The 57355-nt window shown below is 64.2% G+C and carries 49 protein-coding genes and 1 tRNA gene (2 of these 50 only partly in view); 15 read left to right on the top strand and 35 right to left on the bottom strand.

Annotation, left to right across the window (positions count from 1 at the left end):
- On the top strand, nt 1-506 hold the end of the coding sequence (locus tag JOD97_RS24225; protein ID WP_209724309.1) for an acyltransferase. Its footprint begins 652 nt before the window's first position; the window shows 506 of its 1158 coding nt (coding positions 653-1158); the start codon falls outside the window, past its left edge; the stop codon is at nt 504-506.
- Between the two features lie 42 nt (nt 507-548).
- Here the strand turns inward: JOD97_RS24225 and JOD97_RS24220 are convergent, their stop codons facing one another.
- Nucleotides 549-2207 carry a DEAD/DEAH box helicase gene (locus JOD97_RS24220; RefSeq protein ID WP_209724307.1) on the bottom strand — a complete coding sequence of 553 codons (1659 nt, stop codon included), beginning with the start codon at nt 2205-2207 and terminating at the stop codon, nt 549-551.
- Between the two features lie 393 nt (nt 2208-2600).
- Between JOD97_RS24220 and JOD97_RS24215 the strand changes: the two genes are divergently transcribed.
- Nucleotides 2601-5714 carry a diguanylate cyclase gene (locus JOD97_RS24215; RefSeq protein WP_229264676.1) on the top strand — a complete coding sequence of 1038 codons (3114 nt, stop codon included), beginning with the start codon at nt 2601-2603 and terminating at the stop codon, nt 5712-5714.
- 110 nt (nt 5715-5824) lie between these two features.
- On the opposite strand, the gene JOD97_RS24210 is transcribed toward JOD97_RS24215, so the two are convergent.
- The 4 genes from JOD97_RS24210 to JOD97_RS24195 all read right to left on the bottom strand — a co-directional run bounded on the left by JOD97_RS24210 (nt 5825) and on the right by JOD97_RS24195 (nt 13109).
- Entirely contained in the window at nt 5825-7411 is a 1587-nt protein-coding gene (locus tag JOD97_RS24210) for a methyl-accepting chemotaxis protein (protein WP_209724306.1), read from the bottom strand.
- A gap of 183 nt (nt 7412-7594) precedes the next feature.
- Nucleotides 7595-9838 (bottom strand): TonB-dependent receptor, encoded by a 2244-nt coding sequence (locus JOD97_RS24205; RefSeq protein WP_209724304.1) that lies wholly within the window; start codon nt 9836-9838, stop codon nt 7595-7597.
- Between the two features lie 104 nt (nt 9839-9942).
- Complete coding sequence (locus JOD97_RS24200; protein WP_373999925.1) at nt 9943-11865, bottom strand: putative bifunctional diguanylate cyclase/phosphodiesterase; 1923 nt, start codon at nt 11863-11865, stop codon at nt 9943-9945.
- 638 nt (nt 11866-12503) lie between these two features.
- Nucleotides 12504-13109: a LysE/ArgO family amino acid transporter gene (locus tag JOD97_RS24195; protein WP_209724302.1), complete on the bottom strand. Its 606-nt coding sequence runs from the start codon at nt 13107-13109 to the stop codon at nt 12504-12506.
- 88 nt (nt 13110-13197) lie between these two features.
- Here JOD97_RS24195 and JOD97_RS24190 point away from each other — a divergent pair, with 88 nt between their 5' ends.
- On the top strand, nt 13198-14094 hold the full coding sequence (locus tag JOD97_RS24190) for a LysR family transcriptional regulator ArgP (protein WP_209724300.1): 897 nt from the start codon (nt 13198-13200) through the stop codon (nt 14092-14094).
- Between the two features lie 17 nt (nt 14095-14111).
- Here the strand turns inward: JOD97_RS24190 and JOD97_RS24185 are convergent, their stop codons facing one another.
- Nucleotides 14112-15194 carry a histone methylation protein DOT1-like protein gene (locus JOD97_RS24185; RefSeq protein ID WP_209724298.1) on the bottom strand — a complete coding sequence of 361 codons (1083 nt, stop codon included), beginning with the start codon at nt 15192-15194 and terminating at the stop codon, nt 14112-14114.
- A 120-nt stretch (nt 15195-15314) separates the two neighbouring features.
- On the bottom strand, nt 15315-15677 hold the full coding sequence (locus JOD97_RS24180; protein WP_209724296.1) for a DUF5710 domain-containing protein: 363 nt from the start codon (nt 15675-15677) through the stop codon (nt 15315-15317).
- A gap of 137 nt (nt 15678-15814) precedes the next feature.
- On the opposite strand from JOD97_RS24180, the gene JOD97_RS24175 reads away from it, so the two are divergent.
- Nucleotides 15815-16702, top strand: coding sequence for a helix-turn-helix domain-containing GNAT family N-acetyltransferase (locus JOD97_RS24175; RefSeq protein WP_209724294.1), 888 nt, complete (start codon nt 15815-15817; stop codon nt 16700-16702).
- Between the two features lie 18 nt (nt 16703-16720).
- Here the strand turns inward: JOD97_RS24175 and JOD97_RS24170 are convergent, their stop codons facing one another.
- On the bottom strand, nt 16721-18208 hold the full coding sequence (locus tag JOD97_RS24170) for a tryptophan halogenase family protein (protein WP_209724292.1): 1488 nt from the start codon (nt 18206-18208) through the stop codon (nt 16721-16723).
- Nucleotides 18209-18403: 195 nt separating this feature from the next.
- On the opposite strand from JOD97_RS24170, the gene JOD97_RS24165 reads away from it, so the two are divergent.
- Complete coding sequence (locus JOD97_RS24165; protein WP_209724290.1) at nt 18404-19066, top strand: hypothetical protein; 663 nt, start codon at nt 18404-18406, stop codon at nt 19064-19066.
- Between the two features lie 30 nt (nt 19067-19096).
- Here the strand turns inward: JOD97_RS24165 and JOD97_RS24160 are convergent, their stop codons facing one another.
- On the bottom strand, nt 19097-20173 hold the full coding sequence (locus JOD97_RS24160; protein ID WP_229264675.1) for a Gfo/Idh/MocA family protein: 1077 nt from the start codon (nt 20171-20173) through the stop codon (nt 19097-19099).
- Between the two features lie 122 nt (nt 20174-20295).
- On the bottom strand, nt 20296-20922 hold the full coding sequence (locus JOD97_RS24155; protein WP_209724286.1) for a LysE family translocator: 627 nt from the start codon (nt 20920-20922) through the stop codon (nt 20296-20298).
- Between the two features lie 151 nt (nt 20923-21073).
- On the opposite strand from JOD97_RS24155, the gene JOD97_RS24150 reads away from it, so the two are divergent.
- Nucleotides 21074-21553, top strand: a complete 480-nt coding sequence (locus JOD97_RS24150; protein WP_209724284.1) for a DUF3016 domain-containing protein — start codon at nt 21074-21076, stop codon at nt 21551-21553.
- Between the two features lie 114 nt (nt 21554-21667).
- On the opposite strand, the gene JOD97_RS24145 is transcribed toward JOD97_RS24150, so the two are convergent.
- Nucleotides 21668-22264, bottom strand: a complete 597-nt coding sequence (locus tag JOD97_RS24145) for a CHAP domain-containing protein (RefSeq protein WP_209724282.1) — start codon at nt 22262-22264, stop codon at nt 21668-21670.
- Between the two features lie 767 nt (nt 22265-23031).
- Here JOD97_RS24145 and JOD97_RS24140 point away from each other — a divergent pair.
- Nucleotides 23032-23550: a DUF2726 domain-containing protein gene (locus tag JOD97_RS24140; RefSeq protein ID WP_209724280.1), complete on the top strand. Its 519-nt coding sequence runs from the start codon at nt 23032-23034 to the stop codon at nt 23548-23550.
- 75 nt (nt 23551-23625) lie between these two features.
- Here the strand turns inward: JOD97_RS24140 and JOD97_RS24135 are convergent.
- From JOD97_RS24135 to ybiB, 7 genes are all read right to left on the bottom strand, one after another.
- Nucleotides 23626-23704 (bottom strand) — tRNA-Ile (locus JOD97_RS24135).
- Between the two features lie 103 nt (nt 23705-23807).
- The gene (gene rpoD / locus JOD97_RS24130; RefSeq protein WP_209724278.1) at nt 23808-26051 is read right to left on the bottom strand and encodes an RNA polymerase sigma factor RpoD; all 2244 of its coding nucleotides are present in this window, start codon (nt 26049-26051) and stop codon (nt 23808-23810) included.
- Nucleotides 26052-26566: 515 nt separating this feature from the next.
- A complete protein-coding gene (gene dnaG / locus JOD97_RS24125) occupies nt 26567-28363 on the bottom strand; it encodes a DNA primase (RefSeq protein WP_209724276.1) in 1797 nt (598 codons plus the stop codon).
- 120 nt (nt 28364-28483) lie between these two features.
- On the bottom strand, nt 28484-28933 hold the full coding sequence (locus JOD97_RS24120; RefSeq protein ID WP_209724274.1) for a GatB/YqeY domain-containing protein: 450 nt from the start codon (nt 28931-28933) through the stop codon (nt 28484-28486).
- A gap of 131 nt (nt 28934-29064) precedes the next feature.
- The gene (rpsU, locus tag JOD97_RS24115; protein WP_008451879.1) at nt 29065-29277 is read right to left on the bottom strand and encodes a 30S ribosomal protein S21; all 213 of its coding nucleotides are present in this window, start codon (nt 29275-29277) and stop codon (nt 29065-29067) included.
- 205 nt (nt 29278-29482) lie between these two features.
- Nucleotides 29483-30691 carry an NAD(P)/FAD-dependent oxidoreductase gene (locus tag JOD97_RS24110; protein ID WP_209724272.1) on the bottom strand — a complete coding sequence of 403 codons (1209 nt, stop codon included), beginning with the start codon at nt 30689-30691 and terminating at the stop codon, nt 29483-29485.
- Nucleotides 30692-30770: 79 nt separating this feature from the next.
- Entirely contained in the window at nt 30771-31760 is a 990-nt protein-coding gene (gene ybiB, locus JOD97_RS24105; RefSeq protein ID WP_209724270.1) for a DNA-binding protein YbiB, read from the bottom strand.
- A 150-nt stretch (nt 31761-31910) separates the two neighbouring features.
- Here ybiB and JOD97_RS24100 point away from each other — a divergent pair, with 150 nt between their 5' ends.
- Nucleotides 31911-32969 carry a 3-deoxy-7-phosphoheptulonate synthase gene (locus tag JOD97_RS24100; RefSeq protein ID WP_209724268.1) on the top strand — a complete coding sequence of 353 codons (1059 nt, stop codon included), beginning with the start codon at nt 31911-31913 and terminating at the stop codon, nt 32967-32969.
- 91 nt (nt 32970-33060) lie between these two features.
- Here JOD97_RS24100 and JOD97_RS24095 read toward each other — a convergent pair whose 3' ends face one another.
- Nucleotides 33061-33372: a hypothetical protein gene (locus JOD97_RS24095; protein ID WP_209724266.1), complete on the bottom strand. Its 312-nt coding sequence runs from the start codon at nt 33370-33372 to the stop codon at nt 33061-33063.
- Between the two features lie 210 nt (nt 33373-33582).
- On the opposite strand from JOD97_RS24095, the gene tsaD reads away from it, so the two are divergent.
- Nucleotides 33583-34623 carry a tRNA (adenosine(37)-N6)-threonylcarbamoyltransferase complex transferase subunit TsaD gene (gene tsaD / locus JOD97_RS24090; protein WP_209724264.1) on the top strand — a complete coding sequence of 347 codons (1041 nt, stop codon included), beginning with the start codon at nt 33583-33585 and terminating at the stop codon, nt 34621-34623.
- On the opposite strand, the gene JOD97_RS24085 is transcribed toward tsaD, so the two are convergent.
- From JOD97_RS24085 to ybaK, 8 genes are all read right to left on the bottom strand, one after another.
- Nucleotides 34620-34802 carry a hypothetical protein gene (locus tag JOD97_RS24085; RefSeq protein ID WP_209724262.1) on the bottom strand — a complete coding sequence of 61 codons (183 nt, stop codon included), beginning with the start codon at nt 34800-34802 and terminating at the stop codon, nt 34620-34622. The two genes, tsaD and JOD97_RS24085, sit on opposite strands and share 4 nt — an antisense overlap.
- A 237-nt stretch (nt 34803-35039) precedes the next feature.
- The gene (locus JOD97_RS24080) at nt 35040-36275 is read right to left on the bottom strand and encodes a metal-dependent hydrolase (protein WP_209724260.1); all 1236 of its coding nucleotides are present in this window, start codon (nt 36273-36275) and stop codon (nt 35040-35042) included.
- Between the two features lie 4 nt (nt 36276-36279).
- Nucleotides 36280-37011 (bottom strand): AAA family ATPase, encoded by a 732-nt coding sequence (locus tag JOD97_RS24075; protein WP_209724258.1) that lies wholly within the window; start codon nt 37009-37011, stop codon nt 36280-36282.
- Between the two features lie 2 nt (nt 37012-37013).
- The gene (locus tag JOD97_RS24070; protein WP_209724256.1) at nt 37014-37304 is read right to left on the bottom strand and encodes a DUF427 domain-containing protein; all 291 of its coding nucleotides are present in this window, start codon (nt 37302-37304) and stop codon (nt 37014-37016) included.
- A 13-nt stretch (nt 37305-37317) separates the two neighbouring features.
- Nucleotides 37318-38379: a sensor domain-containing diguanylate cyclase gene (locus tag JOD97_RS24065; RefSeq protein ID WP_209724254.1), complete on the bottom strand. Its 1062-nt coding sequence runs from the start codon at nt 38377-38379 to the stop codon at nt 37318-37320.
- A gap of 109 nt (nt 38380-38488) precedes the next feature.
- Nucleotides 38489-39136, bottom strand: a complete 648-nt coding sequence (locus JOD97_RS24060; protein ID WP_209724252.1) for a DsbA family oxidoreductase — start codon at nt 39134-39136, stop codon at nt 38489-38491.
- An 80-nt stretch (nt 39137-39216) separates the two neighbouring features.
- The gene (gene plsY, locus JOD97_RS24055; RefSeq protein WP_209724250.1) at nt 39217-39843 is read right to left on the bottom strand and encodes a glycerol-3-phosphate 1-O-acyltransferase PlsY; all 627 of its coding nucleotides are present in this window, start codon (nt 39841-39843) and stop codon (nt 39217-39219) included.
- Between the two features lie 142 nt (nt 39844-39985).
- The gene (ybaK, locus tag JOD97_RS24050; RefSeq protein WP_209724248.1) at nt 39986-40477 is read right to left on the bottom strand and encodes a Cys-tRNA(Pro) deacylase; all 492 of its coding nucleotides are present in this window, start codon (nt 40475-40477) and stop codon (nt 39986-39988) included.
- A 48-nt stretch (nt 40478-40525) separates the two neighbouring features.
- Here ybaK and JOD97_RS24045 point away from each other — a divergent pair, with 48 nt between their 5' ends.
- Nucleotides 40526-41533, top strand: coding sequence for an endonuclease/exonuclease/phosphatase family protein (locus tag JOD97_RS24045; RefSeq protein WP_209724246.1), 1008 nt, complete (start codon nt 40526-40528; stop codon nt 41531-41533).
- A 163-nt stretch (nt 41534-41696) separates the two neighbouring features.
- On the opposite strand, the gene JOD97_RS33150 is transcribed toward JOD97_RS24045, so the two are convergent.
- Complete coding sequence (locus JOD97_RS33150; protein ID WP_373999924.1) at nt 41697-43427, bottom strand: putative bifunctional diguanylate cyclase/phosphodiesterase; 1731 nt, start codon at nt 43425-43427, stop codon at nt 41697-41699.
- A 218-nt stretch (nt 43428-43645) separates the two neighbouring features.
- On the opposite strand from JOD97_RS33150, the gene JOD97_RS24035 reads away from it, so the two are divergent.
- Nucleotides 43646-44875, top strand: a complete 1230-nt coding sequence (locus JOD97_RS24035; RefSeq protein WP_209724244.1) for an efflux RND transporter periplasmic adaptor subunit — start codon at nt 43646-43648, stop codon at nt 44873-44875.
- A 2-nt stretch (nt 44876-44877) separates the two neighbouring features.
- Nucleotides 44878-48003 carry an efflux RND transporter permease subunit gene (locus JOD97_RS24030; protein WP_209724242.1) on the top strand — a complete coding sequence of 1042 codons (3126 nt, stop codon included), beginning with the start codon at nt 44878-44880 and terminating at the stop codon, nt 48001-48003.
- A 129-nt stretch (nt 48004-48132) separates the two neighbouring features.
- On the opposite strand, the gene JOD97_RS24025 is transcribed toward JOD97_RS24030, so the two are convergent.
- The 6 genes from JOD97_RS24025 to JOD97_RS24000 all read right to left on the bottom strand — a co-directional run bounded on the left by JOD97_RS24025 (nt 48133) and on the right by JOD97_RS24000 (nt 53131).
- Entirely contained in the window at nt 48133-48312 is a 180-nt protein-coding gene (locus JOD97_RS24025; protein WP_209724240.1) for a hypothetical protein, read from the bottom strand.
- Nucleotides 48313-48382: 70 nt separating this feature from the next.
- Nucleotides 48383-49288, bottom strand: coding sequence for a site-specific tyrosine recombinase XerD (gene xerD / locus JOD97_RS24020; RefSeq protein ID WP_209724238.1), 906 nt, complete (start codon nt 49286-49288; stop codon nt 48383-48385).
- Nucleotides 49264-49761, bottom strand: coding sequence for a methylated-DNA--[protein]-cysteine S-methyltransferase (locus tag JOD97_RS24015; RefSeq protein ID WP_373999933.1), 498 nt, complete (start codon nt 49759-49761; stop codon nt 49264-49266). Before JOD97_RS24015 ends, xerD begins: the two co-directional genes overlap by 25 nt.
- A gap of 479 nt (nt 49762-50240) precedes the next feature.
- On the bottom strand, nt 50241-51521 hold the full coding sequence (locus tag JOD97_RS24010) for a TRAP transporter large permease (RefSeq protein WP_209724234.1): 1281 nt from the start codon (nt 51519-51521) through the stop codon (nt 50241-50243).
- On the bottom strand, nt 51518-52081 hold the full coding sequence (locus JOD97_RS24005) for a TRAP transporter small permease (RefSeq protein WP_209724232.1): 564 nt from the start codon (nt 52079-52081) through the stop codon (nt 51518-51520). Before JOD97_RS24005 ends, JOD97_RS24010 begins: the two co-directional genes overlap by 4 nt.
- A 63-nt stretch (nt 52082-52144) precedes the next feature.
- Nucleotides 52145-53131 carry a TRAP transporter substrate-binding protein gene (locus tag JOD97_RS24000; RefSeq protein WP_209724230.1) on the bottom strand — a complete coding sequence of 329 codons (987 nt, stop codon included), beginning with the start codon at nt 53129-53131 and terminating at the stop codon, nt 52145-52147.
- A 130-nt stretch (nt 53132-53261) separates the two neighbouring features.
- Here JOD97_RS24000 and JOD97_RS23995 point away from each other — a divergent pair, with 130 nt between their 5' ends.
- The 3 genes from JOD97_RS23995 (at nt 53262) to JOD97_RS23985 (ending at nt 56154) form a co-directional block, all read left to right on the top strand.
- Entirely contained in the window at nt 53262-55289 is a 2028-nt protein-coding gene (locus tag JOD97_RS23995; protein ID WP_209724228.1) for a PAS domain S-box protein, read from the top strand.
- 4 nt (nt 55290-55293) lie between these two features.
- The gene (locus tag JOD97_RS23990) at nt 55294-55881 is read left to right on the top strand and encodes a response regulator transcription factor (protein ID WP_209724226.1); all 588 of its coding nucleotides are present in this window, start codon (nt 55294-55296) and stop codon (nt 55879-55881) included.
- A 66-nt stretch (nt 55882-55947) separates the two neighbouring features.
- Entirely contained in the window at nt 55948-56154 is a 207-nt protein-coding gene (locus tag JOD97_RS23985) for a hypothetical protein (RefSeq protein ID WP_209724224.1), read from the top strand.
- 6 nt (nt 56155-56160) lie between these two features.
- On the opposite strand, the gene JOD97_RS23980 is transcribed toward JOD97_RS23985, so the two are convergent.
- Nucleotides 56161-57355: the 3' portion of a DUF885 family protein gene (locus tag JOD97_RS23980; RefSeq protein WP_209724222.1), read on the bottom strand. The gene runs 563 nt beyond the window's last position; 1195 of the gene's 1758 nt are visible here — the last part of the coding sequence; the start codon falls outside the window, past its right edge — the gene reads right to left on this strand; its stop codon occupies nt 56161-56163.

Raw genomic sequence — 57355 nt, 5'->3', positions numbered from 1 at the left:
TCGGCTGGCTATACCTGCAGGACTGGGCGCGGCTGCGCAACGGCGCGCTGGCCCGCCATGTGCTGGGATTGGGCACGGCGTTCGCGGTCTGGGCCATCTACGGCGGCGTGGTCCTCAAGTCCGGACCGGCCGGCTATGGCTGGCCGCTGGCGTTGATGCTGCTGTGCATGGCGCTGGCCAGCAAGACGGTGCCGATCCGCGTGCCGGCGTTGTGGATGTGGCTGGGATCGATCTCGTACTCGCTGTATCTGACCCATTTACTGTCGCAAAGCCTGTTCGGCGACACGCTGGTGAAACTGGGCATCGCGCAGCTGTCGCAGAGCTGGCCGTCGCTGTTCATGTCGACCGCGCTGGCGCTGTCGGTGGCGGCGCTGTCGCACCGCTACCTGGAACTGGGACTGGCCACGTGGTGCCGCGAGCGGCTGCTCAAGCTGGTGCCGGAGCGCGCTGCGCGCCCGGTGGAGGATAAGGATAAGGTGACGCTGAAGGCGGTCGCCGACCGTTGAATCGGCCGTCCCCCGGGGCGCCGCCGGCGCCCGGGGAACCGCTCACTTCGGCGCGCCGCCCAGCAGGAAGGCCAGCTTCGGCTTCGGCTTGGCGCTGGCGCCGCCCAGGGTGGCGCTTGGCGCCGGCGCGGCCGACTTGGCCGGCTCGTACGGCTTGAGGAACCATGGATCGACCTTGTCGCGGCGCCCGCCCGCGCTGTAAGGCGACGCGCCGGCGCCGCGCGGGGCGCGCTCGCCACGGTCGGACCGCTCGCTGCGCTCCGACCGTTCGGCCGGACGGCCGGCCGGCGCGCGGCCGCCCTCGTCGCGGCGCGGACGGCGCTCGGCGCCGTCGCCATACGCCGGCGCCGGGTTGAAGCCGGTCAGCTCGCCGCGGCGGATGGTTTGCTTGATCAGTTTTTCGATGTCGGCCAGCAGGCGCTCGTCCTTGTCCGAATAGATCGACAGCGCGTCGCCGGAGGCGCCGGCGCGGCCGGTGCGGCCGATGCGGTGCACATAATCCTCGGCGTTGTACGGCAGGTCGTAGTTGATCACGCACGGCAGGTCGGTGATGTCGAGGCCGCGCGCGGCGACGTCGGTGGCGACCAGGATGTCGATCTCGCCCTTCTTGAACGATTCGAGCGCGGCCATGCGTTCCTGCTGCGTCTTGTCGCCGTGGATGGCGACCGCGCTCATGCCCTCCTGCTCCAGCCCCTTGGCCAGGCGCGAGGCGCCGATCTTGGTGTTGGAGAAGATGATCACCTGCTTGAGCGCGCGCTGGCGCAGCAGGTGCGCCGTCAGCGCGTGCTTCTGGTTCTCGGCCACCTTGTAGACCACCTGGGTGACCTTGTCGGCGGTCTGGTTGCTGCGCGCGACCTCGATCGTGACCGGGTCGGTCAGGAAGGTGTTGGCCAGCTTTTTGATCTCCGGCGAGAACGTGGCCGAGAACATCAGGTTCTGGCGCTGCTTGGGCAGCAGGTTGATGATGCGCTGCAGGTCCGGCAGGAAGCCCATGTCGAGCATGCGGTCGGCCTCGTCCATGACGAGCATCTGCACCTGGCCCAGGCTGATGTTTTTCTGTTCGATGTGGTCCAGCAGCCGGCCCGGCGTGGCGATGACGATCTCGACGCCGGCCTTGAGGATGACGGTCTGGCCCTTCATGTCCATGCCGCCGAACACGACGGTCGAGCGCAGCGGCGTGTGCTGGGCGTAGGCCTTGACGTTTTCGGCCACCTGCACCGCCAGTTCGCGGGTCGGCGTCAGGATCAGCGCGCGCACCGGGTGGCGCGCCGGCGAGGTGCTGGTGCTGGCGTGGGCCAGCAGCATCTGGATGATCGGCAGCGCGAAGCCGGCGGTCTTGCCGGTGCCGGTCTGGGCCGCGCCCATGACGTCGCGCCCCTTGAGCAGCACGGGGATCGCCTCGGCCTGGATCGGGGTCGGGTGCACATAGCCCTGGTCGTTGAGCGCGCGCAGGATGTGCGGCGACAGGCCGAAATCGGCGAAACGCACTTGCTGCACTTGCGGCGGCGGCGCGGCCGGCGCTGCCTGCGGCGCGGCCTGCTGCATTTCCTGCGGCGCTGCCTGCTGCGTTTCCTGCGGCGCTGCCTGCTGCGCTGCCTGCTGCGTTTCCTGCGGCGCGACCGCGGCCGGCTGGCCGGCGGGTTCGGACGCGGCGGCGGCCGGTTCGGTGACGGACGGGGTGGTGATCTCGGTTTCGGACATAGTGTGGGCGGCGGTCCTGCGGCGGACAACCAAGCTTTCTTCAATTAACGACAAATTCTGCGCTGCCCGCCCGGATGGCGCGCCGCATGGCGCAAGCGGAGCCGCAAGCGGGACCGGCAGTGCGAAAAGGATGATGCGGTGGCAGCGCCGGGGCGGCAAATACAACGAGCGGGACACAATGGGCGCCGTAAACTATACCCTAATTACGGCAAATACGCTAAAAGGCTCAGCTTTTATAGTGAAACCATTGCATCATTGGCATGTATAATAGGGTTTCTATGCAGAATCCATCTTAATCGAGCCTGACATCGCTCGCTGACGCGCACCCGTTACGCCATCGGATACTCCACCATGTTCGTGCTACCACCGGTTATACGCCGCGGCCATCGCCTATTGCTGTCCCTGTTTCCCGCCGCGCTGCCGGCGATGTTGCCGGCGCTGCTGCTGGCGCTGCTGCTGGCCGGGCTGGCCGCCGCCCACGCCGGCGCGGCGCCGGCGCCGTCGCTGCGCTTCAAGAAGCTCGGCCCGCTGGGCGGCGACGAACCGTCGATGCTGTCGATGATGCAGGACAGGAAGGGCTATATCTGGGTCGGCACCCACACCAACGGCCTGTACCGCTACAACGGCTACCACGCCGTCAAGTACACCAACCTCCCCAACGACCCGACCAGCCTGCCGCACGACCGCGTCTCGGCCATCTACGAGGACAAGCAGGGCCGCATCTTCGCCGGCACCCAGGCCGGGCTGGCGCGCTTCAACCCGGAAAGCAACGATTTCACCGTGGTGGCGCCGCCCAAGGCGCCCAAGAACCACCGCATCGTCAAGAACATCATTTCCGACGGCAAGGACGGCATGTGGATCGGCAGCTGGGGCGGCCTGCAGCACTACAACCCCAACACCGGCAAGTTCACCGTCTACGCGCACGACGACAACGATCCCGACAGCCTGGCCAGCAACGACCTCAACGCGCTGGCGCTGGACGCGGCCGGCGGCGTGTGGATCGGCACCTGGCCCGGCGGCCTGGACTACCTGGCGCCCGGCGCCAAGGTGTTCCGCCACCACCAGGTCGACCCGGCGCCGGTGCCGGACGCGCGCGTCAACATCGTGCGCGCGCTGCAGTTCGACCGCGACGGCGCGCTGTGGATCGGCACCGAGTCGGGCGTGATCCGCTGGGACGGCAAGAGCGACTGGAGCACGCGCCGGGCGATCCCGTCGCCGTACAGCCGCATCACCAATTTCGACGTCGACCACAAGGGCGTGCTGTGGTGCACCACCTTGTCGGCCGGGCTGCTGCGCTGGAACGCCGCCAACGGCGAGTTCGACCAGTTCGTGCACGCCGCCGACGATCCGTACAGCCTGCCGGGCGACAACCTGCGCGCGGTGATGCAGGACCGCGGCGGCATGTTGTGGATCGCCTCGTTCACCGACGGCATCGCCCTGGCCAACCTGTCGAGCGAGGGCTTCACCCGCCACGTGCCGTTCCGCATCGACCGGCGCTCGGCGCCGGCCAGCAACGCGCTGCTGAGCCTGGCGCGGGCGCCGGACGGCCGCCTGTGGATGGGCGGCAACGTCGGCATGAGCCTGTACGATCCGGCCACCAGCACCGTCGTCAAGAGCTACCACGCCGACGACAAGACCCCGGGCCGGCTGTCGCACTCGATCGTCTACAGCATGTTCCAGGACACGCGCGCCGACCAGAACGGCAAGAAGCCGCTGTGGCTGGGCACCTCGAACGGCCTGAACCGGCTCGACACGCCCGACAGCCCGTTCCAGGCCATCCACTTCGGCAACACCGCCAGCGACTACATCAACGCCATCGCGCCGGCCAGCGGCGGCGCGCTGTGGCTGGCCACCGGCAACAGCCTGATCCGCTACGACCCGCGCACCGACGCCCGCGTCTTCTATTACAACGATCCGCAGAACATCAGCAGCCGCAGCGTCAACGGCACCTCGGCGGTGCTGGAGGACCGCAGCGGGCGGGTGTGGGCCGGCTCCGAGTGGAACGGCGGCGGGCTCGACCTGCTGGACCAGGCCAGCGGCAAGTTCACCCACTTCCGCCACGCCAACGGCGACCCGGCCAGCCTGTCCGACGACAACATCGTCAGCCTGCACGAGGACGCCAAGGGCCGGATCTGGGTCGGCACCAGCAAGGGCTTGAACCTGCTGCGCACGGGCGCCGACGGCAAGATCGGCTTCCAGTCGTACGCGGCGGCGATGCGCGCGCACAAGATCCTGGCCATCGAGCACGACCTCGACGGCAAGATCTGGTGCAGCACCATCGGCGGCCTGTACCGCCTCGACCCGGACACCGGCAAGGTCGACCACTTCACCGCGTCGGACGGCCTGACCGAGGGCTTCACGGTCAACTCGTCGGCCACCTCGGCCGACGGCGTGCTGTACTTCGGCGGCGTGCACGGCATGACGGCCGTGGCGCCGGCGGCCGTGCGCACCAGCTCGGTGCCGCCGCAGGTGGCGATCACCGACATCACCGTCTTCAACCACTCGCTGCAGAACGGCAAGCCGCGCGAGAACGTCAAGGCCGAGGGGCCGGTGACGTCGCCCACGGCGCTGACCCTGTCGGCCGGGGCCTCGGTGTTCTCGATCGAGTTCTCGGCGCTGCACTACACCGAGCCGTCCGAGAACCGCTACGCCTACCAGTTGCAAGGCTTCGACCGCGACTGGGTGGAAACGGACGCCTCGCACCGCAGCGCCAGCTACACCAACCTCAACCCGGGCCACTACCTGTTCCGCGTCAAGGCCGCCAACCACCTGGGCGTGTGGAACGAGGAGCCGGCCACGCTGAAGATCACCATCACGCCGCCGTTCTGGCAGCGCTGGTGGTTCCGGCTGGGCATGGCGCTGCTGATCGTCGGCTCGCTGCTGCTGGCGTACAAGGTGCGCATCCACCGGCTGACCCGGCACCAGCTCGAGCTGGAGGCGCTGGTGGCCGCGCGCACGGGCGAGCTGGAGCAATCGAACCGCAAGCTCGCCGCGCTCAGCACCACCGACGGCCTGACCGGCGTGAGCAACCGCCGCGGCTTCGACCTGGCGCTGGAAGCCGAGTGGCGGCGCGCCGCCCGCACCGGCCAGACCTTGGCGCTGTCGATGCTCGACGTCGACTACTTCAAGAAGTACAACGACCACTACGGCCACCAGGCCGGCGACGCCGCGCTGCGCAGCGTGGCCGAGCTGATCACCTCGCACGGACGGCGCACCACCGACATCGTGGCGCGCTACGGCGGCGAGGAGTTCGCGCTGCTGGCGGCGGCCACCGACGCCACCGACGCTTTTGGCGCGGCCGAGGAGATCTGCGCGCAGCTGGTGCGGGCGCGGATGCCGCACGAGCAGTCGCCGTTCGGCATCATGACCATCAGCATCGGCGTGGCCGTGATCGTGCCGACCGAGGACATGTCGCCGGAGGTGCTGGTGGAGATGGCCGACCGGGCGCTGTACCGCGCCAAGGAAAAGGGCCGCAACATGGCGTTGCTGGCGATGCCGCCTGCGTGACCCACGAAAACCACGAAAACACGTAGGGCGGATTAGCGCAGCGTAATCCGCCATGCATGCGTGTCGACGGCTCATGCAATGGCGGATTACGGCGTGCCGCCTAATCCGCCCTACGTGGCAGCGAGCTGTTTCACCGCACGGGCCGGCGCCCCGCTCAGCTTGAAGACGCCGACCACCTCGCTCAGGCGCGCCGCCTGCTCCTGCATGGCCTCGGCCGCGGCGGCGGCCTGCTCCACCAGCGCCGCGTTCTGCTGCGTCACCTGGTCCATCTGCGCGATCGCCGTGTTGACCTGCTCGATGCCTTCGCTCTGCTCGGCGCTGGCCGAGGTGATCTCGCTCATGATGTCGGTCACGCGGGTGATGCTCGAGACGATCTCGTTCATCGTCGCGCCGGCCTCGTTGACCAGGTGCGAACCGGCCTCGACTTTTTCGACCGAATCGTTGATCAGCGACTTGATGTCCTTGGCCGCCGCCGCCGAGCGCTGCGCCAGGTTGCGCACCTCGCTGGCGACCACCGCGAAGCCGCGGCCCTGCTCGCCGGCGCGCGCGGCCTCGACCGCCGCGTTCAAGGCCAGGATATTGGTCTGGAAGGCGATGCCGTCGATCACCGAAATAATGTCGACGATCTTGCGCGACGATTCGTTGATGGACGACATGGTGCCGACCACCTGCCCCACCACGTCGCCGCCCTTGATGGCGATGCCCGAGGCCGACTGCGCCAGCTGGTTGGCCTGGCGCGCGTTGTCGGCGTTCTGCTTGACGGTGCTGGTGAGTTCTTCCATCGACGAGGCGGTCTCCTCCAGGCTCGAGGCCTGCTGCTCGGTGCGCGACGACAGGTCCTGGTTGCCGGCCGCGATCTCGGCCGACGCCGTGGCGATGGTGTCGGTGCCGCCGCGCACCTGGCTGACCAGGTGCTGCAGATGGCCGGTCATGTCGCGCAGCGCGCCCATCAGCTGGCCCGTTTCGCAGGCGCTGTCGACCTCGATCACGCGGGTCAGGTCGCCGCCGGCCACGGCCGTGGCCACCGACACCGCCTGCCGCAGCGGCGCCGAGACCACGCGCGCGACCCACAGCGCCAGCCCGATGCCGAGCACGATGTTCGTGACCAGCAGCAGGATCGATGTCAGGCGCGCGTTTTCATAGGTGGTGGTGGCGGCCGCGCTGGCGGCGTCGCCGCCGTCGATATTCATCTTGACCAGCTTGTTGGCCAGCGCGTTCAGCTGCCCCAGGTTGGTGGCCGACGAGCCCTTCAGCAACTCCCGCGCCTCGGCTTTCTGCCCGGCCGCCGACAGGCGGATGATGTTGGCGTGATCGGCCATGAAGGCCTCCCACGCGCGGTCGAACTCGGCCGCGATGGCCTTTTCCTCGGGACTACTGATCAGCTTGTCATAAGTGGCGCGATGGGCCTTCATCGCCGCCAGCGCGGTCGCCATGCGGGCGTCGTAGGTGGCGTAGCCGGTGGCCTCGTCGCTGAGCACGTGCGACAGCTCCCAGCGCCGCATGTCGCCCAGATCGGCCCGCAGCTCGAGCACCGCGCGCACGCTGGGCATCCAGTTCTGCGCCAGGTCGTCCGAAGCCTCGTTGACGCGCTGCGTCGACCACATCGCGGCCACCCCCAGCAACAGGGTCAGCAGCAGCACGACCGAGAAGGAGGCTATCAGTTTGGTAGCGATTTTCAGATCATAAAACCATTTCACGGCGGACTCCTGAGGGACGAAAGCCGCTCAGTATGCGACGACGCAAGCCGCGTTGCCAGCGCCACACCGTAGCTGTATCCCATAAGCAACAAAGGCGTTCCATCCTCTAAACTTTGCGCGAAACGCAAAATTTATCGAGTGGAACGCCCAGCTCCGCCGCCGGCGGAGGCCTTGCGATCGCGGTTACAGCTTGCCGTTCAGCGTGACGAACACTTGCCGCGGCGCGCCGGTCAGCAGGGTCTGCGCGGTGCCGTTCGGATCGCGGGCCTGGAAGCCGTTGGTGCCGATCGTGCTGATGTATTCCTTGTCGAACAGGTTGGTCACGTTGACCTGCAGCGACAGGTCCTTGAGCAGGCCCAGCGACTTCATCTTGTAGCCGGCCGACAGGTTCGCCAGCCAGAACGACGGCACGCCGTTGTCGTTGGTGTAGGTGTAGTAGCGCTTGCCGGTCAGCTTGCCGCCGACGCGCGCGAACCAGCTGCCGGTCTCGTACGAGGCCTCGGTGCTGAACAGGTTGCGCGGCGCGTTGACCACGGTCTTGCCGTTGACGGGCACCAGCACGTTGTTGTCCAGGTAATCCGACTTGTACTTGGAATCGTTGAAGGTGTACGAGTTGAACCAGCTGATTTCGCGGTTCAGCTTCCACACGGCGATCGCCTCCACGCCCTTGGTGTCGACCTTGCCGACGTTGACGAAGGTCGACGGGCAACCGACGATGCCGGCGCAGGTGGCCACGCTCAGTTGGCGGTCGTCGAAGCGGGCGCTGTAGACGGCCAGCGAACCCTGGATCGCGGCGCGCTTGAAGCGGTAGCCGAGGTCGACGTTGGCGGAGGTTTCCGGCTTCAGGTTGGCGCTGCCGGCGTTGTACGCGGCCTGGGTCTGCGAGAACGGGCCGCTGACGCCCGGTTGGAACGCGCGCATGTTCTTCGATGCCGAGGCGAACACCTCGTCGTCGGCGCTGAGCGCGTAGTTGACGCCGGCCTGCGGCAGGAAATTCTTCTCGGCCGACAGCTTGCCGGCGGCGCGGGTGCCGACGATGTTGCGGGCGGCGATGTCGACGCTCATGCTCTTGAAGCCGGCGTTGATCTTGAGCTTGCCGTCCATCAGGCTCAGGCTGTCCTGCAGGTGGTACTGGGCGGTGGTGGTGATGAAGTTCTGCGCCCAGTCGGTGCGGAACGGATTGCTCAGGTAGACCATCGTGTCGGCCGGGCCGGTGACGGCGTAGTAGTTGCGGCTGCCCGTGTGGTCGGAGCGCTCGCCCCAGGCGCCGGCGGTGATCGTGTGGCTGCCCAGGTCCCAGGTCAGCTCGGCCGTCGCGCCGTGGCGCTTGATCTGGTACTCGGTGGTGCGCAGCGAGATCGGGTTGGCGGCGTCCGTGGCGACGTACGGCGTGTACCAGTGGCCCTGGCCTTCGTTCTCGTGGTTGTAGAGCGTGGTCTTGAGTTCCAGGGTCGGCGAGAAGTTCAGGTCCAGGGTCAGGCCGCCGAGGGTGTCCTTGCGCAGGCCGCCGGCCGAGTAGTAGGCGTCGTCGAGGCTGTTGACGGCGCCGCTGTACTGGCCTTTGGCGGCGTTGACCGCGCGCTGCCAGTCGGGCTGGTAGTTGTCCCACGAGTAGCCGAGACGGTTGATCATTTCCTTCGACATATCCTGGTAGTCGACTTCCTTGCGGTCCGAGTGATTCAGGAAGCCGGTCAGGCTGTTGTCGCCGAAGTTGAACACGAAGCGCGAATTGATCTGGTCCTGGTCCTGGGCGCCCTCGCCCTTGGTCTTGTCGGTGCGCTGGCGGGTGCCGCTGATGAAGGCCTTGACGGCGCCGTTGATCAGGCCGGTGTCGACGCGGACGAAGGTGCGCGAGGTCGAATCGCTGCCCAGGGTTTGCGAGGCGGTCACGCCGAACTCGTCGGTCGGCGCCAGCGTGAAGAACTGCACGGTGCCGCCGAGGTTGCTGGTGGAGGCGGTGCCCAGCGCGCCGGCGCCCTGCGACACCTGGACGCTGCCGATGTTTTCCGACGAGACCGCGCGGCTGATGTGCAGGCCGTTGTTGTTACCGTAGCTCATGTCGCCCAGCGGCACGCCGTCCAGGGTGAAGCCCAGCTGGTTCTGGTTGAAGCCGCGGATGCTGAACGAGGTCGACCATTCATAGGCGCCGAACGGATCGGCCGACTGGAAATTCACGCCCGGCAGTTTGTCCAACACCTTCAGCGGGCTGGTCCCCGGCAACGCCTCGGCCAGATCGGCCTTGTTGATGTTCTGCACCTGGCGCGACTGGCCGCGGCCGGTGATTTCCACCGACTGCATCGGACCGGCCAGCGCGCCGGCCGTGGCGGCGCTATCGGCGGCGTCGGCGGCGTCGGCCGCGTACGCATGGAAGGCCAGTGCTTGCAGCACCACCAGGCACAAAGGTTTCAGAGGGAAGCGCGGTTGCATGAGTTTTTTTCTTTCTTGCGGTTAGTGGGATGATCAACTCGCAAGATTGTAGGAACTGCATATGACATCGCGATGACGACGTTATGACATCTGGGTGACATGTATCACGACGCCGACAGTTGCCCTTCGCCGGCGAAACGTGACAGCGCGTCCGCCGCGATCGGCCGCGAGAAGTAATAGCCCTGCAGATAATGGCAGCCCATCTTTTCCAGGATCGCCGCCTGGCCCGCCGTCTCGACGCCCTCGGCCACCAGTTGCAGCCCCAGGCTGTGTCCCATGGCGATGATGGCGTTCACCAGACTGTTGCTGCGCTCGCTGTGCTCGATGTCCATGACGAAGGCGCGGTCGATCTTGAGCGTGTTCAACTGGAACCGGGTCAGGTAGCTGAGCGAGGAGTAACCGGTGCCGAAGTCGTCGAGCGACAGGCCCACGCCCAAGGCGCGCAGGCGCTGCAGCACCGCGTGCACGTGGCCGCCGTCGTCGATCAGCACCCGCTCGGTCAATTCCAGCTCCAGCCGATGGCCGCCCAGGCCGTTGTCGGCGAGCGCCCGCTCGACCAGCGCCACAAAGGCCGGGTCCGCCAACTGCCAGGCCGAGACGTTGATGCTGACCGTCAGGCCGTCGAGCGGCCCGTGGCGCCACGACGCCATCTGGCGGCAGGCCTCGTTCAGCACCCAGGTGCCGATGGGAACGATCATGCCGCTGTCCTCGGCGACCGGGATGAAGCGGTCCGGACGCATCGGCCCCAGCCCGGGGCTGTCCCAGCGCAGCAACGCCTCCACCTTGGCCAGCTTGCCGCCGCGGGCGTCGACGATGGCCTGGTACAGCAGGCTGAACTCGCCGGCCTCGATGGCGCCGCGCAGGGCGGTGTCGATCACCAGCGCGTCCTTGGCGGCGGCGTTCATGGCGTCATTGAAAAAGCGCAGTTCGCCCCGTCCGGCCTTCTTGGCCTCGTACATGGCGATGTCGGCGTTGCGTATCAGCATATCGCTATCGCTGCCGTGCAGCGGATAGCACGCCATGCCGACGCTGGCGGACACGCCGATCGCGTGGTGCGACAGGTCGAAGCGGCCGGCCATCGCGCCGATGACGCGCTCGGCGCAAAGGCGCGCCATGCGCTCGGCCGTGCCCGGCTCGAGGTCGGCAACGACGATGATGAACTCGTCGCCGCCGAAACGGGCCAGCGCGTCGTTCGGGCGCAGCACGGCGTGCAGGCGGCGCGCGGTCTGGCGCAGCAACTCGTCGCCGATGGCGTGCCCGAACGAATCGTTGATGCGCTTGAATTTGTCCAGGTCGAGGAACAGCACCGCGCATTCGCGGCCGACCGCCGCCGCGCGCGCCACTTCCTGGGTCAGCAAGGCCGACAGCGCGTGGCGGTTGAAAAAGCCGGTCACCGGGTCGATGCGGGCGGCCTGGTACAACAGGTCGTCCTTCTTCTTGCGCTCGCTGATGTCGAGCAGTTGGACCAGGCAGTACAGGCGTCCGCGCTCGATGTACGGCGAGCCCATCATCTCCACCGGCAGCCGCGTGCCATTGTGTAATGCAAACATTGCCGTTTCGGTCATCGGGTAGTGGACGCCCGGCGCCTCGAAGCGGCGGAAATACTCGTCGGCCATCGCCGGGGTCAGGTGGGGCAGCAGCTCGCACACGTGCTTGCCGACCAGGTCGGCGGCGCTGTCGAAGCCCAGCAGGCGGGCGCAGCGCTCGTTGGCCACGTGGACATAGCCGAGCCGGTCCCGTATCAAAAAGCCATGACTGAGGCTGTCGATGGTGCGCACGTAGCGTTGCTGGATCTCGTCCTGCACCGAATAAATCAGTCCCAGCATCGACAGCGTTTTGAGTATCGAGGTGCCGGCGAACCACAGCAGATACAGTTCCGGTCCGAGGGTCAGCGAACTGAGGACGTTGAATGCGCCGCGCGCCACCAGCGTATATCCCAGCCAGCGATAGCGCTTTTGCGCGCGCACCAGCCGCGCGCCCATCCATAGCATGACCAGCCCGAGTATGGCGGCGCTGCCGGGCGCCACCAGATCATAATAGGCGTTCCACAGGATATAAAATAAGGCGGTTAAGCCGGCAGCCGCGAATAATATAGAACGCGTCTGGCGGCGTCGTAAATCTCCGAGAAAATATTGCGTTCCGCCCCAATAACCGATCATTCCAACGGTGAGCATCAACGCGCATATAAACAACCGCAACTGAAGCGGTATAGCCTGAGCACCGATAAACCAGACCATCACGCCGGTCATGACGGCCAATTGGCCCACGCCCCAGAACAAGGCGTGTTTCTCTTTACGCTGCGTCAGCCACAGAAATATCAGCAAGGTACTCAGAATGGCATCCGACGCGAACGCCGCCGCCATGGTCGAATAACTCACGTAATTGCCGGGTTCGATGCTCATTTATGCCCACTCAAACGGCGCGCCATATCCACGCTACTTTCAGCATTGTATGCCAAGTGGGTCCCAGATTAGTTCTCAAAAGAAATATATTTTCAACCACATTTAGCTGAAGGGGCAAACGGCAATCTTTTTTGGCGTTTTTACGCCACTTTCATGCCAGGAATTGGCATATACCCGCCATTTTTCAGCTTGGCCCGCCGGGGACGCCCGCCTGTTTGGCCGTGGCGGGAACGCGACACGGCGATAGCGGCATGGACGCCTGTTTAAAGAAACAAGGTCACCGCCAACGCCCACATCACCACCGCGATCACCCCATCCAATATTTGCCAGGCGCGCGGGTTGGCGAATATCGGTATCAGAAACCGCGCGCCTAACCCCAGGCTGGAAAACCAGATGATCGACGCCGCCATCGCACCCAGCGCGAAATAAATCCGTCCGTCGCCAATTTGCTGTCCGCCTATCGAACCCAATAAAACCACGGTATCGAGATAAACATGCGGATTCAACAAACTGAAAGCCAGCATCGCCGCGACCACCGCATAACGGCTCGCGGCCGGTTTATCGCCACCGGTCGCCATCACGCCGGGATTCAAAGCGGAACGCGCCGCCCGCAAACCGTACCAGAATAAAAAACCGGCTCCCGCGAGTTTTATCCAAAACAGTAGCGCCGGCGCTCCGCTGATTAATCCGCCCATTCCGGCGACGCCCGCGCCGATCAGCGCGATATCGCAGACGATGCAAATGGCGATACAAGTGAGCACATATTCGCGCTTTAACGCCTGCCGCAATAAATAAGCGTTCTGCGATCCGATGGCGACGATCAATCCTCCGCCCAAGCCCATGCCCTTCAAAAATGCGGTCGCTTCCATGCGTCCTCCCGTGTGCAAAAGACGCCAGCTTAGGGCAGGCCGAAAGATAAGTATAATTAATATTACTGACCAAATATTAGGAAAGCTAATGAGCCGAGTCGACTACCGGGGACTGGCGGCGCTGGACGCCGTGATCGAATATGGCAGCTTTGACAAGGCCGCCGCCGCGCTGGCGATCACCCAGTCGGCCGTGTCCCAGCGCATCCGCATGCTGGAAAACAGCGCCGGCGAACTGCTCATCGTACGCAGCCAGCCGCCGGCGGCGACCGAGGCCGGCCAGCGGCTGATCGCCCATTATCGCCAGGTTCAACTGCTGGAGGCTGCGCTGACGGCGTTTCCCCATGCCGGGCCGGGCGCGCCGGCGCGACCGGAAATCGCCATCGCCATCAACGCCGACAGCGCCGCCACCTGGCTGCAGGAGGCCGTCGCGCCCCTGTTGGCCAGCGGCGACTGCATGCTGCATATCCGCCTCGACGACCAGGACCACACAATGACGATGCTGCGTGAAGGCCGCGTGTTCGGCTGCGTTACCAGCGAAACGGCGCAAGTAGCGGGAACTTCGGCCACGCCGCTGGGGGCGATGCGGTACGCGTGCGTCGCCAGTCCGGCTTTCGCGGCGCGCCACTTCCCCGACGGTTTCACGGCGGCGGCCGTCCAGCACGCTCCCACGCTCAATTTCGACCGCAAGGACGCGCTGCAAACGCGCTTTATCGCGCAGCGCACCGGCCATACGGGCCGGGTTCCCCATCATTCATTGTCGAGCTCGGAGGGCTATGTGCGTTTTCTGGAGGCGGGATACGCGTACGGCATGCTGCCGCTGCTGCAATGCGCGGCGCTGTTGGAGGCGGGGAAATTGGTCGATCTGGCGCCGGGCCACGTGCTGGACGTGCCGTTGACGTGGCATATGTGGGATATCCAGACCCCGTTCACCCGTACGCTGTCGAACGGCATCATCACGACGGCGCGCAAGTGGCTGCTGCAATAGCGGGTCCCGCTGCAGGTCTAGGCCGCGCCGGCCCGCGCATCGATGGCGTCGAATTCCTGGCGCGCGCGCGCCTCCCACTCCGCCGGATCCGGCTGGTGCGGACGGGTGATGTCCGCCGGCGGCAGCGACTCCAGCGCGCCGGTGCGTTTGTACAGCATCACATTGGTCCAGGCGACCGTGCCCGCCGGGTAGTAATGCAGCAAGGTGAACGCGGGATGCTTGAGCGCATAGGTGGTGGTGATCACCAGCGCGCCCTCCTGCAGCTCGCGGGCCAGCTTGTCGGCCAGCGCGTCCATCTGCGGGCCGAAACAGGTGCTGTACAAGAACACCAGGCTGGCCCCGCGCACGTCCACCTTGAACATGTCGCTTTCGATGAAGGTCACCCGCGAACCCAGATCGAGCAGGTGACGGCCGGTGGTCGCCTCGCCGAAAGGCAAGGTCAGCGGAGAGTCGGGCCTGAGCGGCGCCGGCAGATGCGCCACGCCGCGCTCGGCCAGCACCAGCAGATTGTGCAGGCGCTGCAAGGCCATGCGGTGGCGGTAGCCCATGCATTCGACACCGATGCAGCGCTGGAACGGAAACGCCAGCGCGGCCGACATCACTACCTTGCCCAGCCCGCTGCCAAGATCGACCATGACGCCGCCGGGACGGATGGACGGGGCGATGGCGTCGAACAGATTGTCGAGCTCATACCGCGCGAATTCGCCGTAGATCAGGCCGCCGTCCTCGACCAGCCAGGCGCGCACTTCGGCGTCGGTGATCTGTTCCAGGTCGCGAAAGCCGGACGGCGCCGCTTGCTTGGGCAGCATGCCGTGCGGCTGTATGCTCGCCGGCAAAGTGCCGATGATCACGTCCAGATGCGGACGCAGCCGCCGCAGCAGATAGTCGCGGCGTGACTTGTCCTCGAGGCAGGCGCGCAGCGCGTAGCCGACTTCTATAAATCCAAGAAAGTGGGAATCGGGGACCAGGTCCAGCAACGGCCGCACATGCTTTTCGCCGCCCTGTATGCTTTGAAACAGCGCTTCAAAGACATCGGCGGGTTGGTTGAAGCTGGCGACCGGTGTGACCGGCCCGTCTTCAGTGCGAAAAACTGGCGGCATCGTGTGACTGTTCATCGGCAGGCTTCTCGTGGGGTATCTCATCCGTATTCTAGATCAGATCGATGCGATGTGTGGCCGATAACTCAACTGTCTTCGGGGTGCCTCCGCATGGGAGCGGCATCAGCCCCGCAGCGCGACCAGCAACTTCGCCACGTCCTCGTGCGCGGCCTGCCAGCCGGACGTGACCAGCGCCGGCGCGCACACCGGGCACGCCTCGAAGGGATTGCAGTCGTGCGGCAATTCCTGATACAGCTTGCCGATCACCGATTTGCCGACATACGAATCCACCGAGGCCGGCTTGGCCTTGGGCGCGGCGGCGGCCTTGGCCGGAACGAAATCGGTGCCGCCGGGCGGCAGCCAGCGTTCGAACGCCTCGGTCGGCTTACCGTCGGGCACGTACCACGATTTGCGTTCGCCGTTCCAGCGGGCGCCCAGCGCCTTGGCCTCGTCTTTTTCCGCAAACGGAACTTTAAGAAACATCATCGTCGATACTCCGCTATGGGGAAGCCGCCATTTTACCGCCTGCCATGGGCGCCATGTTGACCGCGCGGCGCAATGGCGCTATAGTCGGCAAAATTACTTGCCAAAAGCAACCAATTGCGACAATGAAGGGGCGCCGGATGGATCAGCAGATGCACGAACAGGCCGAGGTGGTACGGCAATTCAATCGTTTTTACACCGTACATTTGGGCTTGCTGCGCGGCCGCTACCTCGACACCGACTATTCGCTCAGCGAAGGCCGGATGATGTACGAACTGTCGCAACATCCCGGCTGCACCGCCAACCATCTGCGCACCACGCTCGGGCTGGACGCCGGCTACATGAGCCGCATGGTGCGCTCGCTGACCGAACGCGGACTGATCGAGGGCGTGCGCTCCGAGCAGGACAAGCGCGCCACCCTGCTGAGTCTGACGGCGACCGGCCATGGCGTGATCGCCGACATCAACCACCGCGCCTCGGCGGAAACGCTGCGCATGCTCGACCAGCTGGGCGAGGCGCAGCGCGCGCAGTTGCTGGAGGCGATGAGCAAGGTGCGGGAGATCCTGTCGCAGCCGTCGACGCGGATCATGCGCGCCACGACCGCGCAGTTGAACGACGCGCGGCATTTGCTGTACGAATATTTCGACGTCATCGGCGTGGTGCTGCGCGACGACGACGACGCCATCCGCGCCTTCCTTGACGATACCAACTCGGCCATGTGGATCGCGTATGTGGATGGCGCGCCGGCCGCCTGCGTGGCGATGCGTCCGCTGCCCGGCATCGCCGGCGCGGTCGAATGCAAGCGCCTTTACGTGGCCGAGCGCCACCGCGGGCGCGGCCTGTCGCAGGCGCTGATGCGGGCGCTGGAGGACCACGCGGCCGAGGCCGGCCACAGCGCCGTGTATCTCGACACCAAGGACGACCTGCGCGCGGCCATCCGGCTGTACGACAACCTCGGTTACGAACGCTGCGAACGCTACAACGACAATCCGCAGGCCACCATCTTCATGCGCAAGCGGCTGGCTTGAACGGCCGCCCGCGCCGGCTCACTGGGCGACGGCGCGCGCCAGGTAGTCGGCGACGTACGGCATGCCGGCCACCTTTTGAATGATGCCCGCCCGCACGCTCGCCATGTGGGCTTGCAAGGCATCGCGATCCAAGGCGGCAACAAAGGGATCGTCGGCCTTGGGCACCACGCCCAACCCCAGCAACATCGAGATGAACGACGGGTCGCCGAAGCCTTCCTGATCGTAGATGACCACCCTGCCGGTTTCGCGGAACAACTCGATCTGGTGGTTCAGGCTGTCCGGAATCGGCAAATTGGCGCAGTAGCGCCAGAACTCGGTGTCGGTGCGCGTGGTCAGCTTGTAATGCATGATGATGAAGTCGCGCACCGACTCGTAGCGATACGCCATGTAGCGGTTGAACTCGAAAGTCGATTCGGGAGCGAAATCGCGATCCGGGAACAGCTCGATCAACTTGCCCACGGCGTTCTCGATCAAGTTGATGCTGGTCGATTCCAGCGGCTCGATAAAACCGGCGGCCAGTCCGATCGCCACGCAGTTCTTCAGCCACGACTTGCGGCGGCGTCCGGTGACAAAGCGCAGCTGCCGGGGTTCGTCGAGCGGCGCGCCGTCCAGGCCCTCGATCAGCACGCGCGCGGCCTCGTCGTCGGTGGTGAAGGCGTTGCTGTAGACATGGCCGTTGCCGGTGCGGTGCTGCAACGGAATGCGCCACTGCCAGCCGGCGCCCTTGGCGGTGGCGGTGGTGAACGGCTCCAGCTTCTCGGCCTTGGCGCACAGCATGGCCAGCGCGCTGTTGCACGGCAGCTTGTCGCTCCAGTCGTCATAGCCGGCCTTGAGCGCGCCCTCGATCAGCAAGCCGCGGAAGCCCGAGCAATCGATGAACAGATCGCCGTCGATGCGGCGGCCGTCCTTGAGCTTCACGGCCGCGATAAAACCATCCTCCGGGCGCAACTCGACATCGTTGATGGTCGCCTCGATCCGCGTCACGCCGCGCTGCACCGCGTAGTCGCGCAGGTAGATCGCATACAGGCTGGCGTCGAAATGGAAGCCGTAGGAATACGGGTCGTCGGGGGTGGCCGGCGCGAAGCGGTGATTGCGCGCCATCAAGGTCGACATCGACCAGTTTTCGTAGGACGGAATGTTTTTGTCGACGCGCGCCAGATGCAGCCAGTGCATGTGCGGCGAGCGACCCTCGATCTTCGGCCCGAAGTCGCCGAAGCCGTGAAAGAAACGGTTGCCGAGGTAGCCCCAATCCTTGAATTCGATCCCCAGCTTGAACGAGGCCTGCGTTTTCCTGAGGAAGTCGGCGTGGTCCAGCCCGAGCGCCGCGTTGTAATAGCGAATGGTCGGCAAGGTCGCCTCGCCGACGCCGACGGTGGCGATGTCGGGCGACTCGATCAGCACGATCTCGCAGCCCTTGCCCAGCCGTTGAACCAGGGGCGCGGCCGTCATCCATCCGGCGGTGCCGCCGCCCACGATCACTATCTTCCTTAACCTGCGGTCCGTCATTTCGTCTCCTCGCTATGGACAGTCGAGCGCTGTCTCGCAGGAAAGTATAGCAACGACTTTGCCAACAATAGCCTTGCTGGGAAAAAACAGCAGGTCAAAACGTCAAAAACGTAATCGCCGGCACAACAAATGGACGCGGGATGCAAGCGACTGTGAGAAAATGACGCCCAATATTTGACGATTTGACCGCCCATCATGCCCACGATCGAACCCCTGACACTGACCTTGGCGGAACTGGCTGCCCGCTGGAATATGACGACCAAGCAAGTGCTGGCCTACGCGCCGGCGAACGGCTTGCCGATGTATTTTTACTTTGACGGCCTGGTGTTCAACTTCGGCGACAAATGGCACCGCGCCAACGGCGACGCCAGCATCGCGCAGGACCTCGACTCGCACCAGAGCCGCGCCGCCGCCATCGAGATCGACCTGCAACGGCAGACGCTGCACAAGCGCGGGCTGCTGAAATTGACGCAGTGGGAGGAGGCGCTCAGCGACGACGAACTGAGCAATCAGCAGGCGGAGTCGGATCGCTTGACAGAGGAAATCGTGCGGCTGACCGCGCTGCTCAAGCAACGCGACGAAGCGCGCCAACACCACGTGCGCAACGGCCTGCTGCGCGCGGCGCCGCGCACGCTCAGCGAGCTCGCCGAGCACGGCAAAACCCGCTTCCCGCAATTTGCCTTCATGCCGCACACGCCGCCCGGCGCCGACGTGGTGGAAAAGGTCACGGCCGGCGCCGTGATCGCCATGGAGGACGGCTTTCCGCTGAAAGAACTGCTGACCGAGGACGACCTCGTCATCTCTATGCTGGACATCAAGATCGCCGAGGAAGCCGGCCAGCACCAGCGCAAGGCGTGAACCCGGCGCCGGCGCCGGCGGGTCGCCGCGTTACAACACGATCCGCTTCTGCTCGCGCGCCGATTTGTAGATCGCCTCGATGATGCGCATGTCGCGCAAGCCTTCCTCGCCAGGCACGATGGGCTCGCGGTTGTCGATCACGCACTTCGACATGTGGTCGAGCTGCCCCGCCCACTGGGTCGCGCCCGGGCCCGGCGGCGGCGTGATTTCGTTGCTACGGCCGTTACCCACCCACAAACGCTGACCGGCATACGACGTACCGGGCTCGAGCTCGATACGGCCCTTGTCGCCCATCAGCAAGATATGGTTCTGGTTGGCGCTGTACATCGACATGCACGAACCGATGACGCCCGAAGGAAACTCCAGCTGGAACTCGATCATGTCCTCGACCTCGCGGAAGCGGGGATCGGAGCGGTCGGTGGTCTCCTTGGCGTACACGGCGATTGGCTCCTCGCCGGTCATGTAGCGCGCAGCTTGCAGCGCATAAATACCGATGTCCATCAGCGAACCGCCGCCCGACATCGCCTTCTTCAAGCGCCACGACGACGACCCGCCCGCCGTGAAACCATGCTCCGAGCGGAAATAGCGCAGCTTGCCGATCTCGCCGGCGCGGGCGCGACGTATCGCCTCCAGATTATAAGGCTCGAAGTGGCAGCGATAGCCGATCATCAATTTCTTCCCGGCCTTCTTGCAGGCCGCGATCATGGTCTCGCACTCGGCGGAGGACAAGGCCATCGGCTTCTCGCACAGGATGTGTTTGCCGGCGGCGGCGCCACGGACCGTATATTCCGCATGCATGAATACGGGCAGGCAGATATAGATGACGTCGACGTCGGGATTGTCCTTCAGCTTGTCGTAGCTCTTGTAGTCGTAGATGCCGGACTCCGGCACGCCATACTCGGCCGCCACGCGCTTGGCCTTGGCCGGATCGCCGCTGACCAGCGCGACCAGCTTGCTGTGCTGGCAGTTTTTGAACTGCGGAATGATCACGCCGAGACCGTAACCACCGAGGCCGACGATCGCATACCCGAGTTTGCGTTCGGGCGTCGCCGCCCAAACGGGAGTGCCGACCGCCGTCGCCGCCAGGGCGCCCCCAGCGGCAATCATCAGACTACGCCGATCCAAATCTATCATCCCGAGTTCTCCTGGTTAGTATTCATTGCGAGTGATAATTTTAGTATAGAAGCAACGCGCGCGATTGGATGCGGCGGGAAAAATCCTCTCGTCCCTTAGCGGGCCGACGCCAGTAGCGAAACAAACATCGAACCCGAGAACGCCAGCAACACGCCCGCCGCGATGCGATGCACCAGCGGCTGGCGCGGCGTGGCGCCCGGGTAGGCCAGCAAGGCCGCGCCCATCGCGATCCACAGCGCGGCGATCGGCAGCAGCAGGCTGCTGAACAGCAGATACGCCTGCGACAGCGCCGCCGCGCCATCGGCCAAGGGCGGAAACACCACCGTGGCGAAGAAGAAGGCCTTGGGATTGAGCAGCGTGACGAAGAACAGCGCGCGCGGACCGATGGCGGCGCTGCCGGCCGCGCCGGCGGTGGCTGCGGTGCGCCACAATTTGATGGCCGAGTACGCGATGTAGGTCGCCGCGCAGGCGCGCGCCACCGTCGGCGCCCAGGGCGCGATGGCGGCGGCCAGCGCCAGGAAGGCGCACCAGATGCCGATGGCGATCATGTAGCCGATCCACTCCGCCGCGATCAGGCGCAACGAACGGCGGAAACCATCGCGGCTGCCGGCCAGGAACAGCAGCGTATTGGTCGGCCCGGGCGTCAACAAAACGGCGGTGATGGTCAGCGCCATCAACGTGGTGCCGTGCGGAGCCAACTGCGACAGGGACGGGAAATACATTCGGTTATCCTTGTTAGTATGTTTTTTCGGCTGCAATTTTGGCATGTATGCAAGGGGATGCCCAGCGAAATATGCGTCGGATGGCATCCGCCGCGAATGAGCGTATATTTATGAGTCACCGGGTATAACACCGCACAAAAGGAAGACATTCATGAGCAAGTTCATCGGCAAGGCAGGCCTGGTCATCGCAGGCTTGGTTGCTGCCGCCAGCGCTTCGGCCGCCGCCACGGTCACCTATATCAATCCAGAAAAAATGACCGACGTGCCGCGCTTCGCCTCCGACCGCGAATCGATGGAAATGATTTTCCGCGAACACCTGAATGAGCTGGCAGCCAAGCTGCCTGCGGGCCAGGAATTGAAGGTCGAGTTTCTCGATATCGACCTGGCCGGCGATGTATTTCCGAGAGTACCGGTGCGGGACATCCGCGTGATGAAGGGCCAGGCGGACTGGCCTCGGATGCATCTGCGCTACAGCATCGAACAGGACGGCAAAGTACTGCGCAGCGGCGACCGGGAACTGGCCGATCCGAACTACCTGATGGGTTCGCGCAGCTACAACCAAGACCTGTACGGGCACGAGAAACAGATGCTCGATGACTGGTTCAGGAAAGAAATCATACCCGCGCGCTGAAGGACAATTAGGAGGGGCAGGTCCCAATGCCGCTAAACCAAGCGGACACCGGAATCACGTAGGGCGGATTAGCGCAGCGTAATCCGCCAAATGCCGTCGACGGCTCAGAACGGATTACGGTGTTCCACCTGATTTTTTGCCGGGCCTAAAATAGCCCACGATGCCCAACAAACCAGCCGCCTCCCCTGCGTTTGCGCCGGTCGCGGTGCGTCGGCTGACGTGGCCAGCATAAAAGTTCCCCTCGAGGATAGTGATCGTACTGTCGGTAACCTCTTCAATGATCGCCACATGCCCAACGTCCTTGTACACGCCACTGCCGACGTTGATGATGGCGACATCGCCAGGCAGCGGCGTGTGGGCATTGATGATGGCAAGTTTGCCGGTCCACGTACCAAGGCCGTACGGCAGCGACGGCACGCGGTCCCGAACGAAAAAGACGCAATTGTCCGAGTGAAGTTCCCGACCCAACATCACCGTCCCAACACGGCGCGACACCGTTGGCGGCCGTGGGACGCAAGGTGTTGACGACCAATTTGTCTGTCCATCGCATGCACAGCCTCCGCCGGGAATTTGCTTTTCGACAGGACAGGTTGCGGCTGTTCGCTTAGCTGATTTTGCGGCGGCGGGCACGGGAGCGCTGACGACGCTAACAGCGCCGTAAGCGAACATCGCCATCACGACGATTGACACAGCTAAACGGAAGATTGACATGAGACGCCCTCGATCAAAGACGAAAGAGAGTAAAGATGATGACGTGGAGGATGTATCCGGCTTTGAGAAAACGCAGTGAGGAAGCTGAGTCAGGTGGCCCTTCCCATGCGCGAGAACCGTGCGGCACTTGCGAGGTAGATCAAGGTGGCCAAATGATGCCGGTCACGGACCGCCTGAGCAATAAAAAAGCCCGCTGGCAGCGGGCTAGTTGTTACATAAGTCCAAACTTCTTCAACAGACCAGGGAGTATTTGTCCAAGCACTACGGTCGTGACAACCCACAAAATAATAGTGGTCTTGACCTCTGCCAGACTTGCCCTGAGCTCGGCGAGGTCGGCCTTGGTCGCGCAAGTGGCCTTGATGATTCCAAGGTCCAACTTGATCGCGCCATCTCGGTTTCAATTTTTTCAATGCGCTTTTCCATTCGCCCATCATCCCCGCTGCCTGATACGTTGTCAATCGGTGGAGACGGTGGACGGGCTTCGTGAGTCATAGGCATGGCGGCTCGGTCCGATAAATGATGCATTGAGGGAAGTGGCGTTTTTTAGCAACGACGTCATTGCCATAACCAGATTTTAAGGTGTGCCAGCCGCCCGGATCGCGATCAAAAACAAACTCTCCAACGGAACTAAATCTTCTGCGAGTTGGACACGGTGCGGACTGATACGTTGTCACTAGCAGGGACAGTAAAGAATCATGTTACAAAGCGCGACAATTCAGTAGCTGGTCGAAGGGTAAAATTGCCGCAGGCCAACAATGAAGACCATAATGAACAACACCGTCCTAGTCGCCATCGCAATAACTGTGGTCCTTCTGGCTGCATCTTTGCTATCAAAAAAGCAAAGCAAATTAAAACCACTTAGTCAGCTAAAGCTCCAGCCACGCAGACCGCTCACGGCAAGAGAGCAGCAAATGTTCTTCAGGCTCACCGAAACGCTCACTGACTGCACAGTTTTTGCCCAAATGCCACTTGCCGCGCTTCTGACAACGCAGCACCGGCAGGACCGCAATCGCTTCGACCGCAAAATTGCCGACTTCCTTATCTGCACCAAAACGCTCACTCCAATTGTTGTGATCGAGTTAGACGACGCATCACACAACCACAAGGCCGCGAGGGATGCAGATAGAGACGCGATGCTCAACAATGCTGGCTACCAAACTATCAGATATCGCGACTTCCCCACATCAGTCCAAATACGTCAAGATATCGAAGCTGCCCTCAAACGAGTTTCAGGATTGGCTTCTGGCCCAAAACCAGCGAATACTTCGACTTCAAGCCGACATTAAGATCATTGGGGATGAGGGGATTTCAGCCGATGAAGCTGTGGGGGTCACAACTGCCCAAGAGCAGCTACGAAAAGATGGTGGGCCTCCCGTGAGTCGAACACGGCACCAACGGATTATGAGTCCGCTGCTCTAACCAAGCATGAGCTAGAGGCCCAGGGTGTTGCAGATGCGCTGGGAACCGGCTAGCCCCTCTGACGCGCGCTCGCTTTTAAAACGAACTCGCGAGCATAAGGGCTAGCACAGCAGGCAGTCAAGCCTTAGTTGCCTTCTAAGAAGCTTTTCAGCTTGTCGGAGCGGCTAGGATGGCGCAGCTTGCGCAGGGCCTTGGCTTCGATCTGACGGATACGCTCGCGCGTGACGTCGAATTGCTTGCCGACCTCTTCCAACGTGTGGTCGGTCGACATTTCGATGCCGAAGCGCATGCGTAGCACCTTGGCTTCGCGCGGCGTCAACGAGTCGAGCACATCCTTGACGACGCCGCGCATCGACGCGTGCAGCGCCGCGTCCGACGGCGCCAGTGTGTTGTTGTCCTCGATGAAGTCGCCCAGGTGGGAGTCGTCGTCGTCGCCGATCGGCGTCTCCATCGAAATCGGTTCCTTGGCGATCTTCATGATCTTGCGGATCTTGTCTTCCGGCATTTCCATCTTGATCGCCAGGGTCGCCGGATCGGGCTCGGCGCCGGTTTCCTGCAGGATCTGGCGCGAGATCCGGTTCATCTTGTTGATGGTTTCGATCATGTGCACCGGAATCCGGATGGTGCGCGCCTGGTCGGCGATCGAGCGCGTGATGGCCTGGCGGATCCACCACGTCGCATACGTCGAGAACTTGTAGCCGCGACGGTATTCGAACTTGTCCACCGCCTTCATCAGGCCGATGTTGCCTTCCTGGATCAAGTCGAGGAATTGCAGGCCGCGATTGGTGTACTTCTTGGCGATCGAGATCACCAGACGCAAGTTGGCTTCGGTCATTTCGCGCTTGGCCTTGCGCGCCTTCATTTCACCGGCCGCCATCTGGCGGTTGATGTTGCGCAGGTCCGGCAGCGGCAGCACGACGCGCGCTTGCAAGTCGATCAGGCGTTGCTGCAGCTCCTTGATCGTCGGAATGTTGCGGCCGAGGATGGCGCTGTAGGCGTGGCCGGCGTTGACTTCGCCGTCGACCCAGTCCAGATTGGTTTCGTTGCCCGGGAAGACTTTGATGAAGTGGGCGCGCGGCATGCCGCACTTGTTGACCGCGACGTCGAGGATCTGCTTCTCGATGTGGCGCACTTCGTCGACCTGGCCGCGCAGCGTGTCGCACAGCTTTTCGACGACCTTGGCGGTGAAGCGGATGCCCAGCAGTTCGTACGAGATCGCTTCCTGGGCCTTGATGTAGGCCTTGGAGTTGTAGCCTTCCTTTTCGAAGGCGCGGCGCATCTTGTCGAACTGGGTGGAGATGACGTCGAATTTTTCCAGCGCGGCGTTTTTCAACGCTTCGAGCTGTTCGGCCGAGAAGCCGGCGGCACCGGAGGCGCTCGCTTCTTCCTCTTCCTCTTCTTCCTCTTCTTCCTCTTCCTCTTCGTCGTCTTCCTCTTCGGCCGGGGCGGCGGCGACCGGCGCGGCGACCTCTTCGCTGTCGTCGACCAGGCCGTCGACGATTTCATCGATCTTGATTTCGTCGGCGCGGATGCGGTCGGACGCGGCGATGATCTCGGCGATCGTCACCGGACAGGCGGAGATGGCCTGGATCATGTCCTTGAGGCCGTCCTCGATGCGCTTGGCGATTTCGATCTCGCCCTCGCGCGTGAGCAGCTCGACCGAGCCCATCTCGCGCATGTACATGCGCACCGGGTCGGTGGTGCGGCCGAAGTCGGAGTCGACCGTCGACAGCGCCGCCTCGGCGGCGGCCTCGGCTTCGTCGTCGCTGGTGACGGTGGCCACGTTATCCGACAGCAGCAAGGTCTCGGCGTCCGGCGCGTGCTCGTAGACGGCGATGCCCATGTCGTTGAAGGTGCCGATGATGCCTTCGATCGCCTCGGGATCGACGATGTTTTCCGGCAGGTGGTCGTTGATCTCGGCGTACGTGAGGAAGCCGCGCTCCTTGCCGAACTTGATCAGGGTCTTGAGTTTCTGGCGGCGCCGCTCGAGCTCTTCCTCGGTGGCCTCGGTGTCCGACGAGAACGCGTCCTTGAGCAAGGCCTTTTCCTTGGCCTTGCGGTCCTTGGCCTTGGCCTTGTCCACGGCCTTGAGCTCGGCGCGTTCGACCGCGTTCAGCGCGGCGACTTCGTCGTTTTCTGGCTGGAATTCTTTCGGCTTGCGCCCGCGCCGGCCCGGCACTTTGACCGACGGCAACACGTAGCCCGAGGTGTCGATGGCGGCCAGCGTGGCGGCGTCCGTGGTCTGGCTGACCGCGGGCGGGTTGCTGCTGGCGACGCGCGTTTCCGACTTGTCCGCGGTTTTGGCGGATTGGGCGGTCACTTTGCTCGGCTTTGCAGCCGCTTTGGATTCAGGTTTCTTGATTGGCACAGGCGCTTTCGATTACACAACGACTTGCTTATTTAGGATAAAGTTTCTTGCGGTTCGATTTGCTTGGAACCTGCGTCTTCGACCTTGCCGACCCAGGTTCGACAATACTACGACTTACTTACACCCACTTACACCCAGTCAGACCGACCGACCGCAACAGAATTCCACCGCCTTCGGCAAAATTCTACTGCATCCGGAGACGTGCGTGGGGGCAAGAAACCATGACTAGGTTAGACAACAAACAGAAGATCCGCCGATAGCGTTCCCGCGTCTTAACCCGCGCTGGCCCTGGCCGCCGACACCACGTCTTTCCGTGTCGATCAAGAGCCTAACTTACTGAAAACAAACATACTCTGAACACAAAAACGATGCCAAAAGATACAACACTTAGCGTTTTATTATAGCACGCCACTTTTCAATATCCAGAGGGAAGAACCCCACGTCCCCCTCTGGAAACATGACCGAAACATGACATCCCAAAACGCTCCGCCACCCTGCGCCGCCGCACCGCAACATTATCGGTTCGCCAACTCCGCTTGCGCCTCGCGCAACAGCTGATCTTGCTGCGAAGTCAATTCCCGGTAACGCACGCCAATCTCGTCGGACGACAGGCCGGCGGCGAACAACTGACTCAATTCCTGCTTCAAAGCATCATTTTTCACCTGCCGGATGGCGCCGCGCAGGAACAACCGCACTGCATCAAAATCGGACTCGGACTCCTGCACCACTTCGGCGATGATGCCGTCGTACTCGTCGCCCTGCGACTTCAGATGTTGCGCGAACGCCGCGAAACTGCCGTTCGGCCCCAGCGATTGCGCCGCCGCCACCAGTTGCGCCAGCCGCTCGGCCGGCTCGGCGCCGAAGAACTGGAACGCCGCCAGCGCCGACGCGTCGATCTCCAGCGCCAATGGCGGATGCGCCACCAGCAGCCGCACGATCTGCAACTCCAGCCCGACCGGCACCGGACGCCCGGTGCGGGGCGGGGCCTTGCGCGCCACCGCGACCGGCTTGGCCAGCTCGAACAGCACCTCGATCTCGGACGGCGTGGTCTGCGTCAACTGCGCCAGGCCGCGCACGATCTGCAGGCGCAACGCCGTCGGCGTCATCGACTGCAGCAAGGGCTTGGCGTCGAACTGCGCGCGCGCCCTGCCCTCCGGGCTTTGCAAATCATGCTCGCCGACCACTTCCTTGATCAGGAACTGCGACAGCGGCATCGCCTCGTGGATCTCTTGCTCGAACGCTTCCTTGCCGTGCGCGCGGACATAGCTGTCCGGATCGTGCTCGGTCGGCAGGAACAGAAACTTGATGGTCTTGTTGTCCGTCACGTGCGGCAGACAGGCCTCCAGCGCGCGCCGCGCGGCGCGGCGGCCGGCCTTGTCGCCGTCGAAGCTGAAAATCACCATGTCGGTCTGACGCAACAGTTTCTGCACATGATGGGTGGTGCATGCGGTGCCCAGGGTCGCCACGGCCTGCGGGAAACCCATCTGCGCCAGCGCCACCACATCCATATAGCCTTCCGTCACCAGCACGTAACCCGCGTCGCGGATCGCCTGGCGCGCCTCGAACAAGCCATACAATTCGAAGCCCTTTGAAAATAAAGGCGTTTCGGGAGAATTCAAGTACTTTGGTTCGCCGTGGTCGAGCACCCGGCCGCCAAAGGCGATGACCTGGCCTTTGGTGTTTTTAATAGGAAACATGATCCGCTCGCGGAAGCGGTCGTAACGCTTGCGGTTGCCGCCGTCCTCGTCGACCTTGTCGATCACCAGGCCGGCCTCGGCCAAGGCCACCGCCTCGTAGTCGGGGAAGATGCTTTTGAGGCCGTCCCAGCCGGCCGGCGCATAGCCGAGGCCGAAGCGGGCGGCGATCTCGCCGGTCAGTCCGCGGTTTTTCAGGTAGGCGATGGCGTCGGAGGCGCCGCGCAGCTGGGCGCGGTAAAAGTCGCACGCCTGCGTCATCGCGTCCGACAGCGCCAGGCTTTGCGCCTGCATCTGCGCGCGCTGGGCCGGCGGAATCTTGTCGTCCTGTTCGGGCACCACCATGCCGACGTTCTGCGCCAGGTCCTTGACGGCGTCGACAAAGCCCATGCCCGAGTATTCGATCAGGAAGCCGATCGAGGTGCCGTGGGCGCCGCAGCCGAAGCAGTGGTAAAACTGCTTGGTCGGGCTGACCGTGAAACTGGGCGATTTTTCGCTGTGGAACGGGCACAGGCCCATGAAGTTCGCACCGCCTTTTTTCAGCTGCACGTAACGTCCGACAACGTCGACGATGTCGACGCGGTTCAACAAATCGGAGATAAAAGATTGTGGGATCACAGGGCTGAGCGGTCTTGGTAATTTTTCAGACTATACCGCCGCGCCGATCCGGTTTTGACGCGAATCAAGGCACGGCGGAGGTAAAACAACTGTACAACGGCGCCATCGGCGCCACGTCGATTATGCCGGGGACAGCGCCTTTTTGACCAGTGCCGACACAACAGTCATGTCGGCGCGGCCGGCCAGCTTGGGCTTGACGATGGCCATGACCTTGCCCATGTCCTGCGGACCGGCGGCGCCCGAGGCGGCCACGGCGGCGGTCACCTCGGCGGCGATCTCGTCGTCCGACAGGCCGGCCGGCATGTAGGTGGTCAAAATCGCCAGCTCGGCTTTTTCGATGTCGGCCAGGTCCTGGCGGCCGCCGGCTTCGAACTGGGTGATCGAGTCCTTGCGCTGCTTGATCATTTTTTCCACGATGGCGACGGTCTGGTCGTCGTTGACCTCGATGCGCTCGTCGACTTCCTTGCGCTTGATTTCAGCCAGGATCAGACGGATGGTGGCCAGGCGCGATGCTTCCTTGGCGCGCATCGCGTTTTTCATGTCTTCGGTGATTTGTTCTCTCAGGCCCATGTGGATTTCCCTTGGTAAATTAACGGTGTAGAAATGCGAAAACCCGCTGCGGGCGACCGGAGCGGGTATCTTTCTAACTCAACCCGCGGCGCAAGCGCCATGTTGCCGGGTTGAATCTGCGTAAAGCAGAATTAGAACAGTTTTTTCGGCAGCTGCTGGCTGCGGATGCGCTTGTAGTGACGCTTCACTGCGGCGGCCAGCTTACGCTTACGCTCAGCCGTTGGCTTTTCGTAGAACTCGCGTGCGCGCAGCTCGGTCAGCAGACCGGTTTTTTCGATGGTGCGTTTGAAGCGACGCATTGCGACTTCGAACGGCTCGTTTTCTTTAAGGCGAATAGTGGTCATGTAAAAATTCAAACCGTTTGAGGTTATAGGGAGAAAGAGACTATAGCAGCTTTTGCAGCAAAATGGAACCCCACAGGCCGTATCACCGGCCCGTCGTGTGGTTTTCCCTGCAAAAACAATGCGGCATCAGTGGCACAACCTGAGGCAATCTTTCTATAACTTCAACGATTGCACTAGCGCCGCTACAGCAGGAACGACCAGTATATCAGACGGACTGCCCCGCCGCCACACCGGATGCCCATGCCCACTGGAAATTGTAGCCGCCCAGCCAGCCGGTGACGTCGACCGCCTCGCCGATGAAGTACAGGCCCGGCACCTTGCTGGCCATCATGCTCTGCTGCGACAGCTCGCGGGTATCGACGCCGCCGCGCGTCACTTCGGCCTTCTTGTAGCCTTCCGAACCGTTGGGCGTCAGCGTCCACTGGTTGATGGCGGCGCCCAGCTTGCGCAGCTGCGCGTCGGGCAGGTCCGCCAGGCGCGCGTCCAGCGCGAAACCGTGCGCCAAGAGCAAGCCCTCGGCCAGCCGCGCCGGCAGCCACTGCGCCAGCACATTGCCCAGCTGCTTCTTGATGGTGCCCTTGCCTTCGATCAAGGTGGCGGCCAGGTCCAGCTCCGGGATCAGGTTGATGACGATCGGCGTGCCCGGCGTCCAATAGCTGGAAATCTGCAGGATCGCCGGACCGGACAGGCCACGGTGCGTGAACAGCAAGTCTTCGCGGAAGCGTCCGCCGGTCGGGTTGCGCCCCTTGAACGAACCGGTCTCGACATCGACTTCCAGCGCGATGCCGGCCATTTCGACGAACGGCGCCCATGCCTGCGGGTCGAAGGTCAGCGGCACCAGCGCCGGGCGCGGCTCGACCATGCGCAGTTCGAACTGCTGGGCGATGCGGTAGCCGAAGTCGGTCGCGCCGATCTTCGGGATCGACAGGCCGCCGGTGGCGATCACCACGCTGTCGGCCTCGATCACGCCGCTATCGGTCTGCAACACGAAGCCACCTTCAGTGCCGCGCTCGACGCTGCCGACCTTGCACGGCATCCACCAGTGGACGTCGCCGGCGGCGCATTCGTCCTTGAGCATGTCGATGATCTGTTCGGCCGAGTCGTCGCAGAACAGCTGGCCGCGATGCTTCTCGTGGTAGCCGATGCGGTGTTTCTTGACCAGCGCCACGAAGTCGGCGGCCGTGTAGCGCGACAAGGCGCTCTTGCAGAAATGGGGATTCTCGGACAGGAAATTGGCCGGACCGGCGTTGATGTTGGTGAAGTTGCAGCGTCCGCCGCCGGAGATGCGGATCTTCTCGGCCAGCTTGGTGGCGTGGTCGACCAGCACCACGCGCTTGCCGCGCTGGGCCGCGGTCGCCGCGCACATCATGCCGGCCGCGCCCGCGCCGATTACTGCCACATCAAACTTTGCCATTTTGGATTCCCATCAGATAAGGGGCGGTATTGTACGCGAGTCGCGCAGCCCGCCCCCTGCTTGCCCCTACTCTGCCCGCTTACTCGATCGGCTCGCTGACCCGCTGGCGCGACTGCAAGGTGCGCGATACCAGCAGGCACTGCGCCACCTGCTCGGCGATCGACGGCGGCACCGGCACATCGCCGCTGAGCACCGACGCGATCCACTCGGCCGTGGCCGCCGCGCTCTTGTCCTCCGGCAGCAACGGCAACTCGCCGACCTGGGTTTGCTTGGGCACCAAGGTCGTGCGCAGGCCGCCGTGGAACCAGTCGATCTGCTGCGCCTTGTTGGCGTTGGCCACCGTTTCGCCCTCGGTGCCGCGCATCAGGAAGGCGTCGCCGCGCTCGTGCGGCGCGCTTGTGGTGAAGTATTCGCCCAGCATTTCCAGGTATTCGGGATGGGTGTAGGACACCAGCCGCAGCGCCGGTCCGGCGAACGGCTGCATGATCTTGACCAGCGTGTGGGTCGAGTTACGCACACCCAGGCGGCGCCGCAGCGACAGCATGTACGCCAGCTTGGGCGCCAGCGCGTCGATGGTGATGAAGGCGACGTGGCCCTTGGCCATCTCCTCTTCGGCCTCGGCGCGGTGGCGCACCGATGGCACGCCCAGCGCCTCGAACACCTCGGCGCTGGCGACGCGGCCGAGGTCGTGCGCCACGCCGTGCACCAGCACCGGCACGCCTTCGCGCGCCAGCAGCATGGCCAGCAGCGGCGTCAGGTTGGCCATCTTGCGGGCGCCGTTGTAGCTGGGAATGCACACCGGCGCGAACTGCCCCGGCGGCGCGGTCAGCGGCTCGAACGAGCCCTCGGCCGCGTCGAGGAAGCCGGCGATCTCCTCCACCGATTCGCCCTTGATGCGCATCGACAGCAAGATGCCGCCCAGCTCGAGGTCGGACACGCGGCCGTCGAGCATGGCTTGGTAGAGGTCGTGGGCGTCGTCGCGCGTCATGCTGCGGGCGCCGTTTTTGCCGCGGCCGATCTCCTTGATGAGTCGGGCGGCGAGGAAGGGTTCGTTGTGCGATATCGTCATGACATCAAGCATAGCATTCTTAAACCCGAACCGGGGCGCCGCAACTGGGGTCGTACCCCGTGCGGGGTACGACCCCTGCCCGGCCCTGCGGGGTTCGGCGCCGTTTTCGGCTACACTATGTATCCCCCAGAAAAGAAATACAGTCCAATCATGATTTCCCCAGACATCGAAAATATCAACGTCACCTCATTCGGGGCGATGCCGTCGCCGGAAGCCTTGCATGGCAAGCTGCCGCTGACCGACAGCGCGTCCGAGACCGTGATGAAAGGCCGCGAGGCGCTGCGCCGCATCATCGACCGCAAGGACAAGCGCCTGTTCGTGGTGGTCGGCCCGTGCTCGATCCACGACCCGGTCGCCGGCCTGGACTACGCCCGCCGCCTCAAGGCGCTGCAGGCCGAGGTGGCCGACACCATGCTGCTGGTGATGCGCGTGTATTTCGAAAAGCCGCGCACCACCACCGGCTGGAAGGGCTATATCAACGATCCGGACATGGACGACTCGTTCCGCGTCAACGTCGGCATGGAGAAGGCGCGCCAGTTCCTGCTCGACGTCTGCGAAATGGGCCTGCCGACCGCGACCGAGGCGCTGGACCCGATCTCGCCGCAATACCTGGGCGACCTGATCGCCTGGACCGCGATCGGCGCGCGCACCACCGAATCGCAGACCCACCGCGAGATGTCGTCGGGCCTGTCGACGCCGGTCGGCTTCAAGAACGGCACCGACGGCGACATCAGCATCGCCATCAACGCCATTTTGTCGTCGGCGCATCCGCACTCGTTCCTGGGTATCAACGCGCAAGGCAATGTATCGATCGTGCGCACGCGCGGCAACGCTTACGGCCACGTGGTGTTGCGCGGCGGCGACGGCCGTCCGAACTACGATTCGGTGTCGATCGCGATCGCCGAGCAGGCGCTGGCCAAGGCCAAGCTGCCGGCCAACCTGGTGGTCGATTGCTCGCACGCCAACAGCTACAAAAAGCCGGAACTGCAACCGCTGGTGATGGCCGACGTCATCCACCAGATCGTGCAGGGCAACCAGTCGCTGGTGGGCGTGATGATCGAATCGAACATCGTCGGCGGCAACCAGAAGATCCCGGCCGATTTGAGCCAGCTGAAGTACGGCTGCTCGGTCACGGACGGTTGCATCGATTGGGAAACCACCGAAACGATGCTGCGCGAAGCGCATCAGCAGTTGTTGAAGCGCCCATAAAAAGCGTTGACGTCAACCCCGCAGGGCCACCCGGGGTCGTACCCCATGGGGTACGACCCCTGCATGCCGCCGTGCGGGGTGCGGGCCAGCGCTAGCCAAACGCCAACCTGGTGGCGACCCCGAACGACCCCGCCAGCGCCGCCTCGGCCCTGCTGGCCGGCTCGCTCAACTCCTCCAGGTCCAGATAGACCTTGCAATCCTCGACCTTGACCGAATACTTGCGCGCCCCGCTCGCGCGCGGCTCGACGTCGACCGTCTCGAGCACAGCGAACACGCTTTCCTCATCGGTGCGGAACAACGCCACGCCCGGCAACTCCTGCCAGGCCAGTCCGCGCGGCACAAGGCGCGCGCCGCTCAGCGGCACATCCTTCACTTTGCAAATCAGCTTCCATTGTTCCGACATCGCGCCCTCCGGCAGTCAAGTGACCCCTACCCTCCTAGCAAAACCAGTGCCACAGGGCAAATAGGTTAAATCCGTGTAAAACCCTGTCCTAATGGCAAAATTTCGCACCCGGCCGGTGCGGGGACGGCATCGGCTGGTGCGGCGGTGCAAGGTCAACGAGCGCGCTTTCCATTACAATGGCGGATTACCCTTTCACCTTGCAGCCCTTTCATGATCGTTCTCGGCGTCGAATCTTCCTGTGACGAAACCGGCCTTGCGCTGTACGACACGCAACACGGCCTGCTGTCCCACGCCCTGTATTCGCAGGTGACGATGCACGAGGAATACGGCGGCGTGGTGCCGGAACTGGCCTCGCGCGATCACATCCGCCGCGCCATTCCGCTGCTGAAACAAACGCTGGAAGGCGCCGGCAAGTCGCTGGCCGACATCGACGCCATCGCCTACACGCAAGGCCCCGGGCTGGCCGGCGCGCTGCTGGTCGGCTCGTCGGTCGCGTGCAGCCTCGGCCTGGCGTTGGATAAGCCGGTGCTGGGCGTGCATCACCTGGAAGGGCATTTGCTGTCGCCGCTGCTGGCGTCGCAGCCGCCCGAATTTCCGTTCATCGCGCTGCTGGTGTCGGGCGGCCACACCCAGCTGATGCGCGTGGACGGCGTCGGCCAATACACCCTGCTGGGCGAAACGCTGGACGACGCCGCCGGCGAGGCGTTCGACAAGTCGGCCAAGCTGCTGGGCCTGGGCTATCCGGGCGGACCGGCGATCTCGCGCCTGGCCGAGTTCGGCGATCCGACGGCGTACAAGCTGCCGCGTCCTATGCTGCACACCAAGGATTTCAACTTCAGCTTCTCCGGCCTGAAGACGGCGGTGCTGACGGTCGTGAAGAACCACGACGAGAAGGTCATCGCCAATATCTGCGAGCAGGACAAGGCCAACATCGCGCGCGGGTTCGTCGACGCGATCGTGGAGGTGCTGACGGCCAAGTGCGTGTCGGCACTCAAGCACACGGGGTTGAAGCGGTTGGTGATCGCTGGCGGGGTCGGGGCCAATTCCCAGCTGCGGGCATCGCTGAACGACGCCGCAGCCAAGAAGAAGTTCAAGGTGTATTACCCCGAACTGGAATTTTGCACCGATAACGGCGCAATGATCGCCTTCGCGGGCGCGATGCGGTTGATGATCAACCCGAACGCGGCCAAACGCGATTATTCGTTCAACGTCCGGCCGCGCTGGCCGCTGGACGAAATCAAGGTGGTTTAAGCCTGGGCGAAGGCCATCGAGGCCAGAACCGCCAGACCGACCAGGGGAATCAGGTACTTGCCCTTGGCTTTACCCAAGTGCACGCCACGTGCGGCGATGCGCTCGCTGCGCAGACGGTGTTCATCCGCCGACGATTCGTGGACCGGAGCCGATTTTGCTTTGTCTTCAGTTGCGTTCATAACGTCCTCCTTTAGATTCGATCTTCTTCCTTTCTCAATAGCAATGCAATTGTCGTGCCAAGAAGATTGGACAAAGTTTGTCCTAATCGACCTATTCTAGAGATTTTTGTATCAATCACACCACACGATACGGCTGGGCAAGCACTAAAAGCGTGCAATGACGCCATTATTGTGGGCGACACGGCGGGAATACCTCGGAGACACGTGGGGCGGATTACACGTGGAGCACGTGGAATTTTAGTGTGGTGGTGCGAGCAAGTCCTCGCGCGGGTAGCCCCACCCCGGCACGCCGTCGGGACACGCCGCCGCCGGCACCATATGCAACGTTGTGAAGTTGCCGCGCGGCGTAAGCGCGAAGCGGTAATCCGACAGTTCCCCCTTGACCATGTCCAGCAACGGCGCGCGGCCGAAACGCAGCCAGGCGTCGACCTGGCAGTTGTCATGCTTAAGCGCCCGCAACCGCGCCAGGCTACCCTGCCCCGACTCGAACTGCACCACCGAGGCGGACAACGACTGCGCCGTTCGCGACTCGGCCAGCGCGGCCGGACAAGCCAGCGGCGCCAGCCACGCCGGCGCGACACTGGCCAACCCGCGCCGCAGGCGATAACTCCCCGCCGCCTCGTTGCTTTCAACGCTGACGTAACTCCAGCACAAAGGCTGCGACGGAAACGCCGTCATCACCACATCGAGCACGCGCGACGACGGATCGGCCTGTCGCAGCGCGGCGTCGATCCGCTCCCGCCCCGCGTGCGAGGCGGCGCCCTGCACCGCGATGAAGCCGACGCAGACGCCCAGCGCCAGCAGCAATCCGCCCCGGCCACCGGCCCCGGCGCGCCATTGCGCCGCGCCGCACGCCAGCCCGATCAGCAACAGCGCGGCAAACGACGGCCAGCTCAGATAGCCCTTCAAGGCAAACAACAGCAGCGCGGCCAACAAGCCCGCGAACCCCAGCCAGCGCGCGGTGCGCCAGCGCATGATCAGCGCTAGCGGCACGCCGATCGCCACCCAGAACAGCGGCTCGACGATGAACACCATGTCGCCGAAGAACCAACGGCCGTCGAACGGATACCATGGATGCAAGCCGTAGGAGTTGGTGTAATCCATCAACAGGTGCAGCGCGAAACCCGCCGCGATGCTGGCCGACAGTCCGCGCCGCGCCGGGCCACTGGCCTTGAGCAGCGCCCGCGCCGCCGGCCAGCATAGCCACAGCAGCGCCGCCAGCAGCAAGGCCTGCGGCAACGCCAGCAAGGCGGTGTGCGTATGCCCGCGATGGTTCAGCAGATAGCCCAGCGGATCGGGCAGCAACCCCGTGAGAAACAGGTCGAGGTCGGGGAAGTTGCTGGCCAGCGCGCACGAGACCAGCAGCAAGCGGTGGCGCACCCGTTGCGAAATGTCGTCCGCCTCCCCCGGCAGACTGCGATGCACCAATTCCCCAACGCCGAAACCGATAATGCTGTGGGTAATATTATCCATGTACCTAATCGAGTTCGAGCAGCTGCTGCAGCCGGCGCGGGTAGTGGTTGAGGAAGTCGCGCGTGATGGCGAAATGCTCAGTGTCCTCGTACGCCACTTCGGTGATGCCGGCGCCGTCGAACAGCAGGATCTTCGCGTTCGGATAGGCCAGCAGGATCGGCGAATGCGTGGCGATGATGAATTGCGAATCCTGCTGCACCAGTTGATGGATCGCGCTCAGCGCCGCCAGCTGGCGGTTCGGCGACAGCGCCGCCTCCGGTTCGTCCAGCAGGTACAGGCCGTTGCCTTTGAATTTATTGAGCAACACCGCCATGAACGCCTCGCCGTGCGAGCGCGAATGCAGCGAACCGCCGTAACCATCGAGGTAGCCGACTTCCTCCATGTAGGTGGCGACGTTGTGAAAACTCTCGGCGCGGAAGAAATATTCGTCGCGCGGCTTCATGAAGCTTTTGGAAAGGCGCAGCGATTGATACAGCGGCGCCGCTTCGCCGGCGGTGTTGAGGCGGACCGATTTGGTGCCGCCCTCCATGCTGAAACCCAGCGCCAGCGCGATCGATTCGAGCAGGGTCGACTTGCCGGCGCCGTTTTCGCCGATGAAAAACGTCACGTCCGCATGAAAGCTGATCGATTCGAGCTCCCGCACCGCCGGCACGTTGTAAGGATGACGGTCCCAGTCGACGCCGTCGCCGAACTGCGCCGTGATCCTTTGCAGGTACGGCTTGGCCGATAACGCCATCGCTAGCGCCGCACGTCCACGCCGCGCCAGAACGCGATGTGGTCCTTGATCTGCGCGGCTTTCTCGGACGGCTGAGGATAGTACCAGGCGGCGTTTTCGTTGACCTTGCCGTCGACGCTGACGCTGTAGTAGCTGGCCAGTCCCTTCCACGGGCAGCGGCTGGTGTGGTCGCTGGGCTGCAGATACTCGGACTTCACAGCCGATGGCGGGAAATACACGTTGTTTTCGACGATTTCGACTTCGTCGTCGTTCGCTTGGGCGATGACGACGCCGTTCCAGCTGGCGGTGGGCATGACGGATTTCCTTTCAATGTCGTTCGGTAAGCGCGCCCTCGACGCGGTTGCGGCCCGCGTGCTTGGCGCGGTAGAGCGCGGCGTCGGCCTGGCGCAGCAGGCTTTCGGCGTCGGCAATGTCCATGTGGTCGAACGATCCCACGCCGAGGCTGGCCGTCACCGGCAACGCCCGCGCGCCGGCGTAATGCAGCTGCGCCTCGATCTTGCAGCGCAAGGTTTCGGCGAATTTCAGCGCGCCGTCGAGCGGCGTGTTGGGCAGGATCACGCACAGTTCCTCGCCGCCGTAGCGGCCGGCGATGTCGATCACGCGCACGCTCTCGCGCAGCAGGCGGCCGACGCCGGCCAGCACCTGGTCGCCGACCGCGTGGCCGTGCTCGTCGTTGATGCGCTTGAAGTGGTCCAGGTCGATCATCACCGCCGACAGCGGCGAGCGGAAACGCTTGGCGCGCGCCGCCTCGAAGCGCAGCCGCTGCAACAGCGAACGGCGGTTGTGCAGGCCGGTCAGCTCGTCGGTGGTGGCCAGCAGCTCCAGTTCGCGCACGGTGTCGCCCAGCGTGCGCTCGCTGGCGCGCAGTTCGATCAGCGCCATCACCTGGCGCGCCAGCCGCGTCAGCATCGAACGCTGGGTCGTGTCCAGGCCGCCCGGTTTGGTGTCCATCACGCACAAGGTGCCGATGGCGAAGCCGTCCGACGACGTCAGCGCCACGCTGCTGTACATGCGCATATATGGCGGATTGACGGTCAGCGTCATGCGGGCGGTGCGGTAGTCCTCGGTCAGGTCGGCGATCTCGGTGGAAGCGTCGCCCAGCACCGCCAGCGAGCAATAGCTCTCGCCACGCGGCAGTTCGCCCATGTGCATGCCGGCGCAGGACTTGATCCACACCCGGTCGGCGTCGACCAGCGACACGAAGGCGTAGGGAACGTCGCAGATGCGCGCGGCCAGCTCGGTGAGAAAGCTGAAGTCTTCGCAGGCGGGGGAGTCGAGGATATCGTAGCGGTGCAGCGCGGCCAGCCTGAACTGGTCAGCCGGCGGGCGCGAGGTGGTCAGCGTGTGTACGTTGTCTGCGGCCAACATAGGGTCCCCGTGTAGCGACGTCGTTTTATTATAGGTGGATGCCACCAGTTAATTTTATAACAAAACCGGGGCGCCCAACCATCCGCCCCGCCGCCGACCCGCAAATTATTTATGCCTGTGCCATGATCTCGCGCAGCGCCTTTTCGAACACCGCGGCAGGCTGGCCGCCGGAGATCAAATGGCGTTCGTTGATGATCACCGCCGGCACCGAGTTGATGCCGTGGCGCTGGAAGAACTGCTCGCGCTCGCGCACCTCGGCCGCGTAACGGTCCGATTCCAGCACCTCGGCGGCGACCGCCGTGTCCAGGCCCGCCTCGCCGGCCACGCGCAGCAACACCTCGTGCGAGCTGGGGTCGTCGCCCAGCGTGAAATAAGCGGCGAACAACGCCTCCTTGAGCGCGCGCTGCTTGCCTTCGCCCTCGGCCCAATGCAGCAGGCGGTGGGCGTCGAAGGTGTTGTAGATGCGGCTGCGCTTGTGCATGGCGAAATCGAAGCCCACCTCGGCGCCGCGCGCGCGGATCATGGCGCGTGCCTGGTCCTGCTGCTCGGGCGAGGAGCCGTATTTCTCGGTCAGGTGTTCGTCGATGTTCTGGCCCTCGGGGCCCATCTTGGGATTGAGCTCGAACGGCTGGAAATGCAGGCTGACGTCGGCCTCGTCGCCGATGTTGTCGAGCGCCTGTTCCAGCGACTTGAGGCCGATCGCGCACCACGGGCAGGAAACATCGGAGACGAAATCGATTTTGACGGGAGTGCTCATGCGGGGGCCTTTGCTGAAAGTGATAAGTCAGCATATAGCGGCGTCCGGCGCGAATTCAAGCGCCGGTGCCCTCGCCAGCCTTATTTTTTGGCTTTGGCGGCGTCTTTGCTCTTGCTGCCGATGCGGCTTTCCTTGCCGGCGATCAAGTTCGAGATGTTTTTACGGTGACGGAAAATCAACAGCACGCACATGATGAACACGGCCGCCAGCTGCGGCTCGAAGCCGAACAGCAGGCCGTAGTAGAACGGCGCGAACAGCGCCGCCACCAGCGCCGCCAGCGACGAGTAGCGGAACGCGAACGCCACCGCCAGCCACGTCACCAGGGTCGCCAGGCCCAGCCAGGGGTTCAGGCCCAGCAGCACGCCCAGCGCGGTCGCCACGCCCTTGCCGCCGACAAAGCGGAAGAACACCGGCCACAGATGGCCGAGGAACACCGCGATCGCCACCAGCGCGATGGTGCCGTCGCCGATCTGCAACTGTTCCTGGAAGCGCACGGCCAGCCACACCGCCAGCCAGCCTTTGACGCAGTCGCCGATCAGCGTGACGACGGCGGCCGCCTTGTTACCGCTGCGCAACACATTGGTGGCGCCGGGGTTTTTGGAACCGTAGGTGCGGGGATCGGCGATGCCGAACAACTTGCTCGAAATAACGGCAAACGAGATCGAACCGAGCAGATAGGCGGCGACGGTCATCCAAACTGTATTCATTGTTTCCTCAAAAAGTGACGTGCCCGCTGGACGCTCAAACCACAAAACAAGTAGGGCGGATTAGGCGGCACGCCGTAATCCGCCACGAGCCGCCGACGGCGCATGCCAATGGCGCGGACCCGGGAATATACACTGCCAAGCCTCAGTCGGCCAGCGCGCAGTGCACGGCCTTGGCGCCCAGCAAATCCACCAGCACTTGCGGCGCGATGCCGACCAGGTATCCGCGCCTGCCGCCATTGATATAAATGGTTTCCAACCCAAGGATGCTATCCTCGACGTACACCGGCAGCGCCTTGCGGGTGCCGAACGGCGAGGTGCCGCCGATCTGATAGCCGCTGTGGCGCGTGGCCACGTCCGGTTTGCAAGGCTCGACCGACTTGCAGCCAATGCCGCGCGCCAGGTTCTTGGTCGAGACCTTGCAGTCGCCGTGCATCAGCACGATCAACGGCTTGGCGGCCTCGTCCTGCATTACCAGGGTCTTGACGACGTGGTGTTCGTCGACGCCCAGCTCGCGCGAGGACACGCTGGTGCCGCCGTGCTCCTCGTAGTCGTAGGGGTGCTCCGTGAAGGGGACCTTGTGTTTACGCAGAAACTGCGTGGCGGGGGTCTCGGAGATATGCTCTTTTTTGGCCATGCGTGATACGCTGTTCGTGAAGGTTGTCGTCTACAGGAGTTTCTCATTATGCAGCAGGAAATCCGCTTTGCCACTTTCAATGTATGCAATCTTTCCCAGCCTGGGGCGAAATTGTACGACAACTTGGCGCCGCTCACGCCGGACGACTACCAGGCCAAAGTGCTGTGGACCGCCCAGCAGCTCGACCAGCTCGACGCCGACGTCATCGGTTTGCAGGAAGTGTTTTCGATGGCGGCGCTGCGCGACGTGCTGGCCCACAGCCGCCGCTACAACAACGCCACGCTGGCCGGCTTCGATCCGGCCCCCGATCCGAATACCGGCGAGCCGCGCCTGACGCCGCAGGTGGCGCTGATCTCGCGCCTGCCGCTGGCCGCGCCGGCCCACGCCTACCAGCTGTTCCCGGACGGCGTCGCCATGCCCGAGGGCAATCGCGACCCCGACCGCTTCGCCCGCGCGCCCTTGCACGCGCAGGTGCTGCTGCCCGACGAGCGCGTCATCGACGTGCTGGTGATCCACCTCAAGTCCAAGCGGCCCGACTACCGCCACGGCGACCCGGGCGACGAGGCCATGCTGTACGCGCACGCCAATTTGCGCTCGCTGATACGGCGCGGCACCGAGGCGGTGGCGCTGCGCGCGCTGCTGAGCCAGATGGACCGCGACGGCCGCCGCCCGCGCATCGTGCTGGGCGACTTCAACGACACGGCCGACGCCGTCACGACGACCATCGTCATGGGCTCGGGCTGCGTGGGGCTGGACGACGAGGAGCTCAGCGGCCGGCTGTTCGACAGCAACCAGATCCAGCGCGGCCGCGACCGCCTGCGCCATGTGGGCTACACCAACATCCATGAGGGGCACTACATGACCATTGATCATGTGCTGGTGTCGGAGGAATTCAATCCGGCCTCGCGTTTCGCCGTCGGCGAGGTGCTCGATGTGACTTATCTGAACGACCATTTGTTGCAGGCTAAGCCGGAGGCGTCGGATCATGGCCAGGTGCTGGTGCGGGTGCGGATGTATGACGAGCGGCGTGGCCGCGAGCGCGGCAATGAGATGTAACCAAGGCGCCAAGGTGACACGTAGGGCGGATTAGGCGGAACGCCGTAATCGGCCATGCTTGCGCCGTTGGCGGCTCATATATGGCCGATTACGCTGCGCTAATCCGCCCTACGTGGTTTAGAGTGATTCAGAGTGATTCAGCCGCCGCGCCCGCCGGCGCGCTTCAACCATCCAGCAGCCCGCCCAGGCTGTCCAGGCTGCCGTTCAGGCGCGCGTGGCGGCCCTGGTACTGGTCGCAGCCATGCTCGCGCAGAAACCGCAGCTGCGCCTCGCTCTCCACGCCCTCGGCCAGCACCGTCAGCCCCAGGCTGTGCGCCATCGCGATGATGGCGTTGACCACCGGCGCGTGCACCACGGCATCATCGTCGGGATCGCCGATGCCGCCGACGAACGAGACGTCGATCTTGAGCTTGTCGAGCGGGTACTCCTTCAAATCCCCCACCCGCGTGTAGCCGGTGCCGAAATCGTCCAGCGCCAGCCGCACCCCCAGCGCCCGCAGCGCACCCAAGGTGGCGGCCGCGCCGGCGCTGTGCCGCATCAGCATCGCCTCGGTCAACTCCAGCTGCAGCAGCGCCGGCGGCAGGCCGGACGCCTCCAGCGCCGCGCGCACCTTGTCGACCAGGTTCTTTTGCAGGAACTGCGTCTGCGACAGATTGACGCCCACCACCAGCGGATGGCCGGCGTCGTGCCAGCGCCGCGCCGCCAGGCAGGCCTGCTCCAGCACCCACTGCCCGATCCGCACCATCAGCCCGCTGTCCTCGGCCACGCCGATGAAGCGCTCCGGCAGCAGCAGCCCCAGGGTCGGGTGGCGCCAGCGGATCAGCGCCTCGGCCGCCAGCGGCAGGCCGCTTTCGATGTCGATCTCGGGCTCGTACTCCAGCGTGAACTGCCGCTCCGCCAGCGCCCGCCGCAGGTCGTTCTCGAACGCCACGCGCTCGACGATCTGCGCGTTCATCTCCGGGCTGAAGAACTGATAGCCGTTCCTGCCGCTTTCCTTGACGTGGTACATGGCCAGGTCGGCGTTTTTCATCAGGGTCTCGATGTCGGCGCCGTCGTCGGGGAAGATGCTGACGCCGATCGACGTGCTCACGTGCAGCCGGTGCGGCTCGAGCACGAACTCCTGGGCGATGGCTTGCTGGATCGTGGCGGCCACGTGGGCGGCCTGGGCGATGCTGCCGATGTCGGCCAGGATGACGACGAACTCGTCGCCGCCCTGGCGGCTGACGGTGTCGACGCCGCGCACGCACTTGACCAGCCGCGCCGCCACCTCCTTGAGCAGCTGGTCGCCGACGTGGTGGCCGAGCGTGTCGTTGATGTACTTGAAGCGGTCGAGGTCGAGGAACAGGATGGCAGCCATGCGCTGGTTGCGGCGCGCCGCCGCCAGTGCCAGGCTCATGCGGTCGAGCAGCAGCACGCGGTTCGGCAGGTCGGTCAGGAAATCGTGCTCGGCCAGGTGGCGGGTGCGCGCCTCGGTGCGGCGGCGGTCGGCCAGGTCGGCCATCAGCGCCAGATACATGCTCAACTGCTCGTCGCGGCGCGCGGAGATGTCGCGGATCGCCGTGTACAGCAGCGCGCCGTCCTCGTGCGCTACCGAGGTCATCAGTATCTCGGTCCAGAACTGGCGGCCCGCGCGGCCGACGCAGCACCATTCGAAGCGCTGGTTGCCGTCGCCGTGGGCGCGCGCGGCCAGCTCGCGCAGCAGCGGCGCCGACGGCACGCCCTCGGCCTGCTGCGGCGGCGAGAACTCCGCCAGCTCGCGGTCCAGCATGTCGGCCGCATCGGCGCACTCGAACATCGCCAGCGCGGCCGGATTGACGCCGACGATGCGCCCGTCCCGTATCAGCGCGACGGCGTCGCTGGTCTTTTCGTACATCAGATGGAAGTCGACAGACACATGGCCCTTTCGTGGCGCCTTCGCGGGCCTTCGCCATTCTTGCCCTTTTGTCAAATCCGCCCTTGACGTGTCTCAAACGCGTTTGATCCCGGTTTTGCGCATTTCAGCCACGCTTTTGCGCCACCCGTCGCATTTCGATGGCGCCGGCCCTTGCAAATTCATAAAGTGCCAACATGCGCGGTCCTTCCAGCGCCGACAAACATTCGCAGAAGAACGATATGAAAATTGAAACCTTGCCACTCGCCTCCACACCCACCGTCCGCAAAAGCTGGCGCAAGCCGGTGGCCGTGCTGATCGTGCTGGGCCTGGCCGCCGGCGGCTGGACCGTCATGCGCGGCAACCAGTCCGCTCCGGGCACGGCGCCGCCGCCGGCCCAGGCGCAGGGCAAGAAGGAAACCAAACAGGAAGTGTTCGAACTGGCCAGCGGCGACATCGCGGCCATCGATGCCAGATCATTGGCGGTCAGCTTGCCCTTGTCGGGCTCGCTGGCGCCCCTGAGTTCGGCCACCATCAAGTCCAAGATCTCGGGCGTGGTGGAGGCCACCACGGTGCAGGAAGGCATGGCCGTCAGCGCCGGCCAGGTGCTGGCGCGCATCGACCAGGCCGACCTGCGCGCGCGCCTGCAACAGCAGCAGGCCATGCTCGACGAAGCCCAGGCCAAGCTGTCGATGGCCACCAAGAACGAAGCCAACAGCCAGGCGCTGCTGTCGCAAAAATACATTTCGCAAAACGCCTTCGATTCGACCCAGAACACGGTGGCGCTGGCGCGCGCCAACGTCAAGTCGGCCGCCGCGATGGTCGAGATCGCCCGTATCGCGCTCAACGACGGCGTCATCAAGGCGCCGATCAGCGGCATCGTCAGCAAGCGCCACGTGCAGGCCGGCGAGAAGCTGGCGCCGGACATGCCGGTCTACAGCATCGTCAACCTGTCGGAGCTGACCCTGGAGGCGCAGGTGCCGGCCTCGGAGATCCCGCGCGTGAAGGTCGGCCAGGACGTCCGCTTCAAGGTCGACGGTTTCCAGAAGCGCGAGTTCGAGGGCAAGGTGGCGCGCATCAATCCGGCCACCGAGGCCGGTTCGCGCGCGATGCTGGTCTATATCGCGGTGCGCAACGACGACGGCGCGCTGCGCGCCGGCATGTTCGCCAAGGGCAGCATCGTCACCGCGCGCTCGGCCGTCGCGCCCATCGTGCCGATGACGGCGCTGCGCGACGACCAGGGCAAGCAGGTGGTCTACAAGATTGAGAACGGCAAGGTGGTGGCGCAGCCGGTCACCCTGGGATTGCGCAACGACGACGAGGGCTACGTCGAGGTCACCGACGGCCTCGACAAGGGCGCCAACGTCATCGTCTCGAAATTGAACGCGGTCAAGCCGGGCGCGCAGGTCAAGCTGCCCGCCGGCGCCACACCCGCTGTGCCGGCCAAATCGGCCATGCTGGCGAAGGGCTGATCATGTGGATCACTAAAACCAGTATCCAAAACCCGGTGTTCGCCACCATGGTGATGGTGGCGCTCGTGGTGCTGGGCATGTTCTCCTACCGCGAGCTGGGCATGGAAGCGATGCCCAACGTCGACATTCCCGGCGCGATGATCGAAGTCAACTATCCGGGCGCGTCGCCGGAGGCGGTCGAAAACGACATCACGCGGCCGATCGAGGAAGTGGTCAACACCGTCAGCGGCATCAAGACCTTGCGCGCCAACTCGTGGGAGGGCCGCGCCGGCGTGTATGTCGACTTCGAGCTGTCGACCAATATGGACAAGGCGATGCAGGACTTGCGCGACAAGATCGCGCAGGTGCGCCCGCGCTTCCCGCGCGAGGCCAAGGACCCGTTCATCGTCCGCTTCGAGGGCGAGAACAGCCGCCCCATCGCCCAGATCGGCCTGACCGCCACCGCCCACACGCTGCGCGAGCTGTCGACCATGGCCGACCAGGTCATCGGCAAGCGCTTCCAGGGCGTGGCCGGCGTCGGCCAGGTGCGCCTGAACGGCATGGCCGCGCGCCAGATCCTGATCAGCCTGCGCCCCAGCGACCTGACCGCGCAAGCCATCGGCGTCGACGAGGTGATCGCCGCGATCGCCGCCACCAACACCAACCTGCCGGCCGGCTCGATCAGCTTTGCCGGCAACGAGCAGCTGGTGCGCGTGGAAAACAAGATGAAGGAGGCGCGCGACTTCAACAAGATCATCGTCGCCCGCCGCGCCAACGGCCCGGTCTACCTGGAGCAGGTGGCCACGGTGATCGACGGCGCCCAGGAGGAGATGTCGATCTCGCGCCTGAGCGGCCAGCGCGCCGTCACCATCGACATCACCAAGGTGCAGGACGCCAACGTGGTCGAGGTCGGCACGCGCATCCAGAAGGTGGTGGCCGAGCTGCAGAAGTCGCTGCCGGCCGACATCACGCTGACCCTGCTCAACGACGAGTCGGTCAAGGTGAAGAGCCAGCTCGACAACGTCAAGCGCACCATCATCGAGGGCGCCGTGCTGACCATGGTCATCGTGTTCTTCTTCCTGCATTCGTGGCGCTCGACCATCATCACCGGCCTGACCTTGCCGATCTCGGTCATGGCCAGCTTCATCGCCATGAAGGTGTTCGGCTTCACCTTGAACTTCCTGACCCTGATGGCGCTGTCCTTGTGCATCGGCCTGTTGATCGACGACGCCATCGTGGTGCGCGAGAACATCGTGCGCCACCTGGGCATGGGCAAGAACCACCGCAAGGCGGCCGAGGACGGCACCAACGAGATCGGCCTGGCCGTCATGGCCACCACCTTCGCCATCGTCGCCGTGTTCATCCCGGTGGCGTTCATGCAGGGCATCATCGGCCGCTTCTTCCTGCAGTTCGGCATCACGGTGGCGGTGGCGGTGATGGTGTCGCTGTTCGTCAGCTTCACGCTCGACCCGATGCTGTCGTCGGTGTGGCCCGATCCGGTCCAGGACCGCTTCAAATACGTGCCGTGGCTGGGCCGCCTGATGCATTGGCTGGAGGGCGGCGTCGAGCGGCTGCACGTGGTCTACGGCAAGATCCTGGGCCTGGCGCTGCGCTGGCGCAAGCTGACCCTGGCGTTCGCCTTCGCGCTGTTCGCCGGCAGCATCATGCTGGTGCCGATGATCGGCGGCGAGATGATGCCGGAGCAGGACAACGGCTGGGTCAACCTGCAGATGAAGACGCCGGTCGGCTCCAGCCTCGAGTACAACGACAACAAGGTGCGGCAGGTCGAGGCGGCGCTCAAGGAGTTCCCCGAGATCGCCAGCGTCATCGCCGTGGTCGGCACCGAGGACGGCCGCAACACCGCCCGCATCGACATGAAGCTGGTCGACCGCAAGCTGCACAAGCGGCCGTCGCAGAAGGTCATGGAAGGCAAGATCCGCGAGCGCCTGGGCAAGATCGCCGGCATCACGCTGTCGGTCGGCTGGAAGCCGATCTTCATCGCCATCCTGGGCACCGACGAAGGCAAGCTCGACAGCGTTGCCCACCGCCTGATGGACAAGATGCGCACCATCCGCGGCCTGGTCGACCTGGAGTACAGCCAGGAGGGCGCCAACCCGTCGACCACGGTCAAGATCAACAACGAGCTGGCCAGCGACCTGGGCCTGACGGTGCAGCAGATCGGCACCGCGCTGCGGCCGTTCGTGGCCGGCGACACGACCAGCCACTTCCTCGCCTCGGACGGCCAGAACTACGACGTCAACGTGCAGCTGCCCAAGTCGGGCCGGCAAAAGGTGGCCGACCTGGCCGACCTGTCGCTGGCGTCGAGCAAGCTGGGCCCGGACGGCCGGCCGGTGATGGTGCCGCTGCGCCAGGTGGTCGACTTCGTGCCGTCGTTCAGCCCGCAGGTGCTCAAGCGCCAGGCGCTGCAGCGGCGGGTGGCGATCTACGCCAACACCGACGGCCGTCCCGGCGGCGACGTCGACGCCGACGTGCGCAAGGCGATGAAGGAGATCGAGCTGCCCGACGGCGTGCGCTTCGACGTCGGCGGCAACGCCCAGGAGATGGCCGAAAGCATGACCTCGGCCATGATCGCGCTCGGCATCGCGGTGATCTTCATCTACCTGGTGCTGGCGTCGCAGTTCGGCAGCTTCCTGCAGCCGGTGGCGATCATGATGTCGCTGCCGCTGTCGCTGATCGGCGTACTGGTGGCGCTGCTGGTGACGGGCAGCACCCTGAACATCTTCTCGGTGATCGGTTTCATCATGCTGATGGGGCTGGTGACCAAGAACGCGATTTTGCTGGTGGACTTCACCAACCAGGCGCAGCGCGAAGGCGCGACGCAGTTCGACGCCATCATGAGCGCCGGCCAGGTGCGGCTGCGTCCGATCCTGATGACGACCTTGGCGATGGTGTTCGGCATGTTGCCGATGGCGATAGGGCTGGGCGACGGCGGCGAGACGCAGGCGCCGATGGGCCGCGCGGTGATCGGCGGGGTGATCACGTCGACGATCCTGACCTTGGTGGTGGTGCCGGTTGCCTATACGTATCTGGACAACCTGGGCAAGCGCTGCGTGCGGTATTTCAAACGCCGGCAGCACGAGGAGCACGAGGACACCGTGGAGCACCTGCGCGAGGTCGACGCGGCCTGATCGATCGCGGCGGCGCGGGCGGAAACCCGTTCAACCCGCACGGCGGCGCACTGGGGTCGTACCCCGGACGGGGTACGACCCCGACCTTTTCGGGTTGCCGCGCGGCTCACCCGACGGCCGCCGATTGCATTACTCTTTGGGTGCTTCGGCGGTCTCGCCGCCCTCTTCGTCGTCCTCGACGACCTCGCCCTCCTCGGCCAGGCCCGGGTTGGCCTTAAGCTCGGCCTTGCGCCGGGCTTTTTCTTCCGCCTTTTTCTTCTTCTCCAGCTCGCGCTGACGTTTTTCGTACTGGAAGTTTGTCTTCGCCATTTGCTACCTCTTCTCTATCCGGTGGATTACCTGCTCACATTATGACGCAGTTACGGCCGACGCAAGTTTTTCAGCCTCGCGGATGATGTTGCGCATGCAGGTGCTTCAAACGTTCCCGCGCGACATGGGTGTAGATTTGTGTAGTAGAGATGTCCGAATGACCAAGCAATAACTGCACCACGCGCAGGTCGGCGCCGTGGTTGAGCAAATGCGTGGCGAACGCGTGGCGCAAGGTGTGCGGCGACAGCGGCGCCGTGATGCCGGCCTTGAGCGCATGCTTCTTGATCACCACCCAGAACATTTGCCGCGTCATCGGCCCGCCGCGCCCGGTCACGAACAGCGCGTCGTCGACCTGGCCGTTGAGGATCACGCCGCGCGCCTCCCTGACGTAGCGCTCGATCCACACCCTGGCCTGCTGGCCGAACGGCACCAGCCGCGTCTTGGCGCCCTTGCCGGTCACGCGCAGCACGCCGTCGTTCAGGCTCAGCTCCAGCATCTTGAGCTCCACCAGCTCCGACACGCGCAGGCCGCTGGCGTACATCAGCTCCAGCATGGTGCGTTCGCGCAGGCCCAGCGGCGTGTTGACGTCGGGCGCCGCCAGCAGGGCTTCAACTTGAATTTCGCTCAAGGTGTGGACGAAGCGGTGCGGCTGCCTGGCCGATACCAGTTTGAGGCTGGGATCGTCCGTGATGCGGCGCTGGCGCAGCAGCAACTGGTAAAACCGCTTGATCACCGACAGCCGCCGGTTGGAGGACGTCGCCTTGCCGCTGTCCTCGTGGCGCGCCGCGATATAGCCCTGGATATCGTGCGTGGCCACGGCCGCCAGGCCGGCCACGCCGGGCCGCTGCGACTCCAGCCAGCGGGCGAACAGGCGCATGTCGCGCCGGTAGGCGTCGAGCGTGTTTTTCGACAGGCCGTCCTCGAGCCACAGGCTGTCGCAAAACTCGTCGATCAGAGCAGCGTTGTCTGTTGCCATGCGTATTCGCTCGAACCTTCGTGGGCCAGCAGCCAGCGCTTGATGCCCAGCAGGTAGCCGTTGGGATCGTCGCTGTTGGCAAAGCCGCCCAGGCCGGCGGCGGAGGTGACGCGGTGGCACGGCACCACGATCGGGAACCAGTTGGCGCCGCAGGCCTGCCCCACCGCGCGCGGCGCCGAGCCGATGTGCCTGGCCAGCTCGCCGTAGGTGCGCACGCTGCCGCGCGGGATGGAACTGATGGCGCCCCACACGGTCTTCTGGAACTCGGTGCCGGCCTGCTTGAGCGGCAGGTCGAAGCGGTAATCGGCGTCCTCGCAGTAGGCTTGCAGCTGGCTCAGCGCCAGCTCGGCCGCCGCGTCCTCGGCGTCCTTCGCATCAAAATGGGGCGGCAGGTAACACAGCTCGGTGATCAGACCACTTGCGGTGCGCACTCCGATTTTTCCGAATGGCAAGTCCGCGATGGCGGAAAAAATTTCACGCTGTTGTTGTATATTCGTCACAGTTGGTGCACCAAAAAAGGTCTTCGTTGATCCGGGCCGTTTTTCGCAACGCACCATCTTGTTGCGTGCTAGCGACAGCCTTGCGTTGCACAAGTTGTACAACGGTGACGCAAACGTGTCGCGCCACCCCCGCATTGTAAAACGCCGGGGCGAAAAAAAACGCACCTGACGGTGCGTTTTTAAACCTGCTTCACGTTCCCGGTCGTTTGCGTGTCCCCGTAGCGCGCTTGTGGCGGCCTGCAGCGACTATCACAACGACATTCTGTAAAACGTGTGTCTCCTCGATCGATTGCCGGTATCAAGTACCGTTTCTTTCACACTCCCCACCTACTATTCCGTGCTCTTTGCTACTTCACCAAATTTGCTTATTCGTGAATCCCTGAGAGCGACGCCATCATAACGTATCTTTTTCGGTTTTTCCCGTTTTTTTCAGGTTGCAGCGCAGCGTTACTTTAAGAGTAAATTAATCTTGGGAGCCACAGAGAAATTTGTGGTACATATGTGATCAAGATCAAGAAGCCCAGCATCGTCAACAACCATGGCCATACGGCAACGGTCAGTTCGGTGATGCCCATCTTGGTAATCCCCGAGGCCACGTACAGGTTCAGGCCGACCGGCGGATGGCACATCCCCACTTCCATGTTGACGACGATCAAGATTCCGAAGTGGACCGGATCAATGCCCAGTTTCATCGCCACCGGGAACAGGATGGGCGCCATGATCAGCACGATCGACGACGGCTCCATCACGTTGCCCGCCAACAGCAGCAGGATGTTCACCACCAGCAGGAAGCTGATCACGCCCAGGCCCTGGCCGGTGATCCACTCGGCCATCGCCTGCGGGATGTTTTCGCTGGTCATCAGGAACGAGAACAGGATGGCGTTGGTGATGATGTAGAGCAGCATGGCCGACATCGCCGCCGAGTCCAGCAGCACCTTGCCCACCTGCTTGAGCTTGAGATCCTTGTAGACGAACACGGCGATGAAGAACGCGTACACCGCCGCCATCGCCGCCGCCTCGGTCGGCGTGAAGCTGCCGCTGTAGATGCCGCCCATGACGATGACGATCAGCAGCAGGCCCCAGGCGCTCTTGCGGAAGGTCGCCCAACGCTCGCCCCAGCTTGCCTTGGGCATGCGCGGATAGCCCTTCTTGCGCGCCAGGTACCAGGTGGTCAGGCCCAGCAGGAACGCCAGCATGATGCCCGGCACCACGCCGGCCATGAACAGCTGGCCGACCGAGGTGTTGGTGGTGACCGAATACATCACCATCACGATCGACGGCGGGATCAGGATGCCGAGCGCGCCCGAGGTGGTGATGACGCCGGCGCCGAAGCTTTTCGGATAGCCCTGGCGCACCATGGCCGGCAGGATGATCGAGCCGATCGCCACCACCGTGGCCGGCGACGAGCCGGACACGGCCGCAAACAGCGCGCAGGCCAGCACGCCGGCCAGCGCCAGGCCGCCGTGCCAGTGGCCGACCATCGAGCTGGCGAAGTTGATCATGCGCCGCGCCACCCCGCCGTGCGTCAGGAAGTTACCGGCCAGGATGAAGAACGGGATGGCCATGATCTCGAATTTCTCGATGCCGGTGAACAGCTTGAGCGCCACCGTGTCGATCGGCACCTGGGTCATCGTGAACAGGAAGGTCAGCACCGTCAGGCCGAGCGAGATGGAGATCGGCATGCCGGTCAACATCAGCGCCAGCAGCAGCACGAAGATAATCAGGGCGTTCATGCTTTGGCTCCTTGGTCCAGTTCTTCATCCAGGCCCTCGACGTGCGAGTGGTCGTGTTTGGGCAGCTCGCCGGTTTTGACGAACGCCACCAGCACCTGCAGGAAGCGGAAGCACATCAGGTACGATCCCAGCGGCACGGCCAGGTAGACGATCCACATCGGGATCTCGAGGTCGGCCGAGGTCTGGTCGGTCTGCGCCATGTGGTGGACGAAGTTGGCGCCCAGGGTGCCGATGATGCCGGTGAACAGCGCGCCGGCCAGCAGGCCGAAGACGACGAACTTGTTGCGCCAAGGCGTGCTCATGCGGTTGATGATGACGTCGACGCCGACGTGAATGCCGGTGCGCACGCCATACGCGGCGCCGAACTTGGCCATCCAGACGAACATGTAGATGCACGCCTCCTGCGCCCAGCTGGTGTTGACCTGGATGAGGAAGTCCTGCAGGCCGGGAATCGGCAGGCCGGACAGGTAGCGGTGCAGCACCGCGACGAAGATCAGGATGGTGGCCGCGCCCATCAGGGTCGCGATCAGCCATTCTTCGAGTCGATCGAGGAATTTCATAGGGGGATCCTTCAGTGAGGAATGGTGGACGGGGCGACGAGCGCCGCCCCGCCAGGCAGGCTTTTATTTTGCCGCTTCTTTATTGATGGCCGAGATCAGGTCTTTGCCGATCCGGCTTTCCATCGATTGCTGCACCGGCAGCAGGGCCTTGCGCCACTCCGCCTGTTCTTTCACGCTCAAGGTGTAGATCTCGGTCTTGCCGGTCTTCTTGATCGCCTCGAGCGCCAGGTCGTTGTCGCGCTGGGCGATGGCCTTCTCGAACGTGGTCGCTTCCTTCATCGCCTTGTCGAGCGCGGTGCGAATGTCGGCCGGCAAGCCGTCCCAGAACTTCTTGTTGACGATCACGGCGTAGCCCAGGTAGCCGTGGTTGGACACGGTCACGTACTTCTGCACCTCATGCATCTTCTGGGTGTACATGTTCGACGGCGGATTCTCGGTGCCGTCGACCACGCCCGTCTGCAAGGCCTGGTAGACCTCGGAGAACGCCAGCACCTGCGGGTTGGCGCCCAGCGCGCGCATCTGCGCGTCGAGCACCTTGGACGACTGGATGCGCATCTTCAGGCCCTTGAAGTCGGCCGGCGCGCGCAGCGGCTTGTTGGCCGACATGACCTTGAAGCCGTTGTCCCAGAACGCCAGGCCGGTGATGCCCTTCGGCTCGAGCTTTTTCATCAGGCCCTTGCCGATCTCGCCCTCGGTGACGTTGTACAGCGCGGTCTTGGACGGGAACACGTACGGCAGGTCGAAGGCCTCGAACTCCTTCACGCCCAGCGGGCCGAACTTGGCCAGCGACGGCGCCAGCATCTGCACCGCGCCCAGTTGCAGCGCTTCGAGCTCTTCCTTGTCCTTGTACAGCTGGCTGTTCGGATACACCTCGACCTTGACGCGGCCGTTGGTGGCCTTCTCGGCAAGTTGTTTAAAACGTTCAGCCGCCTGGCCCTTGGGGGTGTCGGTCGCCACCACGTGGCTGAATTTAATGACGATAGGAGCTTGCGCGTAGGCGTTAAAGCTCAGTGCCGCGCTCAGCACGAGCAATACGTGTTTCAGTTTCATGAAGTCTCCTGGGGGGTTTCGAAAGTACACTATTATTGTAGTTTGATAGATTCTTTAGGACAACGTCGCACTAATCAATTGTGGAAAACCACAATGACTCCCACCCGCCAACGCTATACCCTGAGCGCCCATGACAAACCCGCATTCCCAGCCGCTTCCGGCCCGACGACAGCACGCGAACTCGGCGCTGCGCTGGCTATTGCCGATCGTGCTGGTGTTGTTTTTTCTGGCGATTTTGATCTGGCTGCCGTGGCAGGCGCGCCAGATGGAAAGCAACGAGCGCCAGGAGCAGCTGATCGCCGACACGCTGTGGGTTGAGCAAACGATACGTTTTCAAATGGGCCGCGACGAGGAAAGCCTGCGCGCGCTGGCGCAGGAGATCAGCATCGGGCGCCTGACGGCGGAGCAGATGCACGAGCGCCTGGCCCGGGTGCTCAGGAACGGCCACGAGGTGCTGCGCGTGGTCTGGCTCGGCGCGGACGGCCGGCTGGTGGCCAGTAGCGATCCGCAAGCGACCCCGGTCGAGCTGACGCCGGCGTCCAAGGCCACCATGGAGCTGACGCGCAAGACGCGCACCTCGATGTACACCCAGCCCGAGGTGCAGGCGTCGACGTTGACGGCCGCCCCCTCCGAGGTGCTGATGGATTACCACGTGCCGCTGTTCCGCGGCGCCGACTACATCGGCGATTTGATCGCCACCTACAAAACCAGCGCGCTGCTCGACGAGATGGTGCCGTGGTGGTTCGCCCAGGACAACCAGGTCACCTTGGTGGACCGCGACGACAAGGTGTTGGCGCGGCGCGCGGCGGCCGGTCCCGGGCACGGTGTCTACACCCACAAGCGCGCGCTCGACCTGCCCGGGGCCTCGGTCAGGCTGGTGACGGACAGCGTCAAGAGCGCGCCCAAGCTGCTGCCCAATTTGCTGGTCGGCTCGGTCATCGTGCTCTCGCTCGGATTGTTATGGAGCCTGGTGGCGCTGTGGGGCCACATCTCGCGCCGGCTCGAGGCCGAGGGTGCGCTGCGCCAGCAGATGTCGTTCCGCACCGCGATGGAGAACTCGCTGGTGACGGGCCTGCGCGCGCGCGACCTCGAAGGGCGCATCACCTACGTCAACCCGGCGTTCTGCCAGATCGTCGGCTACCCGGCCGAGGACATCGTCGGCCGCCTGCCGCCCATGCCCTACTGGGCGCCGGAAGCGATGGAGGAATACCAGACCCGCTTCGCCTCGGTCCTGGCGGGCAAGGTCACGCCGCAGTTCGAGACCTTCTTCCAGCGCCCCGACGGCCAGCGCGTGCCGGTGCTGGTGTTCGAGGCGCCGCTGGTGGACAACAACGGCCAGCAGACCGGCTGGATGGGCTCCATCCTCGACATCTCGGACCGCAAGCGCGTCGAGGAACTGAACCGCCAGCAGGAGGAAAAGCTGCAGGCCAGCGCGCGCCTGGCGACGATGGGCGAAATCGCCTCGATGCTGGCGCATGAACTGAACCAGCCGCTGGCCGCCATCTCCAGCTACACCACCGGCGCGCTCAATGTGCTGGGACGGGCGCAGGACAAGGGCGGCGCGGTCGACGCGGCGCTGCTCAAGCCCGCGCTGGAGCAGGCCAGCGCGCAGGCGCAGCGGGCCGGCCAGATCATCCGCAGCGTGCACGAATTCGTCAAGAAGCGCGAGCCGCTGCGCCAGGCGGTCGGCATCCAGTCGCTGCTCGACGGCATCCAGGCGCTGATCGAACTGCAGGCGCGGCAAAGCTACGTCTCGTACCAGACCGACATCCCGGCCGACCTGCCGGCGGTGCGCGCCGACCGCGTGATGATCGAGCAGGTGCTGCTGAACCTGACCCGCAACGCCATCGAGGCGATGCAGCACATCCCGCCGCAGCGGCGCATGCTCAACGTGGTGGCGGAGTATGATGCGGCCACCGCGCAGGTGAGCGTGGCGGTGATCGACCAGGGGCACGGCATTCCGGACGACGTGGCCGAGCGTTTGTTCTCGCCGTTTTTCTCGACCAAGGCCGAGGGCATGGGCATGGGATTGAACATTTGCCGGACTGCGATAGAATTCCACGGCGGCTCGCTCACCCACAGCGCCAATCCGCAGGGCGGAACCATATTTACGTTCGTGCTGCCGGCGGTGCCGGTGGCCGCGGAACAGGAGACCTAAGAAAATGCTGCACATCGTCGATGACGAAGCGGTCGTACGCGACTCGCTGACCTGGCTGGCCACTTCGCGCGGGATAGCGTCGCGCGCCTACGAGGGCGCGCTGCAGTTTCTGCAGCAGGCGGAGATGGGCGAATTCGACGCCGACGGCGACTGCGTGCTGCTCGACGTGCGCATGCCGGACATGAACGGCGTGGCGGTGTTCGACCAGCTGGCCGCGCGCGGGCTGACGCAGCGCATGCCGGTGATTTTCCTGACCGGCCACGGCGACGTGCCGATGGCGGTCGACACCTTGAAGCGCGGCGCCTTCGATTTCTTCGAGAAGCCGTTCAACGACAACCAGTTGATGGACCGGGTGCAGGAGGGGCTGGCCGGGTCGCGCCAGGCCGGCGAGATGGCGGCCGTGCACGCGCGCCTGGCGACGCTGTCGGTGCGCGAGCGCGAGGTGCTGGACCTGATCCTGGCCGGCAAGATGAACAAGGTGGTGGCCGATCAGTTGGGCATCAGCATGCGCACGGTGGAAGTGCACCGCGCGCACATCTTCGACAAGATGCAGGTCAAGACGGCGGTCGAGCTGGCGGGGTTGCTGAAGTAAAACCGCATCAACTTGCTTGATTTGCCTCATATCGCCGCCTAACATGTGAAAAACACGGTGGCAAACATGAAACGCAAAAGTATTTCAGAAGCCTATTTCACCCCAGAGCAGATTGACGCGGCAATTGCCAGGGCGCCCGATTGGGTTGATGATCCGGATTCGCCTTACGATCCAAATGATGAAGCAGCGGTAGAGGCCTACTGGTCGAAGGCCAAGATCACCCTGCCAGGCGAACACCCGTTCCAAAAACCTCCCAAGAAAACGGGCACCTGACACGCATCACCCCTTCTGCGTGGCGATCCACTCATCGACCACCTTCTCCAGCACCGACAACGGCACGTCGCCCGTCTGCAGCACCGTGTTGTGGAACGCCTTGATCGAGAACTTGTCGCCCAGCGCCAGCCGCGCCTTCTCCCGCAGGTCAAGGATGCGGATCATGCCGATCTTGTAAGCGCACGCCTGCCCCGGCATCACCACATAACGCTCCACCTCCGACGCCGGAATGCCGTAGTCGATGCCCTGCTGGCGCGTCCACTTCATCGCGTGCAGGCCGGTATCGACCACCAGCCGCTTGGCGCGGAACAGCTCCGCGTCGAGCTGCCCCAAACGACCCACGGTATCGCCGTCATACCACTTGTTCTCCGACGCCAGCTGCTCCGCATACAGCGCCCAGCCCTCGACATACGCCGAACCGGAACCGAACACGCGGTCGCGGCGATAACGCGGCAACCCGGTGTTCTCCTGTTGCAGCGCGATCTGGAAGTGATGACCCGGCACCGCCTCGTGGTACACCAGCGTGCGCATGCCGACAATGCGGTAATCCGGCCCCGGCATCGGCGCCCAGAAGACGCCAGGCAGCGTGCCGTCCTTCGCCGGCGCCGAATAATGCGCGGCGGCCGTCTTCTCGGTAAACGCCGGCTCGCGCTTGACCACCACCGGCGCCTTCGGCGTGACGTCGAACAAATCCCTGGCCCTGGCCTCGGCGTCGCGCATCAGCGCGTCGTAGCGCGCCAGCATCGCCGGACGCGGGTCCGCTTCCTTCGGCTGCGAATCGGCTTCCAGCTTGATCATGCGCTCCTTGATACCGCCGTCCTTGTACCCCAGCGACGCCAGCAAACCGTCCATCTCCTTCTCGATGCGCGCCACCTCCTTCAGACCGATGTCGTGGATCTGTGCCGGCGTGTAGTCGGTGGTCGTCATGCGGCGCAGCGCCAGCGCGTAGGCCTTGTCGCCGTTCGGCAGGCGCCACAGGCCGGCGTCGTCGGTGGTGCGCGGCAGCTGCTCCTGCAACAGCTTGCGGGTGCGCTCGAACGCCGGCAGAACCGACTGCTTGACGGTGGCCGTGGCCTCCGCGGTGAACCTGGCCTGCCGCTCGGCCGGGACGTCCTTCAGGGCGCCCATGCGCTGCGTCAGCGAGGCGACCAACACGTTCTTTTCGGCGCCGCCGTCGAGGAAGCGGTCCAGCTGCCCGATC

Origin of the sequence: Duganella sp. 1411 (genome assembly GCF_017833525.1) — a bacterium.
Lineage (GTDB): Bacteria > Pseudomonadota > Gammaproteobacteria > Burkholderiales > Burkholderiaceae_D > Rugamonas.
The sequence above is the reverse complement of the archived record's forward strand: the minus strand, read 5'-3'. Positions and strand labels throughout refer to the sequence as shown.

What these genes read in the sequence shown, in the direction of transcription:
- JOD97_RS24185 (WP_209724298.1), bottom strand. Translation starts at nt 15,194, where the DNA reads ATGCCGCCAGTTTTTCGCACTGAAGACGGGCCGGTCACACCGGTCGCC.
- plsY (WP_209724250.1), bottom strand. Translation starts at nt 39,843, where the DNA reads ATGAATACAGTTTGGATGACCGTCGCCGCCTATCTGCTCGGTTCGATC.
- JOD97_RS24120 (WP_209724274.1), bottom strand. Translation starts at nt 28,933, where the DNA reads ATGGGCCTGAGAGAACAAATCACCGAAGACATGAAAAACGCGATGCGC.
- JOD97_RS24045 (WP_209724246.1), top strand. Translation starts at nt 40,526, where the DNA reads ATGCAGCAGGAAATCCGCTTTGCCACTTTCAATGTATGCAATCTTTCC.
- xerD (WP_209724238.1), bottom strand. Translation starts at nt 49,288, where the DNA reads ATGGCAACAGACAACGCTGCTCTGATCGACGAGTTTTGCGACAGCCTG.
- rpsU (WP_008451879.1), bottom strand. Translation starts at nt 29,277, where the DNA reads ATGACCACTATTCGCCTTAAAGAAAACGAGCCGTTCGAAGTCGCAATG.
- JOD97_RS24080 (WP_209724260.1), bottom strand. Translation starts at nt 36,275, where the DNA reads ATGGATAATATTACCCACAGCATTATCGGTTTCGGCGTTGGGGAATTG.
- JOD97_RS24065 (WP_209724254.1), bottom strand. Translation starts at nt 38,379, where the DNA reads ATGTTGGCCGCAGACAACGTACACACGCTGACCACCTCGCGCCCGCCG.
- JOD97_RS24075 (WP_209724258.1), bottom strand. Translation starts at nt 37,011, where the DNA reads ATGGCGTTATCGGCCAAGCCGTACCTGCAAAGGATCACGGCGCAGTTC.
- JOD97_RS24095 (WP_209724266.1), bottom strand. Translation starts at nt 33,372, where the DNA reads ATGTCGGAACAATGGAAGCTGATTTGCAAAGTGAAGGATGTGCCGCTG.
- JOD97_RS24060 (WP_209724252.1), bottom strand. Translation starts at nt 39,136, where the DNA reads ATGAGCACTCCCGTCAAAATCGATTTCGTCTCCGATGTTTCCTGCCCG.
- JOD97_RS24070 (WP_209724256.1), bottom strand. Translation starts at nt 37,304, where the DNA reads ATGCCCACCGCCAGCTGGAACGGCGTCGTCATCGCCCAAGCGAACGAC.
- JOD97_RS24160 (WP_229264675.1), bottom strand. Translation starts at nt 20,173, where the DNA reads ATGATTGCCGCTGGGGGCGCCCTGGCGGCGACGGCGGTCGGCACTCCC.
- JOD97_RS24175 (WP_209724294.1), top strand. Translation starts at nt 15,815, where the DNA reads ATGGATCAGCAGATGCACGAACAGGCCGAGGTGGTACGGCAATTCAAT.
- JOD97_RS24010 (WP_209724234.1), bottom strand. Translation starts at nt 51,521, where the DNA reads ATGAACGCCCTGATTATCTTCGTGCTGCTGCTGGCGCTGATGTTGACC.
- JOD97_RS24150 (WP_209724284.1), top strand. Translation starts at nt 21,074, where the DNA reads ATGAGCAAGTTCATCGGCAAGGCAGGCCTGGTCATCGCAGGCTTGGTT.
- JOD97_RS24145 (WP_209724282.1), bottom strand. Translation starts at nt 22,264, where the DNA reads ATGTCAATCTTCCGTTTAGCTGTGTCAATCGTCGTGATGGCGATGTTC.
- JOD97_RS24005 (WP_209724232.1), bottom strand. Translation starts at nt 52,081, where the DNA reads ATGAAATTCCTCGATCGACTCGAAGAATGGCTGATCGCGACCCTGATG.
- JOD97_RS24180 (WP_209724296.1), bottom strand. Translation starts at nt 15,677, where the DNA reads ATGATGTTTCTTAAAGTTCCGTTTGCGGAAAAAGACGAGGCCAAGGCG.
- JOD97_RS24165 (WP_209724290.1), top strand. Translation starts at nt 18,404, where the DNA reads ATGCCCACGATCGAACCCCTGACACTGACCTTGGCGGAACTGGCTGCC.
- JOD97_RS23995 (WP_209724228.1), top strand. Translation starts at nt 53,262, where the DNA reads ATGACAAACCCGCATTCCCAGCCGCTTCCGGCCCGACGACAGCACGCG.
- JOD97_RS24190 (WP_209724300.1), top strand. Translation starts at nt 13,198, where the DNA reads ATGAGCCGAGTCGACTACCGGGGACTGGCGGCGCTGGACGCCGTGATC.
- ybaK (WP_209724248.1), bottom strand. Translation starts at nt 40,477, where the DNA reads ATGGCCAAAAAAGAGCATATCTCCGAGACCCCCGCCACGCAGTTTCTG.
- JOD97_RS24110 (WP_209724272.1), bottom strand. Translation starts at nt 30,691, where the DNA reads ATGGCAAAGTTTGATGTGGCAGTAATCGGCGCGGGCGCGGCCGGCATG.
- JOD97_RS24100 (WP_209724268.1), top strand. Translation starts at nt 31,911, where the DNA reads ATGATTTCCCCAGACATCGAAAATATCAACGTCACCTCATTCGGGGCG.
- JOD97_RS24170 (WP_209724292.1), bottom strand. Translation starts at nt 18,208, where the DNA reads ATGACGGACCGCAGGTTAAGGAAGATAGTGATCGTGGGCGGCGGCACC.
- JOD97_RS24205 (WP_209724304.1), bottom strand. Translation starts at nt 9,838, where the DNA reads ATGCAACCGCGCTTCCCTCTGAAACCTTTGTGCCTGGTGGTGCTGCAA.
- JOD97_RS24000 (WP_209724230.1), bottom strand. Translation starts at nt 53,131, where the DNA reads ATGAAACTGAAACACGTATTGCTCGTGCTGAGCGCGGCACTGAGCTTT.
- JOD97_RS23990 (WP_209724226.1), top strand. Translation starts at nt 55,294, where the DNA reads ATGCTGCACATCGTCGATGACGAAGCGGTCGTACGCGACTCGCTGACC.
- ybiB (WP_209724270.1), bottom strand. Translation starts at nt 31,760, where the DNA reads ATGACGATATCGCACAACGAACCCTTCCTCGCCGCCCGACTCATCAAG.
- JOD97_RS24030 (WP_209724242.1), top strand. Translation starts at nt 44,878, where the DNA reads ATGTGGATCACTAAAACCAGTATCCAAAACCCGGTGTTCGCCACCATG.
- JOD97_RS24085 (WP_209724262.1), bottom strand. Translation starts at nt 34,802, where the DNA reads ATGAACGCAACTGAAGACAAAGCAAAATCGGCTCCGGTCCACGAATCG.
- JOD97_RS24035 (WP_209724244.1), top strand. Translation starts at nt 43,646, where the DNA reads ATGAAAATTGAAACCTTGCCACTCGCCTCCACACCCACCGTCCGCAAA.
- JOD97_RS24220 (WP_209724307.1), bottom strand. Translation starts at nt 2,207, where the DNA reads ATGTCCGAAACCGAGATCACCACCCCGTCCGTCACCGAACCGGCCGCC.
- JOD97_RS24155 (WP_209724286.1), bottom strand. Translation starts at nt 20,922, where the DNA reads ATGTATTTCCCGTCCCTGTCGCAGTTGGCTCCGCACGGCACCACGTTG.
- JOD97_RS23985 (WP_209724224.1), top strand. Translation starts at nt 55,948, where the DNA reads ATGAAACGCAAAAGTATTTCAGAAGCCTATTTCACCCCAGAGCAGATT.
- JOD97_RS24025 (WP_209724240.1), bottom strand. Translation starts at nt 48,312, where the DNA reads ATGGCGAAGACAAACTTCCAGTACGAAAAACGTCAGCGCGAGCTGGAG.
- tsaD (WP_209724264.1), top strand. Translation starts at nt 33,583, where the DNA reads ATGATCGTTCTCGGCGTCGAATCTTCCTGTGACGAAACCGGCCTTGCG.
- JOD97_RS24140 (WP_209724280.1), top strand. Translation starts at nt 23,032, where the DNA reads ATGAACAACACCGTCCTAGTCGCCATCGCAATAACTGTGGTCCTTCTG.
- JOD97_RS24195 (WP_209724302.1), bottom strand. Translation starts at nt 13,109, where the DNA reads ATGGAAGCGACCGCATTTTTGAAGGGCATGGGCTTGGGCGGAGGATTG.